This window comes from Streptomyces sp. NPDC020917, assembly GCF_044333795.1.
GTDB lineage: Bacteria > Actinomycetota > Actinomycetes > Streptomycetales > Streptomycetaceae > Actinacidiphila.
The window spans coordinates 169-55,167 of record NZ_JBIRRR010000025.1 but is presented as its reverse complement, the minus strand read 5'-3'; the positions used below and the strand labels follow the sequence as shown (position 1 = coordinate 55,167).

The 54,999-nt window shown below is 73.5% G+C and carries 55 protein-coding genes and 2 pseudogenes (1 of these 57 only partly in view); 25 read left to right on the top strand and 32 right to left on the bottom strand.

Annotated features, from left to right (window positions below; translation table 11 throughout):
* A protein-coding gene (locus tag ACH4TG_RS35925; protein ID WP_398246868.1) for an SMI1/KNR4 family protein crosses the window boundary here: on the top strand, positions 1–648 show its 3' portion. 75 nt of this gene lie to the left of the window's left edge; 648 of the gene's 723 nt are visible here — the last part of the coding sequence; the start codon falls outside the window, past its left edge; the stop codon is at positions 646–648.
* Positions 649–850: 202 nt separating this feature from the next.
* Here ACH4TG_RS35925 and ACH4TG_RS35920 read toward each other — a convergent pair whose 3' ends face one another.
* Positions 851–1,609 (bottom strand): phosphoglyceromutase, encoded by a 759-nt coding sequence (locus ACH4TG_RS35920; protein ID WP_398246867.1) that lies wholly within the window; start codon positions 1,607–1,609, stop codon positions 851–853.
* Positions 1,610–1,700: 91 nt separating this feature from the next.
* Here ACH4TG_RS35920 and ACH4TG_RS35915 point away from each other — a divergent pair, with 91 nt between their 5' ends.
* Entirely contained in the window at positions 1,701–3,098 is a 1,398-nt protein-coding gene (locus ACH4TG_RS35915; RefSeq protein ID WP_398246866.1) for an MDR family MFS transporter, read from the top strand.
* Positions 3,099–3,140: 42 nt separating this feature from the next.
* Here the strand turns inward: ACH4TG_RS35915 and ACH4TG_RS35910 are convergent, their stop codons facing one another.
* From ACH4TG_RS35910 to mshA, 3 genes and pseudogenes are all read right to left on the bottom strand, one after another.
* Complete coding sequence (locus ACH4TG_RS35910; RefSeq protein WP_398246865.1) at positions 3,141–4,868, bottom strand: glycosyl hydrolase family 28-related protein; 1,728 nt, start codon at positions 4,866–4,868, stop codon at positions 3,141–3,143.
* A gap of 220 nt (positions 4,869–5,088) precedes the next feature.
* Positions 5,089–5,556 (bottom strand): annotated as a pseudogene (locus ACH4TG_RS35905) (YbjN domain-containing protein); the annotation flags it as partial.
* 193 nt (positions 5,557–5,749) lie between these two features.
* Entirely contained in the window at positions 5,750–7,087 is a 1,338-nt protein-coding gene (mshA, locus tag ACH4TG_RS35900; protein ID WP_398246864.1) for a D-inositol-3-phosphate glycosyltransferase, read from the bottom strand.
* 336 nt (positions 7,088–7,423) lie between these two features.
* Here mshA and ACH4TG_RS35895 point away from each other — a divergent pair, with 336 nt between their 5' ends.
* Entirely contained in the window at positions 7,424–8,224 is an 801-nt protein-coding gene (locus ACH4TG_RS35895) for a class I SAM-dependent methyltransferase (protein ID WP_398246863.1), read from the top strand.
* Between the two features lie 193 nt (positions 8,225–8,417).
* Positions 8,418–9,752: a PP2C family protein-serine/threonine phosphatase gene (locus tag ACH4TG_RS35890; protein WP_398246862.1), complete on the top strand. Its 1,335-nt coding sequence runs from the start codon at positions 8,418–8,420 to the stop codon at positions 9,750–9,752.
* Positions 9,753–9,794: 42 nt separating this feature from the next.
* On the opposite strand, the gene ACH4TG_RS35885 is transcribed toward ACH4TG_RS35890, so the two are convergent.
* From ACH4TG_RS35885 to ACH4TG_RS35875, 3 genes are all read right to left on the bottom strand, one after another.
* Complete coding sequence (locus tag ACH4TG_RS35885) at positions 9,795–10,151, bottom strand: DUF2516 family protein (protein WP_398246861.1); 357 nt, start codon at positions 10,149–10,151, stop codon at positions 9,795–9,797.
* Between the two features lie 157 nt (positions 10,152–10,308).
* Positions 10,309–10,902, bottom strand: a complete 594-nt coding sequence (locus ACH4TG_RS35880; protein ID WP_398246860.1) for a hypothetical protein — start codon at positions 10,900–10,902, stop codon at positions 10,309–10,311.
* Positions 10,886–11,338 (bottom strand): helix-turn-helix domain-containing protein, encoded by a 453-nt coding sequence (locus tag ACH4TG_RS35875; protein ID WP_398246859.1) that lies wholly within the window; start codon positions 11,336–11,338, stop codon positions 10,886–10,888. Before ACH4TG_RS35875 ends, ACH4TG_RS35880 begins: the two co-directional genes overlap by 17 nt.
* Before the next feature lie 121 nt (positions 11,339–11,459).
* On the opposite strand from ACH4TG_RS35875, the gene ACH4TG_RS35870 reads away from it, so the two are divergent.
* Complete coding sequence (locus ACH4TG_RS35870; protein ID WP_398246858.1) at positions 11,460–12,098, top strand: hypothetical protein; 639 nt, start codon at positions 11,460–11,462, stop codon at positions 12,096–12,098.
* Here ACH4TG_RS35870 and ACH4TG_RS35865 read toward each other — a convergent pair.
* The gene (locus ACH4TG_RS35865) at positions 12,056–12,304 is read right to left on the bottom strand and encodes a hypothetical protein (RefSeq protein ID WP_398246857.1); all 249 of its coding nucleotides are present in this window, start codon (positions 12,302–12,304) and stop codon (positions 12,056–12,058) included. The genes ACH4TG_RS35870 and ACH4TG_RS35865 overlap by 43 nt on opposite strands.
* Positions 12,288–12,539: a DUF6400 family protein gene (locus ACH4TG_RS35860; RefSeq protein ID WP_398246856.1), complete on the bottom strand. Its 252-nt coding sequence runs from the start codon at positions 12,537–12,539 to the stop codon at positions 12,288–12,290. Before ACH4TG_RS35860 ends, ACH4TG_RS35865 begins: the two co-directional genes overlap by 17 nt.
* A 232-nt stretch (positions 12,540–12,771) precedes the next feature.
* Between ACH4TG_RS35860 and ACH4TG_RS35855 the strand changes: the two genes are divergently transcribed.
* The 3 genes from ACH4TG_RS35855 (at position 12,772) to ACH4TG_RS35845 (ending at position 15,865) form a co-directional block, all read left to right on the top strand.
* Positions 12,772–13,428: a class I SAM-dependent DNA methyltransferase gene (locus ACH4TG_RS35855; protein ID WP_398246855.1), complete on the top strand. Its 657-nt coding sequence runs from the start codon at positions 12,772–12,774 to the stop codon at positions 13,426–13,428.
* 179 nt (positions 13,429–13,607) lie between these two features.
* A complete protein-coding gene (locus ACH4TG_RS35850) occupies positions 13,608–14,651 on the top strand; it encodes a S66 peptidase family protein (RefSeq protein ID WP_398246854.1) in 1,044 nt (347 codons plus the stop codon).
* Between the two features lie 122 nt (positions 14,652–14,773).
* Positions 14,774–15,865 carry a MerR family transcriptional regulator gene (locus ACH4TG_RS35845; protein WP_398246853.1) on the top strand — a complete coding sequence of 364 codons (1,092 nt, stop codon included), beginning with the start codon at positions 14,774–14,776 and terminating at the stop codon, positions 15,863–15,865.
* A gap of 116 nt (positions 15,866–15,981) precedes the next feature.
* Here the strand turns inward: ACH4TG_RS35845 and ACH4TG_RS35840 are convergent, their stop codons facing one another.
* Positions 15,982–16,881 (bottom strand): aldo/keto reductase, encoded by a 900-nt coding sequence (locus ACH4TG_RS35840; protein ID WP_398246852.1) that lies wholly within the window; start codon positions 16,879–16,881, stop codon positions 15,982–15,984.
* An 82-nt stretch (positions 16,882–16,963) separates the two neighbouring features.
* Here ACH4TG_RS35840 and ACH4TG_RS35835 point away from each other — a divergent pair, with 82 nt between their 5' ends.
* From ACH4TG_RS35835 to ACH4TG_RS35820, 4 genes are all read left to right on the top strand, one after another.
* A complete protein-coding gene (locus ACH4TG_RS35835; RefSeq protein WP_398246851.1) occupies positions 16,964–17,617 on the top strand; it encodes a M15 family metallopeptidase in 654 nt (217 codons plus the stop codon).
* A 534-nt stretch (positions 17,618–18,151) separates the two neighbouring features.
* On the top strand, positions 18,152–18,712 hold the full coding sequence (locus ACH4TG_RS35830) for a dihydrofolate reductase family protein (protein ID WP_398246850.1): 561 nt from the start codon (positions 18,152–18,154) through the stop codon (positions 18,710–18,712).
* Positions 18,713–18,786: 74 nt separating this feature from the next.
* Positions 18,787–19,545 (top strand): flavin reductase family protein, encoded by a 759-nt coding sequence (locus ACH4TG_RS35825; protein WP_398246849.1) that lies wholly within the window; start codon positions 18,787–18,789, stop codon positions 19,543–19,545.
* A gap of 136 nt (positions 19,546–19,681) precedes the next feature.
* Positions 19,682–20,971, top strand: coding sequence for a M14 family zinc carboxypeptidase (locus tag ACH4TG_RS35820; RefSeq protein WP_398246848.1), 1,290 nt, complete (start codon positions 19,682–19,684; stop codon positions 20,969–20,971).
* 650 nt (positions 20,972–21,621) lie between these two features.
* Here ACH4TG_RS35820 and ACH4TG_RS35815 read toward each other — a convergent pair.
* Positions 21,622–22,740, bottom strand: coding sequence for an IS110 family transposase (locus ACH4TG_RS35815; protein WP_398246847.1), 1,119 nt, complete (start codon positions 22,738–22,740; stop codon positions 21,622–21,624).
* Between the two features lie 424 nt (positions 22,741–23,164).
* Complete coding sequence (locus ACH4TG_RS35810) at positions 23,165–24,280, bottom strand: ThiF family adenylyltransferase (RefSeq protein WP_398246965.1); 1,116 nt, start codon at positions 24,278–24,280, stop codon at positions 23,165–23,167.
* A gap of 439 nt (positions 24,281–24,719) precedes the next feature.
* On the opposite strand from ACH4TG_RS35810, the gene ACH4TG_RS35805 reads away from it, so the two are divergent.
* Positions 24,720–26,039: a M14 family zinc carboxypeptidase gene (locus ACH4TG_RS35805; RefSeq protein ID WP_398246846.1), complete on the top strand. Its 1,320-nt coding sequence runs from the start codon at positions 24,720–24,722 to the stop codon at positions 26,037–26,039.
* A gap of 105 nt (positions 26,040–26,144) precedes the next feature.
* On the opposite strand, the gene ACH4TG_RS35800 is transcribed toward ACH4TG_RS35805, so the two are convergent.
* Together ACH4TG_RS35800 and ACH4TG_RS35795 are read right to left on the bottom strand one after the other, a co-directional pair.
* On the bottom strand, positions 26,145–27,182 hold the full coding sequence (locus ACH4TG_RS35800) for an aspartate-semialdehyde dehydrogenase (RefSeq protein ID WP_398246845.1): 1,038 nt from the start codon (positions 27,180–27,182) through the stop codon (positions 26,145–26,147).
* Positions 27,183–27,291: 109 nt separating this feature from the next.
* Complete coding sequence (locus ACH4TG_RS35795; RefSeq protein WP_398246844.1) at positions 27,292–28,179, bottom strand: dihydrodipicolinate synthase family protein; 888 nt, start codon at positions 28,177–28,179, stop codon at positions 27,292–27,294.
* An 84-nt stretch (positions 28,180–28,263) separates the two neighbouring features.
* Here ACH4TG_RS35795 and ACH4TG_RS35790 point away from each other — a divergent pair, with 84 nt between their 5' ends.
* Complete coding sequence (locus ACH4TG_RS35790) at positions 28,264–28,674, top strand: GNAT family N-acetyltransferase (protein ID WP_398246843.1); 411 nt, start codon at positions 28,264–28,266, stop codon at positions 28,672–28,674.
* Between the two features lie 21 nt (positions 28,675–28,695).
* Here the strand turns inward: ACH4TG_RS35790 and ACH4TG_RS35785 are convergent, their stop codons facing one another.
* The 3 genes from ACH4TG_RS35785 to ACH4TG_RS35775 form a co-directional block, all read right to left on the bottom strand.
* Entirely contained in the window at positions 28,696–29,457 is a 762-nt protein-coding gene (locus ACH4TG_RS35785) for an HAD family hydrolase (protein WP_398246842.1), read from the bottom strand.
* Positions 29,458–29,506: 49 nt separating this feature from the next.
* Positions 29,507–30,679, bottom strand: coding sequence for a phosphotransferase (locus ACH4TG_RS35780; RefSeq protein WP_398246841.1), 1,173 nt, complete (start codon positions 30,677–30,679; stop codon positions 29,507–29,509).
* A gap of 198 nt (positions 30,680–30,877) precedes the next feature.
* A complete protein-coding gene (locus ACH4TG_RS35775; protein ID WP_398246840.1) occupies positions 30,878–31,777 on the bottom strand; it encodes a GntR family transcriptional regulator in 900 nt (299 codons plus the stop codon).
* 247 nt (positions 31,778–32,024) lie between these two features.
* On the opposite strand from ACH4TG_RS35775, the gene ACH4TG_RS35770 reads away from it, so the two are divergent.
* Positions 32,025–32,192 carry a hypothetical protein gene (locus ACH4TG_RS35770; protein WP_398246839.1) on the top strand — a complete coding sequence of 56 codons (168 nt, stop codon included), beginning with the start codon at positions 32,025–32,027 and terminating at the stop codon, positions 32,190–32,192.
* Positions 32,193–32,216: 24 nt separating this feature from the next.
* On the opposite strand, the gene ACH4TG_RS35765 is transcribed toward ACH4TG_RS35770, so the two are convergent.
* Positions 32,217–33,473 carry a GNAT family N-acetyltransferase gene (locus ACH4TG_RS35765; protein ID WP_398246838.1) on the bottom strand — a complete coding sequence of 419 codons (1,257 nt, stop codon included), beginning with the start codon at positions 33,471–33,473 and terminating at the stop codon, positions 32,217–32,219.
* A gap of 103 nt (positions 33,474–33,576) precedes the next feature.
* Positions 33,577–34,365: a hypothetical protein gene (locus ACH4TG_RS35760; protein WP_398246837.1), complete on the bottom strand. Its 789-nt coding sequence runs from the start codon at positions 34,363–34,365 to the stop codon at positions 33,577–33,579.
* 202 nt (positions 34,366–34,567) lie between these two features.
* Here ACH4TG_RS35760 and dtd point away from each other — a divergent pair, with 202 nt between their 5' ends.
* Positions 34,568–34,993 carry a D-aminoacyl-tRNA deacylase gene (gene dtd / locus ACH4TG_RS35755; protein ID WP_398246836.1) on the top strand — a complete coding sequence of 142 codons (426 nt, stop codon included), beginning with the start codon at positions 34,568–34,570 and terminating at the stop codon, positions 34,991–34,993.
* Between the two features lie 39 nt (positions 34,994–35,032).
* Here dtd and ACH4TG_RS35750 read toward each other — a convergent pair whose 3' ends face one another.
* The 6 genes from ACH4TG_RS35750 to ACH4TG_RS35725 all read right to left on the bottom strand — a co-directional run bounded on the left by ACH4TG_RS35750 (position 35,033) and on the right by ACH4TG_RS35725 (position 39,853).
* Positions 35,033–36,010, bottom strand: a complete 978-nt coding sequence (locus tag ACH4TG_RS35750; protein ID WP_398246835.1) for a YgfZ/GcvT domain-containing protein — start codon at positions 36,008–36,010, stop codon at positions 35,033–35,035.
* Positions 36,011–36,094: 84 nt separating this feature from the next.
* A complete protein-coding gene (locus ACH4TG_RS35745; protein ID WP_398246834.1) occupies positions 36,095–36,532 on the bottom strand; it encodes a Fur family transcriptional regulator in 438 nt (145 codons plus the stop codon).
* Between the two features lie 91 nt (positions 36,533–36,623).
* Complete coding sequence (locus tag ACH4TG_RS35740) at positions 36,624–37,187, bottom strand: FABP family protein (RefSeq protein WP_398246833.1); 564 nt, start codon at positions 37,185–37,187, stop codon at positions 36,624–36,626.
* A gap of 250 nt (positions 37,188–37,437) precedes the next feature.
* Entirely contained in the window at positions 37,438–38,373 is a 936-nt protein-coding gene (locus ACH4TG_RS35735) for a hypothetical protein (protein WP_398246832.1), read from the bottom strand.
* Positions 38,373–39,149, bottom strand: coding sequence for a hypothetical protein (locus tag ACH4TG_RS35730; protein ID WP_398246831.1), 777 nt, complete (start codon positions 39,147–39,149; stop codon positions 38,373–38,375). Before ACH4TG_RS35730 ends, ACH4TG_RS35735 begins: the two co-directional genes overlap by 1 nt.
* Positions 39,146–39,853, bottom strand: coding sequence for a hypothetical protein (locus tag ACH4TG_RS35725; RefSeq protein WP_398246830.1), 708 nt, complete (start codon positions 39,851–39,853; stop codon positions 39,146–39,148). Before ACH4TG_RS35725 ends, ACH4TG_RS35730 begins: the two co-directional genes overlap by 4 nt.
* Before the next feature lie 385 nt (positions 39,854–40,238).
* On the opposite strand from ACH4TG_RS35725, the gene ACH4TG_RS35720 reads away from it, so the two are divergent.
* Entirely contained in the window at positions 40,239–40,601 is a 363-nt protein-coding gene (locus ACH4TG_RS35720; protein WP_398246829.1) for a DsrE family protein, read from the top strand.
* A gap of 141 nt (positions 40,602–40,742) precedes the next feature.
* On the opposite strand, the pseudogene ACH4TG_RS35715 reads toward ACH4TG_RS35720, so the two are convergent.
* From ACH4TG_RS35715 to ACH4TG_RS35685, 7 genes and pseudogenes are all read right to left on the bottom strand, one after another.
* Positions 40,743–40,994, bottom strand: a pseudogene (locus ACH4TG_RS35715) (DUF3099 domain-containing protein); the annotation flags it as partial.
* Between the two features lie 130 nt (positions 40,995–41,124).
* Entirely contained in the window at positions 41,125–41,415 is a 291-nt protein-coding gene (locus ACH4TG_RS35710) for a DUF1416 domain-containing protein (RefSeq protein ID WP_069466740.1), read from the bottom strand.
* 31 nt (positions 41,416–41,446) lie between these two features.
* Positions 41,447–42,283 carry a sulfurtransferase gene (locus tag ACH4TG_RS35705; RefSeq protein WP_398246828.1) on the bottom strand — a complete coding sequence of 279 codons (837 nt, stop codon included), beginning with the start codon at positions 42,281–42,283 and terminating at the stop codon, positions 41,447–41,449.
* A 417-nt stretch (positions 42,284–42,700) separates the two neighbouring features.
* Complete coding sequence (locus tag ACH4TG_RS35700) at positions 42,701–43,393, bottom strand: DUF2993 domain-containing protein (RefSeq protein WP_398246827.1); 693 nt, start codon at positions 43,391–43,393, stop codon at positions 42,701–42,703.
* Positions 43,394–43,551: 158 nt separating this feature from the next.
* Positions 43,552–45,138: a hypothetical protein gene (locus ACH4TG_RS35695; protein WP_398246826.1), complete on the bottom strand. Its 1,587-nt coding sequence runs from the start codon at positions 45,136–45,138 to the stop codon at positions 43,552–43,554.
* Positions 45,135–45,401, bottom strand: a complete 267-nt coding sequence (locus ACH4TG_RS35690; RefSeq protein ID WP_398246964.1) for a MoaD/ThiS family protein — start codon at positions 45,399–45,401, stop codon at positions 45,135–45,137. Before ACH4TG_RS35690 ends, ACH4TG_RS35695 begins: the two co-directional genes overlap by 4 nt.
* An 87-nt stretch (positions 45,402–45,488) precedes the next feature.
* Positions 45,489–46,298, bottom strand: coding sequence for an alpha/beta hydrolase (locus ACH4TG_RS35685; RefSeq protein WP_398246825.1), 810 nt, complete (start codon positions 46,296–46,298; stop codon positions 45,489–45,491).
* A 199-nt stretch (positions 46,299–46,497) separates the two neighbouring features.
* On the opposite strand from ACH4TG_RS35685, the gene ACH4TG_RS35680 reads away from it, so the two are divergent.
* The 8 genes from ACH4TG_RS35680 (at position 46,498) to mshD (ending at position 54,434) form a co-directional block, all read left to right on the top strand.
* Entirely contained in the window at positions 46,498–47,271 is a 774-nt protein-coding gene (locus ACH4TG_RS35680) for a response regulator transcription factor (RefSeq protein WP_398246824.1), read from the top strand.
* A gap of 52 nt (positions 47,272–47,323) precedes the next feature.
* Positions 47,324–48,346 carry a LacI family DNA-binding transcriptional regulator gene (locus tag ACH4TG_RS35675; RefSeq protein WP_398246823.1) on the top strand — a complete coding sequence of 341 codons (1,023 nt, stop codon included), beginning with the start codon at positions 47,324–47,326 and terminating at the stop codon, positions 48,344–48,346.
* A gap of 189 nt (positions 48,347–48,535) precedes the next feature.
* The gene (locus ACH4TG_RS35670) at positions 48,536–49,714 is read left to right on the top strand and encodes a S1C family serine protease (RefSeq protein ID WP_398246822.1); all 1,179 of its coding nucleotides are present in this window, start codon (positions 48,536–48,538) and stop codon (positions 49,712–49,714) included.
* A 34-nt stretch (positions 49,715–49,748) separates the two neighbouring features.
* The gene (locus ACH4TG_RS35665; RefSeq protein ID WP_398246821.1) at positions 49,749–49,994 is read left to right on the top strand and encodes a hypothetical protein; all 246 of its coding nucleotides are present in this window, start codon (positions 49,749–49,751) and stop codon (positions 49,992–49,994) included.
* Between the two features lie 50 nt (positions 49,995–50,044).
* Positions 50,045–50,782, top strand: a complete 738-nt coding sequence (locus ACH4TG_RS35660; protein WP_398246963.1) for a response regulator transcription factor — start codon at positions 50,045–50,047, stop codon at positions 50,780–50,782.
* Complete coding sequence (locus ACH4TG_RS35655; protein WP_398246820.1) at positions 50,779–52,203, top strand: sensor histidine kinase; 1,425 nt, start codon at positions 50,779–50,781, stop codon at positions 52,201–52,203. The genes ACH4TG_RS35660 and ACH4TG_RS35655 overlap by 4 nt, the downstream gene beginning before the upstream one ends.
* Positions 52,204–52,296: 93 nt before the next feature.
* Positions 52,297–53,490 carry an MFS transporter gene (locus ACH4TG_RS35650; protein ID WP_398246819.1) on the top strand — a complete coding sequence of 398 codons (1,194 nt, stop codon included), beginning with the start codon at positions 52,297–52,299 and terminating at the stop codon, positions 53,488–53,490.
* On the top strand, positions 53,487–54,434 hold the full coding sequence (gene mshD, locus ACH4TG_RS35645; protein ID WP_398246818.1) for a mycothiol synthase: 948 nt from the start codon (positions 53,487–53,489) through the stop codon (positions 54,432–54,434). Before ACH4TG_RS35650 ends, mshD begins: the two co-directional genes overlap by 4 nt.
* Positions 54,435–54,999 lie beyond the last annotated feature (565 nt).

Sequence of the window (54,999 nt, the reverse complement as noted above, 5' to 3'; positions counted from 1 at the left end):
CACCGCTTCACCGACGAGTGGGTCGGCGCGCCCCTGCACGACCAGGACGGCTTCACCGAGGCCGAGTTGGACGACGTGGAGTCTCATCTGGGTTTCGAACTCCCGCTGGTGCTGCGCCAGGGCTACGCGCTGTTCGGGCGCCGCGACGACCTCACCCGAAGGCAGGACCCGTTGGTTCCCCCGCCCTGCCTGAACGTGGACGACGGTCTCGACGGCCTCCTCGTCTTCCGCCGCGAGAATCAGGACTGCGCGCGATGGGGAATCCGCCTCGACCAGATCGAACAGGCCGACCCGCCTGTGTGGGTGGAGTCCGACCGCGGATGGATCCCGTTCCTGGACCGCATGTCCCTGGCCTGGGTGGAGTTGGTGCTCAGTGAGACCCTGCTGAGCCCGGGACCGCACTACGACGCCTGCGAGTTGCCCGAGGCTCTTCTGCCTCGCCTCCACGACCGCTACGCGCCCGTCCCCCTGCCCGACCATCCGATGTGGGCCGGTGCGGACAACTCCCCGCTGCGCTGGTACTCCGCGCCCGGCCTGCTGATCCGGCGCGACGGCGACCTCGACCTCGCCTGGCTGCACGCCCGCGGCCGGACCGCACACGACCTCCGCACGATCCGGGCGGATCTGCCGACCGCCTGGGGCAACTGAGCCCAGTGGGTGTGAGCGAGGTGTACGCCACGCTGGTGTGCGACGAGGTGTCCCGTGACGTGGCCCATGACGGGCCGTCGTCGGGAGTGACGGTCACCGTCCCGTTGTTCGTGCCACCAGCGACCCGGGCCGGCCCCGGATGTACGCGTGCCCCCGTCCCGCGGAAGAACCCGCAGGTCGAGGGCATGGCGGAGCAGAAAGACTACTTCTTGCCCTGGTTCTTGACGGCTTCGATGGCGGCCGCGGCGGCGGCGGGGTCGAGGTAGCGGCCGCCGGGGGTGACGGGGCGGAAGGAGGCGTCGAGGTCGTAGGCCAGGGGGATGCCGGTGGGGATGTTCAGGCCGGCGATGTCGGCGTCGGAGATGCCGTCGAGGTGCTTGACCAGGGCCCGCAGCGAGTTGCCGTGGGCGGCGACCAGGACGGTCTTGCCGTCGATCAGGTCGGGCACGATGCCGTCGTACCAGTACGGGAGCATCCGCTGGACGACGTCCTTGAGGCACTCGGTGCGCGGGCGCAGCTCCGGCGGGATCGAGGCGTAGCGCGCGTCGCCGTCCTGGGAGTACTCGCTGCCGGGCTCGATCGGCGGCGGCGGCACGTCGTAGGAGCGGCGCCACAGCATGAACTGCTCCTCGCCGAACTCGGCGAGGGTCTGCGCCTTGTCCTTGCCCTGCAGCGCGCCGTAGTGGCGCTCGTTGAGACGCCAGGTGCGGTGCACCGGGATCCAGTGCCGGTCGGCCGCCTCCAGCGCGAGCTGCGCCGTGCGGATCGCCCGCTTCTGGAGCGAGGTGTGCACCACATCGGGGAGCAGGCCGGCGTCCGTGAGCAGCTCGCCGCCCCGGACCGCCTCCTTCTCGCCCTTGTCGTTCAGGTTCACGTCCACCCAGCCGGTGAACAGGTTCTTCGCGTTCCACTCACTCTCGCCGTGGCGGAGCAGGATCAGCTTGTACGCAGCAGCAGCCATGAAGCTGAGCCTAATCGAAATACCTTGGCGTTCCCCGCCGGGCCTATGTAAGCTGCGCGAGCAGCTTGCGGTTGTTACAGGGAGGGTCACGGTGGGGGCGGCGTCACGCGCGGTACGGGAGACGGTCGGCGGGCTTCCCCGCCAGTTCTGGTGGCTGTGGACCAGCACCCTGATCAACCGCCTCGGCGGCTTCGTGGTGACCTTCCTCGCCCTGTACCTCACGGTGCAGCGCGGATACTCGGCCTCGTACGCGGGCCTGGTCGCCGCCCTGTACGGGCTCGGCGGCGCGGGCGGCGCGGTCCTCGGCGGGGTGCTCGCCGACCGGCTGGGCCGGCGCTCCACCCTCCTCGTCGCGCAGCTCGGCTCGGCGCTCGCCACGGCCGTGCTCGGCCTGGTCACCCAGCCGCTGGCCATCGCCGGTGTCGCCACCGTGCTGGGCCTGGCCAGCAACGCCTCCCGGCCCGCCCTGCAGGCGATGATCGCGGACCTGGTCCCGGCCAAGGACCGGGTGCGGGCGTTCTCCCTCAACTACTGGGCGATCAACATCGGCTTCGGCGTCTCGGCGGCCGCCGCCGGCTTCATCGCCTCCGCGGGCTACCTCTGGCTGTTCCTCGGCGACGCCTTCACCACCGTGCTGTGCGCGGTCGTGGTCTTCGCCAAGGCCAAGGAGACGCTGCAGCCGGCAGTGACCGCCGTCACGGAGGCGACCACCGCGACGGGCCCGGCCGCCGGCGAGGCCGGGGACGCCCCCGCCGCGCCGCGTGCCATCCGCCTGGTCGACGTCGTGCGCGACCAGCGCTTCATGGGCGTGGTCGGCCTGACCTTCCTCCTGGGCAGCGTCATGCAGCAGGGCAGCTCCACCCTCGCCGTCGACATGGGTGCGCACGGCCTGTCCGCGCGGCAGTTCGGCCTGGTCGCGGCGATCAACGGCCTGGTGATCGTGGTCCTGCAGATCCCGCTGACCCGGATGCTGCGCAGCCGCCCGACCGCGGGGCTGCTGGCCGCCGGATCGCTGCTGCTGTCCTGGGGGTTCGGGCTGACGGTGTTCGCCGGCACGGTCGGGCTGTACGCGCTGACGGTCGTGGTGTGGACGCTCGGCGAGATCGTGCACGCGCCCGCGTCGATGTCGGTGGTCGCGGACCTGGCACCGGCCACCGCCCGCGGCCGCTACCAGGGGATGTACACCCTGTCCTGGTCCGCGGCGGCGTTCGCGGGCCCGCTGGCCGGCGGCCTGGTCTACGACCACCTCGGGCGGGACGCGGTCTGGGCGTGCTGCGCCCTGGTCGGCACGGTCGCCGCCGCCGGCTACTACGCCCTGCTGCGGGTCCGCCCCGTCCCGGCCGCGGCCCTCATGGGTGCCGGAGCCGGAGCCGAAGCCAACACCGGAGCCGACACCGCAGCCGAAGCCGACATCGCGGCCGGCGCCGGCCGGACGGCGGACGCGACGGCCGCACCGGACGATGCCCGGCAGGAGCCCGCCATCGGCTGACGGCCCCGCGCCGCCCGTCCTGGCGGCACCACACGCCACGCGTCAGAGCAGCAACTCCCTCTGCGCCTCGTACAGGTTGACCGGCGCGACGCCCGGCGTCCCGTACGCCTCCAGCCGCGAGTGCAGCGGCCCGGTGAAGTCCGGCACGTCGATCTGGCCGAACGGCCGGACCGTGGAGAGGGCGAACGTCGCGCTGTACGGCGCGACGTCGTCGATCTTGACGCAGCCGGCGCGGCCGTTGGTCACCGTGACGTTCCAGTGGGTGAAGCGGGCGCCGTACAGCGGGCCGGCGCTCGCGTCGCCGCCGTGGGAGCCGTCGTTGGAGACGGTGATGTCGGTGCGCACGTTGGCGAACGGCAGGCCGCGGTGGGTGTCGAACGTGCCCATCTCCATGGCGCCGCGGGACCAGACGTTGTACGAGGACAGGCCCTCGACGTTGATGCCGTGCAGCTGGGTGCCGGACGGCGCGGGAACGGTCCGCTGGTCGATGCGGAAGTCCTCGAAGAGGTTGTCGTGCGCGCCCTCGCGGCAGGCGTACGGGTGGTGGCTGCCGCGGCCCGAGACGCGGGTGCGGCGGAACGTGGTGGCCTTGGCCGCGACCATCAGGAACCCGTTGTCGACGTCGATCGCGTGCACGTCGTCCACCCAGCAGTCCCACGTGCACTGGGCGACCAGGCCGTTGTAGCCCTTGTCGAGCAGGTGCGGGGACTGCGGGGTCGGCGTCATCTGGATGGTCAGGCCCTCCACACCGGAGTTGACCAGCGGCGGGACGCAGGTGGTGATCCGCGGCTGCCACAGCAGGCGGGTGTCCAGCGGCAGCGGCCGGTCGAACGTCACCTGCCGCCCGTGCACCGCGGTGATCCGCGCCGGCCACTCGTACGGCACGTACGACAGGAGCTTGGTCTTGTCCTGCCAGTAGTACGAGGCCGCGCCCTCGACGTCGCCCGCCATGTGGTCGAGCAGGCCGTGCGCGGGGTCGTCGGCGTACTGCAGGAGCACCCGGTCACCGGGCCGCAGCCGCTGCGCGTCGTCCACCGTGACGCTCCGACCGCCCTGCGCCGACTCGGCGGTGACGTGGGCAAGCACCTCGAACTCGTCGCGCTTGTTGCCGGTCCAGCCCTCGAAGGGCCAGTCCTTCGCGCGGATCGCGTCGGTCAGGGTGCGGTAGCGGTCGGCCGGGCACATCCACACCAGACCGCCGGCCCACGACCAGGACGACTTGTCGCCGCCGTACCGGCTGCCGTAGACGCCGATCAGCTCGGTGAGCGACTTCGTCGCGTACAGCGTGGTCTCGCCGCTGCCGGCGCCGCGCAGCGTGGTGTTGCTCCAGCCGAGCTGGATCACGTCGTCGATCCGGTAGGTGCCCGGAGGCACCAGGACGGTGCCGCCGCCGGCCTCGCCGACCTCGCGCAGGGCCCGGTTGATCGCGGGCGCGGAGTCGGCGGAGCCGTCGGGGACGGCGCCGTAGTGCAGCACGTTGGCCCGCACCGGGCGCCGCGGGAAGTGCCGGGCGCCGCCGTCGAACCCGGCCTGCGCGACGTACGGGATCTGCGGGTGGGTGTACGGGGTGGCCCGGAACTCCGCCCACAGGCCGGTGGGTTGAGTGCCGGCCTCGGCCCCTCCCCCGGCACCCGAAGCCGTTCCCGGGGGCCCGGCCGCCGGCTGCGCCGCGGCCGCGGTCGTGACCGCACCGCCGAACGCGGTGGCGGCCGCGGCCGCCGAGGCCACCTGGATGCTCGCGGTCAGCAGTCGTCTGCGACTGATCGCCATGATCTCTCGCCTCTCGTCCTTCACGTATCTGAACTTCATTCAGATGTGCGACGGGCATGAGAGTGCCACGCGCCACAGACGCACGGAAGGGGCCGTGCACGGACAGAAAGCGGCAGAAAGCAGCAAGAAGCAGCAGGAAGGGGGGAGTTCCGAGGTGCGCGGTCGAGCGGGAGAGGCCGCGCGAGGCGGCGCGGAGGCGCCGGGCCGCGGGCGCCGATCGCTACTCGGCGAGGTCCTGAGTCAGATGCGTGAACGCGTCCAGGTTGCGGGTGGACTCACCGCGGGACACCCGCCAGGCGTACTCGCGGCGGATCGAGGACGCGAAGCCCAGCTCCAGCAGGACGTTGAAGGAGCCGTCGGCGTTCTCCGCGACCGCGCCGAGCAGCCGGTCGACCTCCTCGGCGGTCGCCGCGGACACCGGCAGCCGGCCGTTGAGGTAGACGTCGCCGAGCCGGTCGACCGCGTAAGCCACCCCGTACAGGCGCAGGTTGCGCTCCAGCAGCCAGCGGTAGAACGCCTCGTGGTTCTCGTCGGGGTGGCGCACCACGAAGGCGTTCAGCGACAGGGTGTGCCGGCCGACGATGAGCTGGCAGGTCGTCGACAGCTTGCGGGTGCCGGGGAGTTGGGTCACATAGGTGCCGGGCTGCGGTGACTCCCACTCCAGCCCGGCCTCGACGAGCGCCTGCTCGACGGCCTTGCAGGCGCGGGCCGACGGGTCGGCGGTGTCGGCGGTGTCGGCGGTGTCGGCGGTGTCGGCGGTGTCGGCGGCAGCGTCTGCCGATGTGTGGGGGCCGGCGGCGGCGTCGCCCGCGGGCCGGCCGGCGGACGCCGCGGACGGCTCGCCTGCGGACGCGTCAGCGGGGCCGCCGGCCCCCGGGTGCTCAGCCATGGACCGATCGTAGGTGACGGCGGTGCTCGTACTGCGCCGCCGCGTAGACCTCGGCGGTGTCGGCGGCGGCGGTGTCCCAGCCGAAGCCGCGGGCATGCCGGGCCGCGGCCTCGCCCAGGGAATCGCCCAGGTGCGGGTGGTCGACGAAGCGGCGCAGCACCGCCGCGTAGTCGTGCGGGTCGTGGCCGGGCACCAGGAAGCCGGTCCGCTCGTCGCGGACGGCGACCGGCAGCCCGCCGACGGCCGCCGCGACCACCGGGGTGCCGCACGCCTGCGCCTCGATGGCGACCAGCCCGAACGACTCGCTGTACGACGGCATGACCAGCACGGTCGCCGCCCGGTACCAGTCGGCCAACTGCTCCTGGTCCACCGGCGGGTGGAAGCGCACCACGTCGCACACGCCGAGCCGGGCGGCCAGCTTGTGCAGCGCCTCCGGCTTGGCCAGGCCCGAGCCGGACGGGCCGCCGACCACCGGCACGATCAGCCGGTCGCGCAGCGTCGGGTCCTCGTCCAGCAGCACGGCCACCGCCCTGACCAGCACGTCCGGGGCCTTCAGCGGCTGTATCCGGCCGGCGAACAGCGGGATCACCGCGTCCTGCGGCAGGCCCAGCCGGGCGCGGGCGGCGGCCCGGCCGCCCGCCGGGCGGAAGCGGTCGAGGTTGACGCCAGGGTGCACCACGGCGACCTTGCCGGGGGCGGCGTCGTAGTGCCGGACCAGCTCGCCGGCCTCCTCGTCGGTGTTGGCGATCAGCCGGTCCGCGGCACGCACGACCTGGGTCTCGCCGATCACCCGGGCGGTCGGCTCGGGGCAGTCGTCCTCGGCCAGCGCGGCGTTCTTCACCTTGGCCATGGTGTGCATGGCGTGCACCAGCGGGACGCCCCAGCGCTCGGCGGCGAGCCAGCCGACGTGGCCGGACAGCCAGTAGTGCGAGTGCACCAGGTCGTAGTGGCCGGGGCGGTTGCCGGCCCAGGCCTGCATCACGCCGTGGGTGAAGGCGCACAGCTGGGCGGGCAGCTCCTCCTTGGCCAGGCCCTCGTAGGGGCCGGCGTCGACATGGCGGACCAGGACGCCGGGAGCCAGTTCCACCGCCGGCTCCAGGGCGCCGCTGGTGGCGCGGGTGAAGATCTCGACCTCGACGTCGCGCTGGGCCAGGCGCTTGGCCAGCTCGACGATGTACACGTTCATGCCGCCCGCGTCGCCGGTGCCGGGCTGGTGCAGCGGGGAGGTGTGCACGCTCAGCATCGCCACGCGGCGCACCCGCCGGCCGACCGACCACCGTTTGTGGGGGCCGGCGCGCAGTGCGCTGAGGCGGGACGTGTAGTGGGTCACCCTACGTTCCTTCCGGCAGCCGTACCCCCGTCGTCAACCCCCCTCAACACCGGAATCGGCGATTCCATTTCCCCCTTTGCCGAACGGTTACCTCACCCCTGCGTTTCGCCCGCAACGGGCGAGGTCAGCCCCGAGGGGCGCGGGAAACGGCGCGACCGGCCCTCCGCCGGCCGGTGGCCCGGGACGGACCGGGCTGCCCCTCCCGGACGGTGACGACCTGCGGCCCGCAGCGGGGCTGGTCGCGCAGTTCCCCGCGCCCCTCGGGGCTGACCTCGCGCGTACTGGGCGCAGCCCTTGCCCGGATGAGGCGGCCGCTCGGGCCGCTACGCTGCGGGGATGAGCGGCAAGCGGGCGGAAGGCGTGGTGACCAGGGGCACCACCAATCCGAACCGGCTGCGCCGGATGGACCGCTGGATCGCCGCCACCTACGCCGCGCAACTGCGCCGCTCCCCCGACCCCGTCGCCGTGGACCTCGGCTACGGCGCCGCGCCCTGGACCGCCGTCGAACTCCTCGACCGCCTGCGGCGGGTCCGGCCCGACGTGCGCGTGGTCGGCGTCGAGATCGAGCCCGCGCGGGTCGCCGCCGCCCGGCCGTACGCCCGCGACGGCCTGGTCTTCGTCCACGGCGGCTTCGAGGTGCCGCTGCCCGGCGACGCGCGCCCGCTGCTGATCCGCGCCGCGAACGTCCTGCGGCAGTACGACGAGTCCGAGGTCCGCGCCGTGTGGGCCCGGCTGTGCGCGAGGCTCGCGCCCGGCGGCCTGCTGGTCGAGGGCACCTGCGACGAGATCGGCCGCCGGCACGTCTGGGTGGCGCTGGGCCCCGAGGGCCCGCGCACGGTCACCTTCGCGACCCGCCTCGGCTCCCTCGGCAGGCCCTCCGACCTGGCCGAGCGGCTCCCGAAGGCGCTGATCCACCGGAACGTCCCCGGCGAGCCGGTGCACGCCTTCCTCACCGCGTTCGACCGCGCGTGGGCGGCCGCCGCGCCGCTGTCCGCGCTCGGCGCCCGGCAGCGCTGGATCCGGGCGGTACGGGACCTGCGGGACGCGGGCTGGCCGGTGCTGCACGGCCCGGCGCGCTGGCGGCAGGGCGAGGTCACCCTCGCCTGGGAAGCGGTGGCCCCGCGCGCGAACCCGTAAGAGGGCCGATTCGGCGGCACGGTTGTGGCCGAACGGCGTGACGTTGGTCATGTGCGGATCAGCACATCCACGGTGAAATCACCCGCTGGCCACTGCATATGACGCTGACGGTTTACTTCCGGCCCTCCCGTCACGTCGTCTCCAGCCACTAGGGTCGCCTGATGTTCCTCGGAGGAGGGAAGGGAGTCGCTTGATGTCCGCTGCACGGCGCGACACCGAACGGCCCTCAGTCACCGGTACCGGGGCCGAGGGCCCCGCCACCATGCCCGCGCACGATCTGGCGGACCTGCCGCGCCCCGACGCGGGGCCGGAGCCGCTGGACCGGCCCGCCGGCGCGCTCACGCTGCCGCGCCAGCGCCAGGACAGCGTCCCGGGAACGACCGTGCTCACCCTCCTCGTGGTCGGCGACGACGCGACCGGCGCGTTCACCGCCCCCTACTTCCAGGAGGGCAGCGGCCCGCGGATCCGGGTCCTGCGGGCCCGCAACCTCACCGCCGCCGGCCGGCTGCTCACCGACGACGTGAACTGCATCCTGCTGGACCTGCCCGACGTCCTGGAGCGGCTGCCCGAGGTGGTGCGGATCGCGCCCGGCACCGCCGTGCTCGTGCTGAGCGACGGCGACGACGCGGACGGCAGGGCCGCCGAGGCGGTCCGCATCGGCGCCCAGGACCACCTCTCGCGCGACGCCGTCGACGCGGCCACCCTGACGCGGGCCGTGCGGTACGCCGTCGAGCGCAAGCGCGCCGACCTCGCACAGCGCCAGCTCACCGAGTCCCGACTGCTGGCGCAGGAGAACTCCCGGCTGGAGCGCGGCCTGCTGCCCACGCCGCTGCTGCAGGGCGCCACCGACCTGCGGTTCGCCGCCCGCTACCGCCCCGGGCGCAGCCGCGCGCTGCTCGGCGGCGACTTCTACGACACCGTGCGCACCCCCGACGGCACCGTGCACGCCATGATCGGCGACGTGTGCGGGCACGGCCCGGACGCGGCCGCGCTCGGCGTCGAACTGCGCATCGCCTGGCGGGCGCTGACCTTCGCCGGGCTCGGCGGCGAGGCGCTGCTGCGGACCATGCAGGACGTGCTGGTGCACGAGCGCGCGGACGAGGAGATCTTCGCGACGCTGTGCATCGTGGACATCGCGCCGGACGGCGACTCCGCGGACCTGCACCTGGCCGGGCACCCGGCGCCGCTGGTCGCGCTGGCCGGCCGGGAACCGGGACTGCTGCCGTTCGAGGAGGGCGGCCCGGCGCTGGGACTGCTGCCGGAGGCGTTCTGGCACCGGATCCGGGTGCGGCTGGCGGGCGACTGGAGCCTGATGCTCTACACCGACGGCCTGATCGAGGGCCGGATCGGCGAGGGCACGCTGCGCCTCGGCCAGGACGGCATGCTGCGCATCACCTCGCGACTGCTGGCCGCCGGGCTCGGCGGCGAGGAGCTGCTGGACGCGGTGGTCACCGAGGCGCGGGAACTCAACGGCGGCGAGCTGACGGACGACGTGGCGGTCGTGCTGCTGGAGCGGCGGGGCGCCTGACGGCGCTCACGGCACGCACGGCGCTCCCGGCAGGACCCGGCCTCAGCGGCGGCCGTTGTACGGGCCGTAGGGGCCGTCACTGCTGCTGCCACCGCCGTTGCGGCGCGGGCGGTTCCCGCGGTTGCGGCCGCCCACCTCGCGCAGCGCGGGCCGGACGTCGACCATGTAGACGATCACCGCGACCAGGCCGATGATCGGCAGGAACGACAGCACCGAGAAGAGCTTCATCACCACGGCCGCGATGCCGAGGATGATCAGCCAGAACGCCTTGGTGTTCTTGCCCGCGGCCCGGTAGGCGTCCTCGCGGTGGATCGCCGCGTCCACGAACGCGAAGAGCGCGAAGAGGAAGAGCACCAACGAGATCACGCCGAATACCGTGAAGAATCCCGTGATCAGCACGTGTCCACCGCCTTGGTCGCCGTCATGTCGGTGCGTGGGTTGCTGGGCCCACTGACACCCGCGTCCACCGTACCGGTCCTACCCGCACAACGGGCCGGGCGCGCATCGCGTGCCCGGCCCGTTGCGGAAAGGACGCGGAAGGACGTCGTGGCAGTCGTCACTTCGCGGACTTGTCGCCGGCCTTCTTGGGGGCCGCCGGCTTGCGCGGCGTGGACCGGCGGGCGGCGGCCGGCTTCGGGGCGTCCTCCTTGCCCTGCGCGGACTTCGCCTGCGCGGACCTGCCCTGCGCCGACTCCTTCTGCGGCTCCACGGCCGCGGCGATCTCCACCACGTCGTCGGCCGCCTCGCCGCGCCAGGTGGCGACCGCGCCCTTGCCGCGCTCGGCCAGCCCGTCGTACGTCTCGCGGGCCCTGACCGCGTACTCCGCGGCGCGGCCCACGCCCTGCAGCGCGATGCCCTGCATGGACTCGCCGATCCTGCGGAAGTCCCGCAGCTCCTTCATGTCCAGCTCGGCGAACGTCTCGTTCAGCCTGGCCTGGGCGTCCTTGGCCTGCGTGGTGACCCGCTCCTGCACGACCTTGGGGTCGGTGCCGCGGATCTTCTCGAACCGCTCCGGCGCCTGCTCCCTGAGCTTCTCGAACAGCGCCGGCACCTCCCGCAGCTTCTCCGCGGCGAGGTCCGCGGTGCCCGCGACCGCGTACAGCGGCGTGGGGTTGCGCAGGCTCTTCACGATGTCATCGGTGATCGTCATTACCGGTTTCCTCCCGTACGGGGACGGGCCCCGCGTGTGCTTCCGTGCCCGTGTCTGCGTCTGTGGTCTGGCCGTCCTGGGCCTCGTCGGCGGCGGCGTTCTCCTTGCGGAAGGACTCGTAGATCTGGATGAGCACCTGCTTCTGGCGCTCGTTGATCGACGGGTCCGCCATGATCGCCGCCGGCACCTCGAGCTCGTCCCGTTCGCGGGCGTCGAGCATGCCCGCCTGGACGTAGAGCGTCTCCGCGGATATCCGCAGCGCCTTGGCGAGCTGCTGCAGGATCTCCGCGCTGGGCTTGCGCAGCCCGCGCTCGATCTGGCTCAGGTACGGGTTGGACACCCCGGCCGCGTCCGCGAGCTGCCGCAGGCTCAGCTGCGCACTGCGCCGCTGCTCCCGCAGGAACTCACCGACACCGCCCACCTTGAGTGCACCCATGCGTACAGCCTGCCTCCGTCCGCTAACTTTTGCAAGCATGCTGCTTGCAACTGTGTCATCCGGGGGTGGGCGGAGGGCCGTGGCAGGATGTCCGGTCGCGGACGAGCTCCCGGGAGATCCCATGAACGACCACGGCACCCCTGGCTCGGCGGAAGGCTTCGGCGTCTTCGCCGTCGACGCCGCCTGGCCGCAATCGCGGCAGATCACCGGTCACGGCCACAACCCGGCCGCCGGCGACATCCACGTGTACCTGTGGTTCGGCCATCCGTACTTCGACCCCGAGGTCGAGCACGTCAGCGTCTTCAGCGGCTCCTCGGGCAACGCACAGGCCGGCGAGGCCCTGGAGCAGGCTTTCGAGGACGCCTTCGACCCCGACGGGGAAGCCCCGGCCGGCCTGCCGGCCTCCGAGCCCGTCACCGTCACCGCGGACGGGAGTCCCCGGGAGTTCGAGCTCTGGCGCAACAGCGGCAACGGCTACTGGGTCGCACGGGGACGCGTCGGGAGCACCGAGGTGGTCCTGTCCGGTTCCGGGATCGAACCCGGCGAGCTCAGCCTGGTCCGCGTTAGCGACCTGACCACGTTGTCCAGCCCGTTGACGATCTCCGGGTCATCGCACGGCCCCGGGGTTCTTCACCACCGGGAGATGATCTCCCGCCTCCAGGACGCGATCTCCGGACCTGCGCAGTCCGCGGGCGGAGCCCCGGCGGGGGGCGGGGCTCAGGGGCAGGAGGAAGGGCCGCTCGGGCGGGGGCCGGCCTGAGGGCGGGTGTTCAGCGACCACATGTGGGTGCACTGCGGGCACTGGAGCTGCACGACGGGACCCGCGTTGGAGATCAGGTAGCGCCAGTGGTCGGCGCAGTTGCGGCCGCCGGCGCAGCTCGCGCAGCGGCTGGCGTCGTCGCAGACGGGGCAGGGCACCCAGGCCCGGCGGGCCGGGTCCGCCTGGGGATCAATCGGAAGCCGCACGGCCCGGCTCCTCTCCCGGCAGCACCCCGGCGGCCACGAGCATGTCGTAGGTGCGCTGCTGCTCGGCGTCCAGGCCGGAGTAGAGGAGGGCGTACGCCTCCTGCTCGCCCCGGAGGGCGGCCATCGGGTCCCAGTCCGGCCCGAGCGCGGCCACGACCTCGGCTCGCCGCCTGGCCTCCTCGAAGGTCAGGTCGATCGCGAAGGGTATGAGGCCGGGTGTGTTGTCCTGGTTCATGGCGAGACTTCCCTGTGCTGGCGGATCTCCCCACATCTACCAGGAACCCCCCGCGACAGGGAAGGGTGACCTAACTTTGTGAGGCATTTCACCGTATGCCGGGCAGATCGGCGGGCGGGAGCCGGAGCCGGCCTCGGGGCCGGAGCCGCACACCGGGCCGCGCCCGCTCCGGGTGTCCGAGGGTGCCGCGCCCGGCCTCGGGTGTCCGAGGGTGCCGATAGCGTCGTCGGCCATGAGCGAAGCGACCTATCTGGATGCCACGCGTGCCGCCTACGACACCGTCGCCGTCAGCTACGAACGGATCCTGCGGGACGAACTCGACCGCAAGCCGGTCGACCGCGCCATGCTGGCCGTGTTCGCCGAACTCGCCCAAGCCGTGCCGGGCGGCCTGCGGGTCGCCGACCTGGGCTGCGGGCCCGGGCGCGTGACGGCGCACCTGCGCGGGCTGGGCGTCGACGCGTTCGGCGTCGACCTGTCCCCCGAGATGATCGCCGTCGCTCGCCGCACCCACCCGGACCTCGACTTCGCCGTGGGGTCCATGACCGCGCTGGACCTGCCGGACGACTCGCTCGCCGGCGTCCTCACCTGGTACTCCACCGTCCACACCCCGCCTGAGGTACTGCCGGCCGTCTTCGCCGAGTGCCACCGCGTGCTGGCCCCCGGCGGCCACATGCTGCTGGCCTTCAAGGCCGGCGACCAGTTGTGGCACCGCGACCAGGCGTACGGCCACCAGGTGTCGCTGGACGTGTACTGGACCGACCCGGACCGGATCGCCGCGCTGCTGGCCGGCGCCGGGCTCGTCGTCGACGCCCGGACCATCCGCGAACCCGACGAGACGGAGCGGGCGCGGCAGGGCCGCCAGGCGTTCTTCCTGGTCCGCAAGCCATGACCGTCCCGGCCCGGCGGGTTGGCGCGGGCCGGCGCGAGGCAGCGGGCTGATGCGGGTACGCGCGGCCCCACGTCGGCGCTGAGGCCCCGGCACCGGTCGTGCCCGGGCACCCCGAAAGCCCCGGCTCCCGGCCCGATATCCGGTACGGCCGCGGCGGCACGCCCGGCTACCCTCGGCGGATGATCGCTCACCGCAGTCCCGCCAAGCCGCGGCCCGGGGACCGGATCGCCGTCGTCTCGCCCGGCGCCGGGCTCCCCGGCCTGTTCCCGATGCCCTACGAGCTGGGGCTGCGGCGGCTGAAGGAGGAGTTCGGGCTGGAGGCCGTCGAGTACCCGACGACCCGGCGGATGGGGTCGAGCCCGCAGGAGCGGGCCGCCGACCTGCACGCCGCGTTCGCCGACCCGGACATCGCGGCGGTGTTCGCCAGCATCGGCGGCGACGACGAGATCACCGTGCTGCCGTACCTGGACCGCGACCTGCTGCGGGCGCACCCCAAGCCGTTCTTCGGCTACAGCGACAACACCAACCTGCTCGCCTTCCTGTGGAACCTGGGGATCACCGGCTACCACGGGGGTTCGGTGATGGTGGAGCTCGGACGGCCCGGGGCGATGCACCCGCTGACCCTGGAGTCGCTGAAGGCCGCGCTGCTCGGGTCGGGACCCTACGAGCTGACCGCCGCCGCGGAGTCCGGGGACGTCAACCGGCCCTGGCAGGACCCGGCGACGTTCGCGTCCGAACCGCGGCTGTCGCCCGCGGGCGGCTGGACCTGGCACCGGCCCGACCGGGTGGTGGAGGGCACCAGCTGGGGCGGCAACCTGGAGATCCTCGGGTGGCTGCTGATGGCCGACCGCGAGATCCGGCCGGTCGAGGAGTACCGGGGCTGCGTGCTGTTCCTGGAGACCTCCGAGGAGATGCCGTCCGCCGCCGAGGTGTACCGGACCCTGCGCAACATGGGCGAGCGCGGGCTGCTGCGGCAGTTCCCCGCGCTGCTGATGGGCCGCGCCAAGTCCTGGTCGTTCGAGCATCCGCTCGACCCCGAGGCCGGGGCGCGCTACCGCGACGAGCAGCGGGAGGCGGTGCTGCGGGCCCTTCGCGAGTACGCGCCGGAGACGATGGCCGTCTTCGACGTCGACCTCGGCCACACCGACCCGCAGCTGGTCGTCCCCTACGGCGGCACGGTGCGGGTGGACGGCCCGGCCCGGCGGATCACCGTCACGTACTGACGCCGGTCACCGCCCGTGTTGACCTTGCCCTTGGGGCAGGGCACAGCATCGGTGGGGCCGGGCGACGGGTCCGGCACGACGAGGACGGCGCAGCGGCACGAGCGCAGGAGAGGACCGCGGGCATGGGCGAGCTGATGACCATCGGCGCCTTCGCGAGGGCCTCCCGCCTGTCGCCGAAGGCGCTGCGGCTGTACGACGAGCTGGGCCTGCTCGCCCCGGCGCAGGTCGATCCGGACAGCGGCTACCGGCGGTACGCGCCCGAGCAGCTCGACCAGGCGCGGCTGGTGGCCTGGCTGCGGCGGCTCGGGATGCCGCTGGCCCGGATCCGCGAGGTGTGCGCCCTGCACGCCCGCGACGGCCGGGCCGCCGCGGCCGAACTGCGCGCCTACTGGGCGCAGGTCGAGGCCGAGACCGCCGCGCGCCGGGACCTGGCCGCCTTCCTCGTCGACCATCTGGCAGGGAAGGAATCCGCCGCCATGGCCCCGACCGCACACCCGCTGACCATCCGCTACGCCGCGCTGTCCGACACCGGACTGGTCCGCGACACCAACCAGGACGCCGCGTACGCGGGCGACCGGCTGCTCGCCGTCGCCGACGGCTTCGGCGCGGGCGGCGCGTCCGCCGCCGCGGGCGCGGTCGACGCGCTCAGACAGCTGGAGGACGACGGCCTGCCGGCCGGGAACCTGCTGAACGTCCTGGAGGACGCCGTGGGACGGGCCCGCACCGCCGTGCGCGGCGTCGCGGACGCCATGCCCGAGGAGCCGGTGGGCACCACGCTCACCGCGATGCTGTGGACCGGCTCGCAGCTCGCGCTCGTCCACATCGGCGACTCACGGGCGTATCTGCTGCGCGACGGCGAGCTGTTCCAGATCACCCACGACCACACGATGGTGCAGTCGCTCGTCGACGAGGGGCGGCTGACCGCGGAGGAGGCCGCCTCCCATCCGCAACGCTCGCTGCTGGTGAAGGCGTTGGGTGCGGGCGAGGCGTTCGAGCCGGAGCTGCGGCTGCAGGAGGCCCGGGCCGGCGACCGCTACCTGCTCTGCTCCGACGGCCTGTCGGCCGTGGTGGCCTCGAACGACGTCCACCGGGTCGTCGCGGAGGCCGCGGAGCCGGCGGCGGCCGTCCGCGAACTCGTCGCCCTCGCCCGCGAGTCCGGCGCCCCCGACAACGTCTCCTGCGTCGTCGCCCACGTGCGGCCCGCGGCGGCGTGACACCCGCGTGTGGCGGCAGGCACCGCGCAGCTGAGGCGCCCGGGCCTTCGACGCCCCGGCCGGTCGGCGCCCCGGCCCCCGAAAGTGCGGCCCGGTCGGCGCGCGTTCGCCCCCGGTCAGCCGGCCGCCTCGGCGTCGAGGGCGGCCACTTCGGCGGGCGTGAGCCGGACGGCGCCGGCGGCGACGTTCTCGACGAGGTGCGCGGGGTCGCCGGTGCCGGGGATGGCCAGCACGTGCGGACCCTGGTGCAGCGTCCAGGCGAGGCGGATCTGCGCGGGCGTCACCCCGTGGGCCCGGGCCGCCGCCAGGACGGCCGGGCCGTCCGCGCGGCCGGACGCCGCACCCGCCTCGCGCCCGTCGCCGGCGATCGCGAAGAACGGCACGAACGCGATGCCGCGCCGGCCGCACTCGGCGAGGATCTCGTCACTGCCGTCGAGCCGGCCGCCGAGCCCGAACCGGTTCTGCACGCACACCACCGGCGCGATGGCCAGCGCCTCGGCCAGCTGGTGCGGCCGCACCGTGGACACCCCCAGGTGCCGGATCAGCCCGGCCCGGCGCAGCTCGGCCAGCACCCCGAAGTGCTCGGACAGCGGCTGCGGCCCGAGCATCCGCAGGTTCACCACGTCCAGGTGGTCCCGGCCCAGCTGCCGCAGGTTCTCCTCGACCTGGCCGCGCAGCTGGTCGGGCCGGGCCAGCGGCAGCCACTCCCCCGACGGGTCGCGGCCCGGCCCGACCTTGGTGGCGATCACCAGGTCCTCCGGGTAGGGGCCGCCCAGCGCCTTGTTGACCAGCTCGTTCGCCGACCGCAGCGGCGAGAAGTAGAACGCCGCGGTGTCGATGTGGTTCACGCCCAGCTCGATGGCCCGGCGCAGCACGCCGATCGCCCGCTCCCGGTCGCTGGGGACGCCGCCGGGCCCCTCGGTGAGCCGCATCGCCCCGAAGCCCATGCGGTGCACCGTCAGGTCCCCGAGGCGCCACGTTCCGGACGCCGCCGCTGTGATCGTCTGGCTTGTCATGGGGCGAGAGTGTGACACAGCCGCGACGTGCCGGGACGAGGGACCCTCCTGCGCGGACACGTGCGTGAGCGATGATCGGACGATGGAAACGATCATCCTGATGTCGGACCCGAAGGTCGCGGCGATACCCGTGGCGGAGTGCGGGGAGCCGCTGGTCGACGTGCGACGGGACGGCGCGCTGCGGGTGGACGCCCGGCGCGACGACCCCGAGGGCGCGTTCGCGCACCTGCGCGCGGACGTGCTCGCCCGGCTGCTCGACGCCCAGGGCCGCCTGCCGGCCGGACTGCGCCTGCTGTTCGTCGAGGGCTACCGCCCGCCGGCGCTGCAGCGCACCTACTTCGAGGGCTACGCGGCGCGACTGCGCGCGGCCAACCCCGGCTGGCCCGCGGACAGGCTGCGGGATGCCGCGAGCCGCTACGTCTCCCCGCCGGAGATCGCCCCGCACAGCGCGGGCGCCGCCGTCGACCTCACCCTGGTGACCGACGACGGCCAGGAGGTGGACATGGGCACCCGCATCAACGCCGACCCCGAGGAGAGCGGCGGCGCCTGCTACACCGGCGCGCCCGGCCTCTCGGCCGGCGCCCGCGCCAACCGCGCGATCCTGTCCGCCGCCCTGACCGCGGCCGGCCTCGTCAACTACCCCACGGAGTGGTGGCACTGGTCCTACGGCGACCGCTACTGGGCCCTGTCCACGGGCGCCCCGGCGGCACTCTACGGACCGCGCGAACTCGACTGACCCCGCTTCCCGGCCGGCGCCGCCCCGCCGAACGACCCGCGGCCGCCCCCTTGAGACCCGGGGTCGCGGGCCGCGGGCGGGACCGTCCGGGTCCCTGGCCTGTGCCGTCCGCGGGCCGGGGCTGGCCGGGCCGGATCCCAGGCCCGTCGTGTCCGTAGGTCGGGCCTCGACTGGCGCCCGCTGCCCGCGCCCACCCGCCGCCGGACCCGTCCGGATCCCGAACCCGGGGCGCCCGCGGGCCGCGCCTCCCGTCCGCCCCACCCGCAGGCCGGGGCTGGGGCGGGTGGGGCCTCGTTCCGTTCGAGGGCAGGGGTGGGCGTGCGGAGCCTCGGGCTGTGCCGTCCGCGGGCCGGGGGCATCGAGCCGCGAGCCCGGCCTGTCCCGACTCCAGCTCGCGCAGGTTCCGTCCGCGCTCCTCGTCTCCGTCCACAGGCGGTGGAAAAGCCGGCGCCGGATGTCGATCCGGGACGTGCCCGATCGACGCGTGAGTGAGAGCGCCCGAGGGGGCGCGAGGAGCGGCGAGGAGCAGCCGGCATGCGCAAGATCATCTACCTGGTGCACATCTCGGTCGACGGGTTCATCTCGGGCCCCGCGGGCGAGTTCGACTGGCCCCGGATGGGACCGGAGTTGTCCGCCTACGTCGACGAACTCGACGAGGGCGTCGACACGTTCCTGTACGGGCGGGTGGTGTGGCAGATGATGGCCGCGTTCTGGCCGCACGCCGAGGACGTCGCCGACGACCCGCACGTACGGAAGTTCGCCCCCAGGTGGCGGGCGATGCGCAAGGTCGTGGTCTCCCGCACCCTGCCGCAGCCGGACGACGACGTGCGGGTGCTGCGCGGCGAGGCCATCGAGGAGGTCGCGGCGCTCAAGGCCGAGCCCGGCAGGGACATCCTGCTGACCGGCGGCACCGAGCTCGCCTCCCACCTGGCCGCGGCCGGCCTGCTCGACGAGTGGGTGATCGCCGTGCACCCGGTCGTCCTCGGCGGCGGACCGCGCCTGTTCACGCACCAGAAGGAGCGCGCCGGCCTGGACCTCGTCGACACCCGCACCCTCGACGGGCGGGTCGCCGTCCTCCGCTACGCTGCCTCCTGACGCAGCGGGTCGCACGGGGGCGCGAGGTCCGATTCCCGCCAGCTCAGCGGGCTGCCCGCGGCAAGACTGGCGGCATGACCACGGAAGACCTGACCACGAGCATCCCGACCGCGCGCCCCCTGGCCGGGGACGGCTCCGGCCACGACCCGCACAGCCGGATCGAGCCGGGCATCCTCTACTTCGGTACGCCCGTCGTCCTGCTGTCCACCCTCAACGAGGACGGCAGCCCCAACCTGGCCCCGATGTCCTCGGCGTTCTGGCTCGGCTGGCGCGGCATGCTCGGCCTCGGCGCGCGCTCGCAGACCGCCCGCAACCTGGTGCGCGAACGCGAGGTCGTGCTCAACCTGCCGGACGACTCGCTCGCCGACGCCGTCGACCGGCTCGCCCTCACCACCGGCACCGACCCCGTACCCGAAGGCAAGGCAGCCCGCGGATACCGGTACGTCGGCGACAAGTTCGGCCGGGCCGGGCTCACGCCGCTGGCGTCCGAGACGGTCGGCCCGCCGCGGGCCGCCGAGTGCCCGGTGGCCATGGAGGCGGTCGTGGAGGCGACGCACCCGCTCGCCGACGACGATCCCCGGCAGCGCGGCGGCATCACCGTGTTCGAGGTCCGCATCCAGCGGGTCCTGGTGCACGACGGCATCAGGATGGCCGGCAGCGACCGGCGCATCGACCCCGACAAGTGGCGTCCGCTGCTGATGAGTTTCCAGGAGCTGTACGGGCTCGGCAGCCGGCTGCGCCCGTCGGCGCTGGCCACCATCCCCGAGGACATGTACCGCGGCCCCGACATCGCCCGCGCCCGCACCGCGCCGGCCGCCACGGTGCGCCCTTGACACCCGCAGTCCGCCCGCAGAGTCTGAACTGTGCGCGGGGCGGCACCTCTTCATCACCGTCAGTTCCCGTGCACGACAGCTGGTTCGGGCCGGCAACCGGTTGCACGTCGAATGTGGACGCCGAGGAGGAGCCGTCATGCGCGGGCCAGACGCGTACCCGACCGTGTCAGGTGTCGCGGCGGCGGCCCGCATCCTGAGCATGCGGCACCCCGACCTGTGCCGGATGCGGCTCGCCGGGGAATCGCGCGCCGGACGGCCGCTGTGGCTGCTGTCGGTCGGGCACGGCAGGCGCCGGATCCTGGTCGTCGCAGGACCGCACCCCGACGAGCAGGCCGGCGGCGCGACCGCGCTCTGGCTGGCCGAGCAGGCCGTGCACGAGCGCCGGCGGTTCGCCGAGGCCGACGTCACCTGGGACTTCCTGCTGTGCCTCGACCCGGACGGCACCGTGCTCAACGAGAACGGGCCGGCCGGCGAACGCCCGCCCGCCGTCCACTTCCGGCACACCTTCCGGCCGCACGCGGCCGAACAGCCGGAGTGGGCCGCCTCGTTGCGCACCCCGCGCGAGGAACTCCCGGAGACCATCGCCCTCCTGGCGATCATCGACGAGCTGCGCCCGGTGCTGCAGTGCTCGCTGCACGGCACGGACGTCGGCGGCAGCTGGGTGCAGCTGACCGCCGACATCCCGGGCCTGGCCGAGCCGTTCGGCAAGTACGCCGCAGAACTCGACGTCCCCGTGCAGACCGGGACGTTCGACGCCCTGTTCTGGCAGGGCGCCGGGCCCGGCGTCTTCGTGCTGCCGCCGCGCGGCGAGCAGGAACGCTTCGGCAGCGAGCCGGAAGCCGCGGACGGCTCCACCTGGAGCCGCCCGCACCTCTACGGCGGGCTCACCGCCCTGGTGGAGGTGCCCATGTGGGCCACCCGCAAAGTCGCCGACCCGACGCCGCACCCCGACCCCGCCCACGCCGTCACCGTCCTCGGCGCCCGCCTCCGCAAGGACGGCGCGGCCGCGGCCGTCTCCCTGGAACGCGCCCTGCCCCTCCTCCAGCAGGCCGGCCCGACCGCCGGCCCGGTCATGCGGGGCATCGAGCAGGCCGTCGGGGCGTTCCCCGGCCTCGCCGACGAGTTCGAGCGCCTCGCGACGCAGTCCCCCGTCCCCCTGACCATGGCCCACATCGCGGCCCTCGACATCGCCGCCCGCCGCATCCCGCTGCGCGCCGCCGGCATGCTCCTGCGCCTCCTGGACGAGGCCCGCCTCGACGAGGACCCCAGCAGCGAACCCGCCCGCCTGCGCTCCCGCCTCGAACGCCGCATCGACGCCGGCGCCCGCGACCTCATCACCACCACCGACGCCCGCTGGGTCCCCATCCCCGACCAGATCGAACTCCAAGCCCGCACGGTCCTGGCGGCTGTGGGGTTGGTGATGTGAGGGGGCGGGCTCGTGGGGGGGGTGGGGGTAGCTCGAAAGGTGAACGGATCAGCTGAACGTGATCGGTGCGGGTAGCTCGCAGGGTGAACGGATCAGCTGAACGTGATCGGTGGACGTAGTCCGCAGAGTGAACGTCCTGGCCCCTTTTTTGCCGGCCTCTCGCCGCCGGGCCCTTAGACCCGGTGTCTGCCGGTCGATCGTGCTCGGCCCGCTCGTTCCTCACGGGCCTGCGCGCGTTCTCCCTCTAGACACCGGCGGGCCCTTTGGCTCGATGCCTACACCGGCGTACCCGGGAGCATTGGTGCGGGCCTATGGGGCACCCCAGACAACTGATATGGAGGGCTTGTTCGTCAAGTGGGCGTGCTGAAGTGGCTCGATGTGTGGTCATCGCGCCTGTTCAGGGATGTGTGGGGCCGGCGGGAGGCGGTGCGTGGGAGGCGTGTCGGCTCGACGCGCGGTCAGACTGATATCCGCGGGTTGGTTACCGCATGACCGAATGTTCGTCGGGAGCGTTCCGCGGATCTAGGGTCGAGCGTGGCCGCGCTGGTTGCCCGGTGTGGCTGCTCATAGCTGTATCGCGGGTCGCTCCTCGCGCTGCCTGGACACGCACCGGCCCTCCCGCCGGCGGCTTTGTGGGGTTCAGGTCGGGGTCAGTGGTTGTTGTCCATCACGGCCAGGCTCCAGCACCAGCCGGCCAGTTCGCGTGCGACGGCCACCGCGGTCACGGTGGGCCGTTTACCGCGCGCGTCCAGACGTGCCCATCTCTGGTGCAGCCTGCGGTTACCGCGCTCGGCTCGGTCCCGAACCGCTGGCGGCTGTCCGTCGCGGCGGCGGATCAGCTCGCGGCTGAGTCGGTAGGGCTTGCGATGGTGCCAGGCCGACTCCACCAGCAGGCGGCGGGCGTGGCTGTTACCGGTCTTGGTGATCGGTCCTTGGGCCCGGCGGCCGCCGCTGGAGTACTCGGCCGGGACCAGGCCGAGGTAGGCGCCAATGCTCGATCCGGTGAACCGGTGCCAGTCCGCGACTTCCACGCTCAGTCCGAACGCGGTCAGCGTGCCGACCCCGCGCAGGCAGCCCAGCCGGGCCACCACCGGGGCGAACGGCTCTGCCGCGGCCATCTCCTCGATCGCCCGATCCAGCCGCGCCCGGCGTGCCCGCACGTTCAGGACAGCATCGAAGGCCTCGTCGAAGGCCAGCCGCACCCCGACCCGCTCAAAAGACAGCGACCGCAGCCAGCTCTCGTGCTCCGCCGTCCATGCGGATCCCTCCCAGAGCAAGCCCTGGCGCAGCAACAGCTTCGACAGCCGGTGCCGGGCCCGCATCAGGTCTCCCCGGGCGTCTTCACGCGCGCGCACCAGGTCCCGGGCGGCTTCCTCGGCCTCGGTGGGCACCCGCACCGCGGGTAGCTCTCCGATCCGCAGCAGCCGTGCGAGGCGTTCGGCGTCCCGGCGATCGGTCTTGACCCGGTCTCCCGGCGGTCGTTCGATCTTCGACGGTGCCACCACCACGCACCGAACACCCGCCCCCGATAACGCCCTGGCCAGCCCGAACCCGGTCGGCCCGGCCTCATAGGTCACCGCCACCGGGCCGTCCAGCGACAACACCCATGCCAGCACGGCATCGGTCTTCGGCGACAGCCGCAACGACCGGACCTCCCCCGACACGGCGTCAATCGCACACGCAACGATCGACCGCGCGTGAACGTCCAGCCCGACACACGTACGCTCGAACAGCACCGGCGCCTCCCGTAATTGCGGCTCTACCGTCACACCCCAATGTGACGGCAACCCGCGCCAACTTACGAGCGAGGCGCCGGCCCTCCATACGGTCTAGTCCAGGGTCACCCAGACAGCGAACCCAGCGAACATCCGAAGCGTCCTGCCTCACCCGTTTTTGTAGCGCCCGAGCCGAAGGGCCCGCCGGTGTCTAGAGGGAGAACGCGCGCAGTGAGCGCAGCGAGCGAGCACGATCGACCGGCAGACACCGGGTCTAAGGGCCCGGAGGCGAGGGCGCGGCAATAAGGGGCCAGGACGTCCACTCTGCGGACTACGGCAACCGATCACCTTCAGCCGAATCGTCCACCCGACGAGCTACCCGCACCGATCACGCCCAGCCGATCCGTCCACCCTGCGAGCTACCCCCACCCCCCACACCCACCCACTCCGTCCACCCTCCAACGCCACCCCCATCGCCCTACCCCTCCCCCTCCCCGTAAGTGCCGCCGCATGCCTCGCAGTTCGGGCGGCGGGGGTGGCGTTGGAGGACGGGGTCCTGGAGGGCCATGAGGTTGATGCCGTAGCGGAAGCCCGGGCGCATCGGGGGGACGCCGGTGAGGAGGGCGAGGGCGGCGTGGGCGACGAGGGTGCCGGAGAGGCCGGCGGTGACGGCGTTGGCGGGGTTCCACGGCATGCGGGGGGACGCCGCCTCCTCGTCCTCGCCGGGCCGGAGCCGCAGATCGCGGCGTTCGGCCTCGCCGGCGCGCTGGCATTCCCAGCAGGGGCCGTCGCCGGGGACGTGGACGCCCGCGGTTACCAGGGGGCCGCGGTAGCCTCCCTCGACCCAGGGGGTGCCGAGCGCGAGGCAGACCCGGTTGGCCCAGCGGCGGATGTCGGCGGGGCGGTCCGCGCCGAGGACCAGCAGGTCGTAGGGGGCGGGGCCGCCGGTGAGGAGGTCGGCGAGGTCGTCGGGGCCGCGGACCTCGCGCCGTTCCCCGGTCACCGTGACGTCGGAGTTGAGGGCGCGCAGCGCGGCCAGTGCGGCTTCCGTCTTGGGCCGCCCGATGTCCGTCTCGCGGTAGAGCAACTGACGGTTGAGATTGGACAGTTCGACCACGTCGGGGTCGACCGCGTGGAGCTGTCCGACGCCGGAGGCGACCAGGATCTGTGCGGCGGCGCCGCCCGTTCCGCCGACGCCGAGGACCAGGACGCGGGCCCGGTTCAGGCGCAGTTGGGCGCTCCAGGGGCTGGCCCGCGGGCTGAGGTCCATCCAGCGCAGCAGCGCGGCCCCGCGGGCGTGCCGGACCAGGTCCCGGGGTGACAGGCCGGCGGGTAAGGGCGCGTCGGCGTCCTCGACGAAACCGGCCTCGCGCAGGTCGGCCATCGCCGACCAGACGTCGCCGAGCGGCACCGCCGGATGGCGAAGCGTCACTCCTTCGGCGACCTGCTCCGCGGTGCGTGTGCCGTCCATCATCTGGGTGAGCGTCCAGACCCAGCCGTCGGGGTCCTGGACCTCCGCGCCGATCCCGTAGATGACACTGCCGATCCGCACGTTGCCGTCGACCGTGCGGTACGGGCGGTGCTCCGGTTTGATCCGCGGCCGACTCAGTTCCCCCGCCCTCGTCCGCGCTTCCCCGTATCCGTCCGGAAGTACCGTCACCCGGCTCCCCCTTGCCTCGCGACCACGCCGGCCTTCCTGCCGCGCCCTCGCCTCCGGGTGTTCCGCCCCGCTGTCGCGCGCCGAGCGTGCCCGGCCCCCTGGTGCCCCGGGGCCGCGCGTTCTCCTCGTCGACAGCGGCGCCCCCTTCGGCTCGGTCGCTACCTGCGGCACAACCCCGGTGGCAGTAGCGCCCCTTGACACTGTCGCCGGGCCGCCGCAGCCTTGGCAAGGCGTGGGGGACAACCCGGGGTGATACAACGACTACCCTGCGCGCCACCCGACTTGTACAGAGAGGAGATCTCGTGGCAACCACGATCGTCATCCGCCCACTGGACAAGAAGGAGACCACCGGCGACAGCAACTCCAACGGCACGTGACGTCGGCGATGGCCGACGCCTATCCCAGCGTCGCGGGGGTCGCTGCGGCGGCCTCCGCGTTCGCGCGGTTCCACCCGCGGCTCTGCACGCTGCGGCAGGTGGGGAAGTCGCGCGAAGGACGCCCGCTGCACCTGCTGTCCGCGGGGCGCGGGCGGCGCAACGTCCTGGTGGTGGCGGCGCCCCACTCCGACGAGCGGATCGGCCCGGCGACCGCGCTGCGGCTGGCCGAACGGGTCGCGGTGGACCCGGACCTGCACGCGCGGGCCGACGCGTCCTGGCACTTCCTGCTCTGCCTGGACCCGGACGGCACCGTGCGCAGCGAGGAGGGCCCGGCGGTACGCCGCACGCCCGCCTCCCACTTCCGGCACTCGTACCGGCCGCCGCCGGACGAACAGCCCGAGTGGGCACCGTCGGTGCGGCCCGCGGGTGACCAACTACCGGAGTCACAGGCGCTGTTCGACGTGATCGACGAGCTGCGGCCGTTCCTGCAGTGCTCGTTGCACGGCAACGACCTCGGCGGCTCGTGGATCCAGCTGACCCGCGACATCCCGGGTCTGGCCGAGCCGCTCGGGAAGCTGTCCGCCGAGCGGGACGTGCCGGTGCAGACGGGCACGTACGACGCGCTGTACTGGACGGTGTCGGGGCCCGGCGTCTACGTGATGCCGGAGCCGGGCCGCCCGATGCAGTTCCCGAGCCTGCCCGAGGACGTCACCCGGTCCACCTGGGTGCGGCCGCACCGGTACGGCGGGATGACCGCGCTGTTCGAGGTGCCGATGTGGGCCAGCCGCCGGGTCGCCGACACCGCGCCGCACCCGGACCCGGGGCGCGCGCTGGCCGCCCTGGCCGGGCTGCTGCGCCGCCAGTCGGACCGCACCCGCGCACTGCTGGACGACGTCGGGGCGCTGCTGCCGTCCGCGGGAGCGGGGTCCTGCGGACCGTACGAGCCCGGGTCCGGGCCGTGGCCGGAGACGCTGCTGCGCCTGGCCTCCGGGCTGGTGGACATCTGCCCGCAGGTCGCCGACGACTGGGAGGCCCTGCACCCGGCGCCGGTCCCGCTGACCCTGGCGCACGTCACCGCGCTGGACATCGCGGCCCGCCGGATCTCGCTGCGTGCGACCGGCACCCTGCTCCGGCTGCTCGCCGGGCTGCCGGGCGAGGGCCCGGCCAGGACGCGCGCGGAGTGCGAGCGGCTGCTGCTGCGCTGGGCGGACGAGCTGGCGGTCGGCCACGACCTGGCGTGGGTGCCGGTGCCGGAGCAGGTGGAGCTCCAGACGGAGTGCGTGCTGGCCGCCTTCCGGCTGCTGGCCGCCGGCTGAGCGCGGCCCCGCCCGTGCGGGTGGGGCCGCGCCCGGCCGGTCCGCGTGCGCCCCGGCCGGTCGTGTGCGACGCCGGTTCGGACCCTGGACCGTCTGCGGGAGGGCTCAGGCCCGCGCGGCCGTGAGCTCGGCGGCCACCAGCTCCGCGATCTGCACCGCGTTGAGCGCCGCGCCCTTGCGGAGGTTGTCGTTGGACAGGAAGAGGGCCAGGCCGTTGTCCACCGTCTCGTCGACGCGGATCCGGCCGACGTAGGACGGGTCGTTGCCGGCGGCCTGCAGCGGGGTGGGGATCTCCGAGAGCTCCACGCCGGGCGCGTCGGCCAGCAGCTCGTAGGCCCGCTCGACGCTGATCGGCCGCGCGAACCGGGCGTTGACCTGCAGCGAGTGCCCGGAGAAGACCGGGACGCGGACGCAGGTGCCGGACACCTTGAGGTCCGGGATCTCCAGGATCTTGCGGGACTCGTTGCGGAGCTTCTGCTCCTCGTCGGTCTCGAAGCTGCCGTCGTCGACCAGGTTCCCGGCCAGCGGGACCACGTTGTAGGCGATGGGGCGCTGGTAGACGGACGGCTCGGGGAACGCGACGGCCGCGCCGTCGAAGGTGAGGCGGTCGGCGCTCCCGGTGACCTCGGACGCCTGGCCGTGCAGCTCGGCGACGCCGGCCAGCCCGGACCCGGACACCGCCTGGTACGTGGTGGCCACCAGGGCGATCAGCCCGGCCTCCTCGTGCAGCGGGCGCAGCACCGGCATCGCGGCCATGGTGGTGCAGTTCGGGTTGGCGATGATGCCCTTGGGGCGGTCGGCGAGGGCGTGCGGGTTCACCTCGGAGACGATCAGCGGCACGTCCGGGTCGCGGCGCCACGCGGAGGAGTTGTCGATCACCACCGCGCCCTGGCCCGCCACCTTCTCGGCGAGGTCCCGGGAGGTGCCGCCGCCGGCGGAGAAGATCACGATGTCCAGGCCGGTGTAGTCCGCGGTGGCGGCGTCCTCGACGACGACCTCGCCGTCCGCCCACGGCAGCGTCTTCCCGGCCGACCTGGCGGACGCGAACAGCCGCAGCTGCGTCACCGGGAACTTCCGCTCGGCCAGCACGCTGCGCACGACCCCGCCGACCTGTCCGGTCGCTCCGACGATTCCGATCCTCATGCGGTCTCTCTCCGATCTGGTGGTGCGCTCCCGGCGGCGCTGGTCCCGGCCCGGGCCGACGCCGCCGCTTCGAGTATCCCCCGGCCCGGGAGGAGGGCGATGCGGGATTTCACGTGCCGAGACGTGGCCCGGTCGCGAGCGGCTCCAGGGCGGCGAGCAGGTCCAGCGCGGCGTCCCGGCTGCCGGGCCCCGCGGGCAGCAGCGGCAGCCGCACGTCCGGGGTCGGGATCCGGCCGTGGGCGTGCAGCGCGGCCTTGATCACGGTCGGGTTCGGCTCGCGGAAGAGCGCGGCGCTCAGGGCCGCCAGCCGGTGGCCGAGCGCCCGGTCGCCGGTCGCGGCCAGTTCCGCCCAGCGGGCGGTGGCCAGGTGCGCGGAGGCGGCGATGGCGCCGTCGGCGCCCAGCGCCAGCAGGGCGGGGGCGAACTGGTCGTCCCCGGCGAGCAGCTCGAAGCCCGCGGCCGGCCGGTCGCCGAGCAGCGCGACGATCTCCGCGTCGACCGCGCCGGTGGCGTACTTCATGCCGGTGACGCCCGGGATCGCGGCCAGCTCGCGCAGCGCGGCCAGGCTCAGCGGCTGCCCGGTGCGCAGCACCACGTGGTAGGCGATCAGCGGCACCGGCGCGGCGGCGGCCAGCGCGCGGAAGTGGGCGATCACGCCCTGTTCGCCCGGACGGGTGAACGACGGGACGGTCACCAGGGCGGCGTCCGGCCGTACCGGCAGGTCGGCGAGGGCGGCCAGCTCGCGGGCCGTGGTGCGGGTGGCGCCGCCGGCGACGCCGACGGTGAAGCGGGCGCCGCGCTCCCGGCAGACCCGGCCGACGACCGCGGTGACCGCGCGGCGCTCGTCGCCGTCCAGGGCCGCCGCCTCGGCGGTCGTCCCCAGGGCGACGAGCCCGGTCGCGCCGTCGTCGAGCACCTGGTGCGCGAGCCCTTCCAGGGCCGCGGTGTCCACCTGCCCGGCGGACCCGAACGGGGTGATCAGCGGTACGTGGATCATGTCTGCGAGTGTCACCCGGCCCCTCGCGGAAGGTCCAGTGAAATGTCGTGCATGGCACTCTTAAGCAGCTCTACTCTTCGGTCCATGTACGAGATATCCGCGGACCCGGCCCGCCTCGACGTCCCCCGCATCCACCAGTGGCTGTCCACCGACGCCTACTGGGCGCGCGGCCGCACCCTCGCCAAGCAGGAGGCGGCGATGGCCGGCTCCCTCAACTTCGGTGCGTACCACGCGGAGTCGGGCGAGCAGCACGGCTACGCCCGGGTGATCACCGACCAGGCGACGTTCGCCTGGCTCTGCGACGTCTACGTCGCCCGCGAGGCCCGCGGCCACGGCCTCGGCACCGCGCTGGTGGCCGCCGCCCGCGACCACCTCTCCCCCTTCGGCCTGCGCCGCATCCTCCTGGCCACCGACGACGCCCACGGCGTCTACGCCAAGATCGGCTTCGAGCCCCTCAGCAACCCGGAGAAGTGGATGTCCCTGGGCCTGCAGTGACCGCACGACCACCGAGCCTGTTCAGGATCCCGGGCCCGGCGGCGGCCCGGGAAGAGCGGTGACGTTCAGCGCGGCCGTGATCAGCGGGCCCATCCCGATCACGCCGTGCGGTGCCGGCGCCCCTTCCCGCAGCCGCCGGGACCGCTCCTCGTTACGCGCGTAGCCGAGAAACGGTATGCCCGCCGCGTCGGCCGCCATGGCGTCCATGACCGAGTCGCCGATCATCAGGCACCGGTCCCGCGCGGCACCGAGCTCCCGCACGGCCCGGTCCAGGCAGTCGGGATGGGGCTTCATCCACCGCGGGTCGTCGGTGCGCCGGCCGAATATCCGGGGCCCGAAGAGGTCCTTCAAGCGGTGCGCGTTCAGGTAGTTGTCCACGGCCTCCGGCGCGTTGTTCGTGGTGATGGCGAGCAGACGCCCGCTCCGGTGCATCAGCTCCGCGAACTTCGCCGCGCCAAGCGTCGGTTCGGCCTTGGACGCGGCTTCGATCTCCTCTTCGGCCATCCGCCGTTCAAGGAGGGGGAACACGCTGAGAAGGTCTGCGGATCTCAGTATCCGGTGCGGGTCTGTGGCCTCCGACCACTCGACCGCCTGAGCGGGCAGCCCCAGATCGACCAGAAGATCGCACAGCGTGACGGCGATGTCCCGTGCCGGGTGCCTGGCGAAGAGCCGGCACAACGGACCGTCGAAGTCCCAGAGCAGGCAGGTTGCCCTGTTCAGGAGAACCTCCGGCGAGAGGTCGCCCCACGTCGCGTCGCCCGACTGGTTGTACTGAGAAGTCACTTGACGAGTGTCACGGGCCGGACCGTCGAAGACCAGAGCGCGGCTTCGGCTAACGGCGCCCGGTCCGCTGGAGGAACGCCTGCAGCGCGAGTTCGACGGCCGGCAGCGGCAGGGTCTTGTCCAGCTCCAGATGAGGCCGCGCCGCCTCGAGCGCCCTGCCCACCACGACAGCGGCGGCACGGAGCCGCTCGGGGGCGCCGGCCAGGCGCGCGGGGCCGGCAGCGGGCCCGGCCACCGAAGAACCGGCAGCGATCCCCACCGCCGGAGCCTCCACCTCCGATCCGTCGGCGGCCGTCAGACGGGCGGTGGCCCTCAGCACGTCGGTGCACAGCGACTGGACGCGCTTGTAGGCGCGGTAGTGCGGCAGGTCGTCCCGGGCGCCCGCAGCGGCGTCCGGACCCACCGCGCGCTCCCAGCACGCGATGACCTCCGCCTCCTGGTCCGCGGGATAGCCCATGAGGTGCAGATGGGTGGCGAGGTCGTACAACGGGTCGCCGACCAGGGCCAGTTCCCAGTCGATGGTCCACAGCGCGCCCGCACGATCGACCACGAAGTTCTTCCGGTGCAGGTCGCCGTGGAGCAACTTGCGCGGCCGGTCGGTCAACTCGGGTCGGCGTCCGGCGAATTCCCCCAGCTTCTCCGGGGGTACGCCCAGGTCCGTCAGCAGGTCGTCCATGTCCTGCCGCTGCTGGTCGTACGCGTGGCTGAAGGTGAAGTGCAGGAGCCGGCTCAGGAACTGGCTGGACCCTCCGTGCTCGGGATACGCCGCGAGGTTGCAGTCCGCGCACCCCGCGACCACGGGACTGCCGTACTCCACGAAGCGATCGGCGTCGACGGAGGCGAGCGCCGCGAACAGCTCCTCGATCTGCCGGAGGAACCTCTCCGCGACGCGGCCGGCACGCCCGCCGCGCACCCTGTCCAAGGTGGCGCCCTCGATGAACTGGATGAGGGCGATGAGCACCGGTGGCGGTCCGGCCTGCACCTGCTCGTCGCAGACCCGCGGGACGCGGCGGACCACATCCCCGAAAGGCTCGCGCAGCAACCGCAGCACCACGTCCTCGGACGGGAACCACCGCATGTCGTACCAGAGCACTCCGTCCCGCGGCTCCCGCAGCTTGAGCCACCGGAACTCCTTGGCGAGCGCCGAGGAGGTGTCGACCCGGACGGCGAAGGTCCGGTGGTGGTTGCCCTTGAGCGGGCCCTCCACCCGATCCGCTCCCACAACGCCCACCTGCGCCTGTTGGGAGGTCCCCCGCATGGTCGCCCTCGCGGTCAAGGTCGCTCTCTTACCCTTCTTGGGCCGACGTCACACCCGAAAGGGCCCACGATAAGGCGCACCACCGCCGTTGCCAGCCCTTTGTCAGCTTCCGGCACGGGGTTGTAACCCGGACAGGTGAGGCGCTGGAGGATGGCTGGAGGATCAGCCGAACGGTTGCAGCGGCTGGGCGATGGTGGTCCACAGAGAGTCGAACCACTCCTGGCTCTCCTCGACGAAGCGCGAGCCGTGGCTGCCGGTGTCGTCCGGATCGGCGCGGTACGGGAACAGCACCGCCCCGACCCCGAGGACGTCGAAGATCTCCCCCTCGTGCTCCCGGTAGCTGATGTCTCGCCTGACCACGCGGTAGAAGCCCGAGAGCGCGGATCGTCCGTTGAGGATGTACAGCTTGTGGAGCGGGGTGACCGGAACCACGCTCAACTGCACCGACTGGACGATCTCCGCCCGCACGTCCGTCACCCGGCGGAAGGCGCTGGTGAGCGAGACGACTTGGGCCCCCAACAGCTCACGCAGCCGCGCCAGCGGCCACTCCTCCTCGCCGTCGACCAAGCGGGGAATCCCCAGAATGGCATCCGACGTGGGTAGCAGGAGCCGCAACCGGATCGACTTCGGGTTCAACTCGCGGGCTATGACCCGGTTCAAGGGCGCGGCAAGGGCACTGCTGAGGGTCTCGGCGGAGAGCGAGTACGCGTCGATGGTGACGTCCTCGGCCTCGAATGCCTCGGCGACGAAGCGGTCCAGGATCTGGAAAGTGGGCCCGGGCATTCCCTGGGGGGGCGGCGGCGGGGTGCTCGCGGCCTTCCAGTCCAGCACCTCCGCCGCGCGTCCGCGCTGGTTGTCGAGGTAGCCGGCCCTGCGGAGTTCGGTCAGGGCGCGCTGGACGGTGGGACGGGAGACGTTGAAGCGCTGCTCCAACTCCGCCTGCGGAGGGAGGCGTTCACCCACGCGGAAGACGCCGTCGTGGATCTCACCGCGCAGCACGTCCGCGATGTGCAGGTACGGCGGTCGATGAGCGCCCGTGACTTCCTGCTCTTCCTCGTTCACGTCACTACGCTACCAACTTCCCCTCATCCAGGACTGCTTGCTTGACCTGAGTTTACCGATCTCAGGCAACCGGGCACACCCTTGAATGAGAGAACTCATTCAACTAGCCTACGGAACCGGCAAGTTGAATGATCCAACCTCAACTCGGGGGTCGCAACTTCCCGTCCAAGGACGTACGGGGACGCACCGCACCACCCGCCTTCAGCACGAAGCCACGAAGCAGGGCGTCACGAAGGAGGGACCGGTCATGCTCGTTCTCAGCTTGTGTGCCTACGCGTGCGAACAACTTGTCCAGTGGCGGTACGGCGCGGCCGGAATGGTCGCGGTCGGGCTCGTCACCTGGGGGCACAAGTCCCGCAACACCACCTGCACGGCCATCGGACTCACCGCACTGGCGCTGCTGCTGGCGCAGTGAGTCCGCGGACGACACGGCGGCAGGTCAGAAGACCTCCGGGCACCAGGGCCTGCGCGCCGTACGGAACAAGGTGTCGGCCGAACGGACCGCGCCCGGGCGGTGTTCGGTCACCCGGCCCAGTGCGGCCAGTCGGGACGCCGACTCGTCGCCGAGGTAGAGGCATCCCAGGTCCGCGACATCGAGGACGAGGTCGGCCGCGTCCGCGGGGGAGGCGGCCGTGCACCGGCCGGCACCGGTCGCGTCGGTCTCCAGGACGAAGCGGCCGCCGGCCAGCCCGGCGCCGTCCCGCACCTCCAGCACCAGGCGGGCGGGGGCCCCGCCGTAGGTGCGCGCCGACAGCGCGACGGGGACGTCGAGCATCCGCAGCCACATGAAGTCCGCGTGCGTCTCGGTCTGCGCGGCGCGCGGGTCGCCCAGCAGCAGCGGCAGCACGTCGTCCGGGGCGCGGTGACCGGTGTTGATCATCGTCACCCAGTCCAGCGACAGCAGGAAGCGCCACAGCGCCTGCTCGGCGGCCGGTGTGGCGGCGATCAGCTGCAGCACCTGGGCGTCGACCCGGGGCAGCTTGCCCGGCCAGGGGTGGTCGGTGGTCCGGTACGCGACGAGGCCCTGGACCTCGCCGTGCTCGTCGCGGTGCAGCGCGACGAACGGCTCGGTCCACGGCTGGGAGGGGAACTGGATCTCGCCGGTGACGACGTCCCACCAGCGGGCGTCGCGGCTGATGGCGCCCGGCGTCAGGGCGCGCACCCGCTCGTGCAGGGCGGGCCCGGCCTTGCGGACCTCCGCGATGTCGGCGAGGTCGACCCGGCCGCCGTCCGTCGGCCCGGCGTAACGGCCGTCCATCGCGGCCCGCGGGACGTTCACCTCCCAGTCCACCACCCAGGTGGCCGGGCCGAATCCGAACCGCCCGTAGATCGGGTACTCCGCGGCGACCAGGATGGCCACCGCCTCGCCGCGCTCCTTCGCGTCGGCCAGGTCGGCCGCCATCATCCGGCTGGCCAGGCCGCGTCGGCGGTGGGTCGCCGTGACGGCGACGTTGGTGATCGCCGAGGCGGCGACGAACGCCCCGCCCGGCACGGTCAGTTCACGCGGCATGCTGCGGAAGGTCGCGACGCAGCGGCCCTGGTCGAAGGCGCCGCGGGTGCGCGCGAGATCGAAGCCGGGACGGCGTGCCGCCACTTCCTCGTCCGTCACGGACGGCGCCCGGTGGAACCCCGTCCCCAGGGCGCGCACCCAGGCGGCCACGTCGGATTCGTCCAGCGTGCGGGTCTCAAGGGTCATGCCCGCACGCTAGGCGAGCGCCTCGCCGCCCTGCATCCGATTAACCGCCCGGCTCAACCGCCGGGCCACCGCCCGCAGACGGACGCGCAGACCCGGCCGCAGGTCAGCCGTCGGCGAGCAGGTCCTCGACCCGTGCCTCGCCCTCGCGGTACCGCCGGGTGATCTCGGCCGAGCAGCCGTCCACGGTCTGCTGCAGGGCGTGGCGGCGCTTGGAGACCTGCTGCTCGTACCGCACCAGCCGGTCCATGGCCACGTCGAGTTCGGGGTCGGTGCGGGCGTCGAGGTCGGACAGCTCGACCTCGGAGAGCATCTCCTCGGCCAGTGCCCTGACGCGCTCGGTCAGCGGGGTGCCGAGCGTCACGTGCCGGGCCGAGGACCGGACCCGCGAGGGGCCGTCGGCGAGGATCTCGGAGAGCCGGTCGACGAGCGGTCCGTCGGCGGCGGGCCGGGCGCCCGGGGACCCGGGGACGGCGGGCCCGGGGACGACCGCGGAGGGGCCGGGCCCGGCGGGAACGCCGAGCGTGGCGGTGCCCAGGGCGCCGGAGGTCCCGGCGGAGCCGTCGCGGCGGTGCAGTTCCGCCTGGAGGATGTCGATCCGCCCGTGCAGCATCCGCCGCAGGTAGGACAGGTCGGCCTCCTCCTGCTGGGCGTCGCGGCGCAGGGCGCGCAGCGCGGCCAGGTCCAGCCGGGCGAGGTCGGGCGTCGGGATGTCCACGAGCGGGCTCCGCGGTGCGGGCGGGCGCAGCGGGCCCCGGGCGTCGGCCTTCAGCATGTGATGGCCCTTCCTGGTGGGCGCCGTCGGGACGGCGGCCGTCGGTCCGGCGGCGCCGGACGCCGCCGTGGGTCCTGGTACGGCGGTGCCGGGAGTCTCTCCAGTGCCGGGTGTGGTCATACCTGTCGTCCCCTCCTCGCTGCGGGCGCGCCGCGACCCGGAATCGATGCTGCCACTTGCCGCTGACACCCCGCAGCGACATGGCACCCGAACGGCCGTCGCAACAGTTGTGCGAGCCCGCCGACCGGGCGTACCCGCGCCACCCCGTGCGCCCCCCTCACCCGTGTGAGGGACGCGCGGGGGCCCACGCCACAATGGCGGCATGCGAGCAGTGGCCCAGCGGGTGAGTGAGGCGAAGGTCGTCGTCGACGGGAAGACCGTCGGCGCCGTCACAGGACCGGGACTGTGCGTCCTGGTGGGCGTGACGCACGACGACACCGTGGAGAAGGCGGCCGCGCTGGCCCGCAAGCTGTGGACGCTGCGCATCCTGCCCGACGAGCAGTCGTGCTCCGACATCGGCGGCCCGCTGCTCGTCATCAGCCAGTTCACGCTTTACGGTGACGCCCGGAAGGGGCGCAGGCCCACCTGGAACGCGGCCGCGCCGGGGCCGATCGCCGAACCGCTGGTCGACGAGGTCGTCGCCCAGCTGCGGAAGCTGGGCGCGACCGTCGAGACCGGCGTGTTCGGCGCGGACATGAAGGTGTCGCTGACCAACGAGGGCCCGTTCACCGTCGTCGTGGAGATCTGAGCCGGGAGCCGGTCGAGCGCGGGGAGGCGCTCCGAGGCGTCAGGGGGCGACGACCGTCTCCTGCGCCGCCGCCGTGTCCTCGGCCAGCAGCGTCGCCCGCTCCGGGGTGTTCCGCTTGACCAGGGCCAGCGCGATGGGGCCCAGCTCCCAGTGCCGCGCGGACGAGGTGATGAAGCCGATGGCGCGGCCCAGCTCGCCGTCCGGGCCGGTCTCCGCGACCCGCACGGGCGCGCCGTGCGCGGGCAGCCGCACCTCGCTGCCGTCCAGGTGCAGGAAGACCAGCCGGCGCGGCGGGCGGCCGAGGTTGTGCACGCGGGCGACGGTCTCCTGACCGCGGTAGCAGCCCTTGTCCAGGTGCACGGCGGTCTCCAGCCAGCCCACCTCGTGCGGGATGGTGCGGTGGTCGGTCTCCAGCCCGAGCCGCGGCCGGTGCGCCTCGATCCGCAGCGCCTCGTGGGCCAGCACCCCGATCGCCGGGCCGGCCTGCGCGGTCCACTCCTCCAGGAGGTCGCGGGGCACGAACACGTCCCGGCCGTACGCCGTCTCGCGCACGGTCCACTCCTGCGGGACCTCGGTGATCGACCCGGCAGGCAGGTGGACCACCGCGTACCGGTCGGTGACGTCCGCGGTCTCCACCCGGTAGAAGAACTTCATGCTCTCCAGGTAGGCCAGCAGCGCCTCCTGGGTGCCGGGCTCGACGTGCATCCACGTGGTGGCGCCGTCGTCGACCAGGTACAGGGCGTGCTCGATGTGGCCGTGCGCGGACAGGATCAGGGCTTCGGCGGCCTGGTGCGGCGGCAGCTGCTCCACGTGCTGGGTGAGCAGCAGGTGCAGCCAGGACAGCCGGTCCTCCCCGCTGACGGTCACGACACCGCGGTGTGAGAGGTCCACGAACCCGGTGCCGTCCGCGAGCGCGCGCTGCTCGCGGAAGAGGTCGCCGTAGTGGGCGGCGACCCCCTCGTCAGGGCCTTCTGCGGGGACGGCGCCGGGCAGCGACAGCAAAGGGCTCTTCGTCATGCCGTCAAGCGTACGACCGGCCTGCCCCGCGAGGATGAGGCCGGTCCACCGGCAGGCTGACGGGCGGCCGTTGCAGGCCGGCGGTCAGTCCTGGCCGTCGGCTGCCTTGCGGGTGCAGTCCCGGCAGCGGCCGAAGATCGCGAAGTGCTTCATGTCCGTCTCGAAGCCGAACTGCTCGCGCAGCCCCTCCTTGAGGGGCTCGGCCAGTTCCACGGACGCCTCCGTCACCGCGTCGCAGTCCCGGCACACCAGGTGCATGTGGTCGTGCCGGTCCGCCAGGTGGTAGGTGGGCGCGCCGTGGCCGAGGTGGGCATGGCTGACCAGGCCCAGCTCCTCGAGCAGCTCCAGCGTGCGGTAGACGGTGGAGATGTTCACTCCGGAGGCGGTCTTGCGGACCTCGCACAGGATGCCGTCGGGCGTCGCGTGCTCCAGGTGGCCGACGGCCTCCAGGACAAGCTGGCGCTGCGGGGTCAGCCGGTAGCCGCGCTGCCGCAGATCGCTCTTCCAGTCGGTGCTCGCCACACGGCAAGTGTAGGCACGGGGTAACAGCGCGGGCCCGGCCCGCGGCGCTCTCCCCCGGCTTGGGCAAGGCGATGCAGGCGAGGAGGGCGGTCTACTTGAAGAAGGCGATGCCGTCGTCCGGCAGGTCCTTGAGGTCGGCGGCCCACTCCCGCGGGTCCACGACCTTCTTCAGGTGCGCGGACATGTAGGCGCGCATCGGCACCGACGGCGTGGCCTTCTCGCCCACCCACATCAGGTCGCCGTTGACGTACCCGTACAGCCGCTTGCCGCCGCTGTACTCCGGGGCCTCCGGCAGCCGCGCCGCCGTGTCGGTGATCAGGTCGATCTGCGGCTTGCCCTCGGCCAGCTCGCCGGTCCAGATCTCCACGACGCCCTCGTCGCGCGTGGTGGTGACGTCCACCTTGCGCTCGGCGTCGATCCGCCAGTACCCGCTCTCGGACTCCAGCGGCCGGACCTTGTTGCCCTCGGCGTCCAGCACCCAGGTGTGCGAGGTGTACTCCAGGAACGGCCGTCCGTCGTGCGTGAAGGACAGCTCCTGCCCGAAGTTGCACTTCTCGGCGCCCGGGAAGTCGTGCACGCCCGCGCCCGACCACTCACCCAGCAGGAACGCCAGCGGGACCAGCTCGGGGTGCAGGTCCGAGGGGATCTCGATCATGTCAGCGCTGACCCTGGTAGAGCTTCTTCACCGCGTAGAGCGTGAACGCGGCGACGGCCAGGCAGATCAGGATCAGCAGGGCGTCGAAGTAGTACTCGATTGCCACGGGACGTGCTCCTCGGAGGGGCGGGCGGTCAGGGCCGCGCACGAGTCTAGTCGGCGGCCCGGGCCCGGGCGCGGCCAGCCCGCGTGACGTGCGGCTCAGGTCGTCGCCCGGGCACGCGGCGGGGCCCGTGCCCGGGCGGCCCGTTCAGCCCAGCAGCTGGGCCTGCAGGCGGACCGTCTGGCGGAACGGCACTCCGGCGACCGGGCCCTTGCGGCTCTGCACGACCAGCCCGATCACGTCGCCGGCGTGCAGGAACGCGTACCGGGTCGCGGTCGCGCCGTACGGCGGCGACTCGGCCGACGCCTCGACCGTGATGCCGGAGGGGATCGCCTTCGAGGCCACGCCGGAGTCCTTGGCCGTGTTCTCGGCGCCCTTGAGGCGCTCGGCACCGATGCTCGGCGCGTACAGGTCGGCGTAGCCCGAACTCAGGAACTGCAGCAGGTAGACGTCGGTGCGCGTGCCGTCGGGCGACGTCCACGAGCGGGCGGCGATGTGCCGCAGGCCCTGCTCGCGCAGTTGGGCGGCCTGGGTCTTGCGCAGGTAGTCGTCGGAGACCTGGAACAGGCCGAGCCAGGCGTCGGTCGGCAACCAGCCGGCCGGACCGGGCACGGCGCGATCGGGCGTCGCGCCGACCGGCGCGGGCAGCAGCAGCGAGCGCACGTCGGCGTAGTGGTGGTGACCGGGGTTGGCGTCGGCGAACGGCCTCGCCCTGCCCGCGGGCAGCTTCGGCAGGGCGATCGGCGGGTACGTCCACCGGCCGTCGTCCGGCGTCCGCAGCCCCGGGATCCGGGTCCGTTCCGGCTGGGTGACGGCGTACGCGGTCGCGCCGCCGAGCGCGGCGAAGACCAGGACGGCGGCGGTCCAGCGCATCGCCGCGCGCAGTACCCGGCGCCCCGCCCGCGGCCCGGCGGCCGGAACCTCCCCGGACGCCGCAAGGTGCTCGGCCGCGGGTGCGGGTTCGGGCGGGGCCACGGGCGCGGCCGGGGGCGTGGCACCGGCCACCGCTTCCAGCGCTGCTTCCGGCGCCGCTCCCGGCACCGGCGCCGGCTCGGGCGCTCCTTCAGGTGCGATCTCGTGCATCAGACCGCCTGCCCCGGGTCCCGGACACGGTCCAGTTGCCTGCGCAGCAGGTCGGCCGCCGCGGCCTTGTCCAGCGGCAGCGTGCCGTTGACCGTCATCTTGACCATCAGGTCCCCCTCGGTGGCCTGGCAGAACATCGCGTCGAGCTGGGCACCCGACTTCTTGGGCGGCAGGACGCAGGTGGCCTGCGGGTGGCCGGCGATCCTCGGGCCGGTCCTGAAGACCCCCATCGCCCGCGTGAACTGCGTGAAGAACGTCGTCACCGACCGGGCCGCGTCCTTGTTCCGCATCTGCACGATCGCCATCTGGACGACCAGCCGCTCGTCGTGCTGGGTGTAGGTGCGCAGGCCGGCGCCCTCGATGCGGAGGCCGTCCACCCCCGACTGGACGGCCTTGCGCTCCTTGGCCGGCAGGCTCGTCACATCGCCCTTGACCAGATCCTGGGCCTGGTGCGCGTCGAGCACGGCATCGTTGCCGAACGCCTGCACATCCGGGCCGAGGCGGTAGCCGTCGGGCACCGGCAGGAGCAGGAGACTGAGGCTGCCGTAGTGGCTGCCGCCGGAGCGCGCGCCGAACGCCTTCGTGGCACTCGGGGTCGGTTCGGGCCAGGGCGTCGCCGCCGCGGTGTGACCGGCCCGCACGCCGTCCGGCCCGCCATGGTGCAGCACCGCGTAGCCGACACCGCCGGCGGCGGCGACCGCCACGAGCGCGGCAGCGGTGAAGAGCGCGATGCGGCGCCTGCCGCGGGGAACGGGAACCTCGGTGGTGTCGGTCACAGCCGCTCCAGTTGCCGGGTGACGAGGGCCGCGACCGTGGCGGCCTTCACGGGCCGGGCGGAGATGAAGGACACGTCGACGACGATGTTGCCGATCCGGGCCATGCCCCTGGCCGAGTACGCGGTCACGGAGCCGTCGATCCGGTGCGGCTTGGCCGAGCCCCAGACCTTGCCGTCCATCGTTCCGGGGACGTCCTCGCCGTCCGCCAGCTCGTCGTCGGCGTCGTTGTAGAGGCTCTGGTCGGACATCCGGCGCGGGGCGGAGGGGGCGGCGTCGTCGCGGAACTGCGCCAACTCGACGCTGACGACCGTGTCGTGGTGCTCCAGCCACATGGCGTTCACCGCGCGCTGGAAGTCGTCCCCGGAGAACTCCACGAAGGCGGTCCCGGGCTTGGTGAAGTTCTCGCTGTAAGCGGCCAGCGACTCCCAGCCGCGCTCCCCCTCCTTGGCGCCCTTGGGCGTGGGAACGAGCAGCTTGAGCAGGTCGCCCCCGTAGACCGCGGCGCGGTCCTGGCTCACGGGCAGCGCGGCGGCGGCCGGGCCCGCTCCGTTCGGCTGGGCGAGCGGGCGGCCGGTCAGCGGCGGCAGGGGCGTGGGCGTGCGCTGCTGCTGGATGCGGTAGCCGAGCCCGCCGCCGGCCAGCACGCCGAGCACCGCGGCGCTCGCGATCAGCAGGGTGGTGCGGCCGCGGCGCCGCGGTCGCACGGCCGGCGGTTCGGTCCGGTCGTGCGACGGCGCGGGCGCCATCGGTTCGGGCAGGGGCGGTGCCGGTTCAGGCACCGGATATGCCGGTTCAAGCACAAGGGGTGCCGGTTCAGGCACAGGGGTGTTCTGGGACAAGAGCCACTCCGGGAAGAGGAACGTACAGCTCAGCGGGGAGCCGGCCGCGACGCGGCGGACGCGGGGTCCTGGGCGACCGGGCGTTCGGCGCCGGCGGCGCGACGCGCGCTTCTGCCGCCGCCCGTGCGCGAGTTCGGCCCGCAGGCATACGGGTAGCCGTTGTCGACCATCACAGAGCCCCCCCAGGCTGACATGTGCATTCCGCGTGATCGCGCGGAAGCAGATTTATACCACCCCCTAGGCTGGGCGCATGGCGAATAAGCTCGTGATCAAGGTGACGGCCGGGGCCGATGCGCCCGAGCGCTGCTCGCAGGCGTTCACCGTGGCGGCCGTGGCGGTGGCCAGCGGGGTGGAGGTGTCGCTGTGGCTGACCGGTGAGTCGGCGTGGTTCGCGCTGCCGGGCCGGGCCGCGGAGTTCGCGCTCCCGCACTCCGCGCCGCTGCCCGACCTGCTGGACGCGGTGATCGCCGCCGGGCAGGTCACCCTGTGCACGCAGTGCGCGGCGCGCCGCGAGATCGGCGAGAAGGACGTGCTGGAGGGCGTGCGGATCGCCGGGGCGCAGGTGTTCGTCAGCGAGATCATGCCGGACGGTGTGCAGGCCCTCGTCTACTGACGGGCGTCACTGGCCCTGGTCGGGGCGGCGGCGCGGCGGCTGGCCGTGGCCGTCGTGGTCCTGGCCGTCACCGCGGTCCCGGCCGTCCTTGGCGTCCTTGCCGCCGCCGGTGCCGTTCTTGCGGTCCTTGCCCTGGGCGCTTCCGTCCAGCTCCGCCCACCAGGCGTCGGACTCGGGGTCGCCGCTGTCACCGCGGGGCTCGTCCCACCAGCGGTCCTCGGGACCGCGCCGGTTGGCCACGATCGCGGCGACCGGGGGGATGACCATGGCCGTCAGGCACATGGCGATGGCCGCCGGTACCGACCACAGACGCACGACCGCCCACGCCATGATGAAGAGCACCACGCAAGTGCCCATCATGGCGAAGTACCAGTGACGACGGCGTGCGTACACACTTCAAAGGTACGTCCGGCGGCCGGAGACCGGAACACGCGGGAAGGGCCGCACCCCCTTGCGCGGGGTGCGGCCCTTCGCGTTCACGAGCGGCGCTGCCGCCGGGCGCCGTCAGCGGCGCCGGCCGGCGTCAGACCGCGATGGCGACCTCGGCCGCCGCGCCCTGCTGGGCAACGACGGTGCGGTCGACCGTGGCGCCCGGGACGAGCGCGCGCAGCGTCCAGGTGCCGGGCGCCGCGAAGAAGCGGAACTGCCCGGTCGCCGAGGTCGGCACCTCGGCGGTGAACTCGCCGCCGCCGTCCAGCAGCCGCACATAGCCGCTGACCGGCTCGCCGTCGCGGGTCACCGACCCCTGGATGATCGTCTCGTTCGCCACGTCCACTCCTGCCAGGTCAGGGCCGCCGGCCTTCGCTCCACACATACGGTTCAGTCCTCGCCTCGGTCGATCGGGGTCAGTTGGCGCCGAGCTCGATCGGAACACCGACGAGCGAGCCGTACTCGGTCCACGAGCCGTCGTAGTTCTTCACGTTCGCCTGGTCGAGCAGCTCGTGCAGCACGAACCAGGTGAGCGCGGAGCGCTCGCCGATCCGGCAGTACGCGATGGTGTCCTTCGCCAGGTCGACGTTCTCGTCCTTGTACAGCTGGACGAGCTCCTCGTCGGACTTGAAGGTGCCGTCGTCGTTGGCGTTCTTCGACCACGGGATGTTGCGGGCGCTCGGCACGTGGCCGGGGCGCTGCGACTGCTCCTGCGGCAGGTGCGCCGGGGCGAGCAGCTTGCCGGAGAACTCGTCGGGCGAACGCACGTCGACCAGGTTCAGCGAGCCGATCGCGGCCACCACGTCGTCGCGGAACGCGCGGATCGCGGTGTTCTGGGCCTGGGCGGTGTACGAGGTCGCGGCGCGCTCGGGCACGGCGGCGACCAGGTCGCGGGAGTCCAGCTCCCACTTCTTGCGGCCGCCGTCGAGCAGCTTGACGCTGTCGTGGCCGTAGAGCTTGAAGTACCAGTAGGCGTACGAGGCGAACCAGTTGTTGTTGCCGCCGTACAGCACCACCGTGTCGTCGTTGGCGATGCCCTTGGCGGACAGCAGCGCCTCGAAGCCGGCCTGGTCGACGAAGTCGCGGCGGACCGGGTCCTGCAGGTCCTTCTTCCAGTCGATGCGGACGGCGTTCTTGATGTGGTTCTTGTCGTAGGCCGAGGTGTCCTCGTCGACCTCGACGATGACCACCTTGGGGTCGTCGATGTGGGCCTCGACCCAGTCGGCGTCCACCAGGACGTCACTGCGGCTCATGCTGATCTCCTCCGGGGCAGTTCGGATGTGCGGTGGCGCGGGCTGCGGGGTGCGCGAGAGCGCGCGGGGGTGTGCCGTGGGGCACGGGGACCGGGGCGGGCAGGGAGCGCCGGGGGCCGTCGGGCCCGCTGCGGCACGGGGGAACTGCTGCCCCTAGGGCATGCGACAGAGCATGGCGGCGACGCGGCACAGGTCGACTGCCCGCCGCTTCGTGAGGTCCGCCTGTCGCTTCATGACTCCCGATCGTAGGGAAACGGACCGGCGGGTGTCACCGCCGTGTCGTATGGCGAGACAAGATTGTCCGTATGGCGGTACGTCGTGCCGTCGGCGGCCGCCGGGCCGCCTCCTCCGGGGGTCGCGCGTGCGTTCGACGGCGCACGGCCGGGGGCTGGTGGTCGCGGTGCGGACGCGGGCGTCTCAGTTGGCGAGAACGACGCCCTTGCCGGTGACCTGGACCGAGATGCCGTCCGGCGTGGTGGTCACCGAGGACAGCTCCAGGTTGCCGGGCAGGTGGGAGACCTGCCGGGTGAAGTCGATCTGGTCGCGCACCTTGCTCTCCAGGCCCAGCGCGGTCAGCTCCTTGGGGAGCCCCTCGGCGTGCAGGCCGATCGAGTCCTTGCTGACCAGCACGTCGCTGAGCACGCTCAGGTGGGCACCCATGAACGATCCGGTGAGCTTGACCCGGGGCGTACCGGACGCCGACGCCCCGGCGTAGGACACCTTGATCCCGGCGGGCGCGGCCTTCGACAGGTCGGCGTAGGTGATGAACGCGTTGCCGTCCGCGTGGTCGGCGATCGCCCGGCTGAAGCCGTTGGACAGCTTCACGCCGTACAGGTCGGCGTGGAAGCTGTCGATCCGAACGGACTGCGAGCCGTCACCGGCCGCGATGTCCTTCGCGCTGACCTTCACGTCCTCCAGCTTGCCGCCCATCACCTGGGTCAGGAACGGGAAGCCGGTGATCGTCACCTTGGGCTTCTCGGCCAGGTTGTCGGTGGCCTGGGCGCGCTGTGCCGCCTTGTTCTGCACCATCGACACGGCGATCCGGTCCGCCGCGACGAACAGGCCGCCGAGGACGACCACGATGATCAGAACTATTCGCGCCACCCGCATGCGTCCGCCACTCCCCGCTCGTCGTACTCGTTCCGGCCCCGTGCGGCGCCGTGCCCGCCCTTCCGCTTACGCCTGACGGACGGCGGGGGTCCCGTGGTTCCCGATCGTACGGATCCGTTACCTGGGAACTTTCCCCGCGCGGCCGGTCGCGCGGTGCCTCAGTGAAGGGCGTTGCCCAGGAGGTAGGCCACCGGGGCGGCCGCGGTCAGCGGCAGCGCGACGCCCGCCGTGAAGTGGACGAACCGGGACGGGAAGTCGTAGCTCGCGACCCGCAGCCCGATCAGCGCGCCGATGCCGCAGGCGGCGGCGAGCAGCACGCCGTGGCCGCCGCCCATGCCCGTCGCGGGTCCGGTGGCCAGCCCGGTGACGAGGGCGGCCAGCACCGACAGCACCACCGAGACGGGCTCGCCGCCCGGCAGCCGCACCGCGCGCACCAGCGTGGCGGCGGCCACCGCGATCGCGCCGACCACCACCGGGTCGCTGCCCGCGCCGGACTCCGCGGTGGCCAGGTAGCCGGCGGCGACGACGGTCAGCAGCGTGGACGCCGAGGTCGCGGTGAGCGACGACAGGCGCTCGTCGGCCGAGCCGTGGTGCCGCAGCTGCAGCACCAGCACGAGCACCAGCCACACCCCGAGGGTGCCCACCAGCACCTCGGCGTTGTGGTGGCCGCCGTCGATGAGCAGCGCGACGTCCGCGGTGACGCCGGCCATGAACGCCAGCACGATGCCCTGCCGGGCCGGCCACATGCCGTTCAGCCGGAACCAGCCGGCCGCGGTCACCGCCTCCAGCACGAGCAGGACGACGGCGAGACCCGGCTTGCCGAGCGCGGCCGCACCTGCCGTGAGCAGGCCGAGCGCGGCGGTGAGCGCCGCGGGCTGGATGCCGGGCGGGATGATCGGCGAGCCGGTGCGCACCGGCGCCGGCGCGCCCGCGGCCGAGGGCCCGTCCGCGTTCCGGGGCGGCGCCTCCTCGACGAGCGGCAGCACCGCGGTGTGCTCGGTCCCCGCGAACGGCTGCTGCGCGGCGTAGCCGTGCGGCTGCGACCACTGCGCGGGCCCGGGCTGCGCGATTCCAGGCTGGGCGGTTCCGGGCTGCGCGGGCGCGTACCCGGTGCCGTCCACCGCGGCGGCGTGCTCCCACGGCTGCGCGGCGGGCGGCGCCTGCCCCCAGCCGTCGACACCGGCAGGTCCCTGGTAGGCGTCCTGCGCGGAGGCATGCCCGCCCCACGCGTCCCCGGCCGACGGCACGCCGAACGCCGCACCCGGGTCCGCCTCCGCCGGCAGCTGCCCGCCGAGCGGCTCCGGCACGTAGGCGCCGCCGTCCGGCAGCCCCGAGTGCGTGCCGTGCCCGGCGCCGTAGCCCGCGGCGGCGTCGTAGCCGCCGTCATAGCCGCCGGCCGCGTACCCCGGGGTGACCGGGTAGCCGGGACCGGCCCCGTAGCCCGGGCCCGCGTCGTACCCGGAACCCGTCCCGTAGCCGGGGTCCGCTCCGTAGCCGGGCCCCGTCCCGAAGCCGCCGGGCTGCCCGGCACCGGGCGGGTAGCCGTAGCCGTAGCCGCCGTCGTGGCCGGCCGTGCCGTCACCGGCGGGGTGGCCGCCCGCGGCCGGCCCGTCGAGCGGGTGGCCGTGGACGGGGTGGCCGGTCGGCGGGACGTCCGGGGGCGGAGGGAAGGCGCCGTCCGCGGGCGGCGGGGGAAAGCCCGGCGGGACGTCGGGGCGGTAGGGGTCGCGGTCGGGGGTGGTCATCGCGCACCTCCCGCGAAGGGCGGCAGGACTTCCACGGTGGCGCCTTCGTGCAGGGCGACCGAGGCGTGGTCGCGGGTGCCGACGGGCGTGCCGTCGACGAGGAAGGAGCAGCGCTGCAGCACGCGGGCGAACTCCGGTTCGCCGGCGTGGCGTTCGCGGGCGGCGGCCAGCGCGCCGGCCAGGGTCGCCGCCTGGTACGGCTCCTCCGCCGTGCCCGCGGCGGCCTTCGCGGCGGCCCAGTAGCGGATCGTGCCCGCCGCCAGCCGCCCGGGGGCCGTGTCAGGTGCAGCCATCACGCTTTCCGTTCCTCGTCTCCAGGTCGTGCCGGGGTCCATCATGGCCCGTGGGCCTCACGCGGCGGGAACGCGGGAGGTCAGCCATTCGCCGATGCGGGCCAGCAGCGCGTCGTCCGCCGCGTTCTCCGCGTGCCCGAAGCCGGGCTCGATCCACAGCTCGGCGCCGTCCTCGCCGGCCGCCGCGGCGAGCGAGCGCGGGTGGTCCAGCGGGAAGTACGCGTCGCGGTCGCCGTGCACGATCAGCAGCGGGGTCGGGGCGATCAGCGGCACCGACTCCACCGGGGAGGCGGGCACCGGGTCCCAGTCCCGGGGATGGATCCGGGTCTTCAGCCCGAACCGGGACACCAGCCGGCCCGCGGGCCGGGTCACCACCCAGTGCAGCCGGCGCATCGGCGCGGTGCCGCGGTAGTACCAGCGGGCCGGCGAGCTGACCGAGACCACGGCGGCGAGGTCCGCCCCCGGGGCGTGCCGCAGCACCACCGAGCCGCCCATCGAGAAGCCGACCGTGGCGACCCGCGCGTACCCCAGCCTGTGGGCCCAGGCGACGGCCGCCGCCAGGTCCAGCACCTCCAGGTCGCCGACCGTGGAGCGGCCGCCGGAGCGGCCGTGGCCGCGGAAGGAGAAGGTGACGACCCCGCCGAACCGGCTGAGCCGGCGGGCGGCGCGGCGCACCGCGGGCCGTTCCAGCGCGCCCGTGAAGCCGTGCGCGATCACGATCGCGAGACGGCCGGATCCGTTCGCCGCGGGCAGGTGTTCGGCCTCGATCGGAACGCCGTCGGACGTCAACAACACGGTCCGACGGCCACTCGATGCGGTCACCCGGCCCCGCAGACGCAGGTTGCCGGTCTCGGCAGGGCTGTCCATGTGGGCTATTGTTGCCTGGCAGAGGACCTGGGCAATGTCGCCCCCGGGTCCTTTCGTGCTTTCCGGCACGAAGTACGTCGTCCTCGCACACCGAGGAGGGTTCGGTTTTGAGCCAGCACGACCCGCTCGACCCGGCGGTGCCGCACGCACCGCACGGGAGCACGCCGTGTCATGTCCGGACGCCCGACGGGAGCCCCTGGTGAGTTCACTCCTGCTTCTGACCAACGCCCTGCAACCGTCGACCGAGGTGCTGCCCGCACTGGGGCTGCTGCTGCACAACGTGCGGGTGGCCCCGGCCGAGGGCCCCGCCCTGGTGGACACCCCCGGCGCGGACGTCATCCTGATCGACGGCCGCCGCGACCTGCCGCAGGTGCGCAGCCTGTGCCAGCTGCTGCGCTCGACCGGCCCCGGCTGCCCGCTGGTGCTGGTGGTCACCGAGGGCGGACTCGCCGCGGTCACCGCGGACTGGGGCATCGACGACGTCCTGCTGGACACCGCGGGCCCGGCCGAGGTCGAGGCCCGGCTGCGGCTGGCGATGGGCCGGCAGCAGATCACCGCGGACGACAGCCCGATGGAGATCCGCAACGGCGACCTGTCCGTGGACGAGGCGACCTACAGCGCCAAACTCAAGGGCCGGGTGCTCGACCTGACCTTCAAGGAGTTCGAGCTGCTGAAGTACCTCGCGCAGCACCCCGGCCGGGTCTTCACCCGCGCCCAGCTGCTGCAGGAGGTGTGGGGCTACGACTACTTCGGCGGCACCCGCACCGTGGACGTGCACGTGCGGCGGCTGCGCGCCAAGCTCGGCGTGGAGCACGAGTCGCTGATCGGCACCGTGCGGAACGTCGGCTACCGCTTCGTCACCCCGGAGAAGGTCGAGCGGGCCGCGGAGGAGGCGGCGCGCAGCGAGGCGGCCCAGGGGCGCGGCTCCGAGGAGTCGTCCGCGCAGCGCTCCTCGGCGGACCACTCGGTATGACCGGTATGACGAACCATGTGACGGCCGGATAGACACGCGTAGACTGCGCGACGTGCCCAAGGTGACGCGTGACGATGTGGCCAGGCTGGCGGGGACCTCGACCGCGGTCGTCAGCTACGTCATCAACAACGGACCCCGGCCGGTAGCACCGGCCACCCGCGAGCGTGTGCTCGCGGCCATCAAGCAGCTCGGCTACCGGCCGGACCGCGTGGCGCAGGCCATGGCCAGCCGCCGGACCGACCTGATCGGGCTGATCGTGCCCGATGCCCGGCAGCCGTTCTTCGCGGAGATGGCCCACGCCGTGGAACAGGCCGCGTCCGAGCGCGGGAAGATGGTGCTCGTCGGCAACTCCGACTACCTCGACGACCGCGAGGTGCACTACCTGCGGGCGTTCCTCGGCATGCGGGTCTCCGGGCTGATCCTGATCAGCCAGGGCCCCAGCGAGAACGCCGCCATAGAGATCGACGCCTGGGACGCCCGCGTGGTGCTGCTGCACGAGCGGCCCGAGGCGATCGACGACGTCGCCGTCGTCACGGACGACATCGGCGGCGCGCAGCTGGCCACCCGGCACCTGCTGGAGCACGGCCACCCGTACGTGGCGTGCCTGGGCGGCACCGAGATCACCCCGGTCGTCGGCGACCCGGTGACCGACCACATCGTCGGCTGGGAGCGGGCGATGCAGGAAGCGGGCCGGCCCACGGAGGGCCGGCTCTTCCAGGCCCCGTACAACCGCTACGACGCCTACAAGGTCGCGCTGCAGCTGCTGTCCGGGCCCGACCGGCCGCCGGCGATCTTCTGTGCGACCGACGACCAGGCCATCGGCGTGCTGCGGGCCGCCCGCGAGCTGCGGATCGACGTGCCCCAGGAACTGGCGGTGGCCGGCTTCGACGACGTCAAGGAGGCGGCGCTCGCCGACCCGCCGCTGACCACGGTCGCCTCGGACCGGCAGGCCATGGCGCGGGCGGCGGTGGACGCGGTGCTCGACGACTCGCTGCGGGTGCCCGGCTCGCGGCGGGAGCGGGTCCGCCAGTTCCCGTCCCGGCTGGTGGTCCGGGCATCCTGCGGGTGTGCCTGACCCAGCGTGACCGTCCGGACCGCCATCGGAGGGGGCCGCTCAACTCCCCCGGCAGCGGCGGGTGTTGAGCCCGGATAAAGATCGGCGCCGGGGATGCCCCACGGTCCTTATATCGGGCATACCTACTTCTGTCGGGCTTCTCAGCGTGTACTCAGGAACCTCTCATGGTCCGAGCGCACAGTCATAGACATGACCGAGAGCAGCCGCAACGGCGAACCCCACCCGTACGACCAGCAGCCTCCGCTCTACCACGGCCAGGAGCCGGCGTACCCCGCCCCCGAGCCGCAGGTCCACGCGACCACCCCGTACGAGCCGTCGCCCTTCGGGGACGAGCGGGTCGTCCCCTCCGAGGTCGTCGCCTCCCATTCCTCCGAGCCGGGCACGCCCCCCGCGGGTGACGGCGCCGGCGGCTTCCCGCCGCCGCCCCCCTACGGCCCGGGCTACGCGGCGATGCCCGGCGGCCCCGCACCGCACCGGCGGCGGCGCCTCCGCAAGCCCGCCGTGCTGTTCGCGGCCGTCGCCCTGGCGGCCGGCGTGATCGGCGGCGGTGCCGGCGCCCTCATCGGCAACGCCACCGACCACTCCACCAGCACCACCGCCGCCCCGGCCGTCAACGCCTCGGCGATCGACGGCAGCGTGGCCGGCGTCGCCAAGGCGCTCAGCCCGAGCGTGGTCGAGATCAACGCGACCTCCGCGAGCGGCAAGTCCACCGGCTCCGGCGTGATCATCACCGCCGACGGCCAGGTCGTCACCAACAACCACGTCGTCGCCGGCGCCGACACCGTCACCGTGACGTACAGCAACGGCAAGAGCGCGCGGGCCAGCGTCGTGGGCACCGACTCCGGCAAGGACCTCGCCCTCATCAAGATCACCGGCGCCTCCGGCCTGCCGGCGGCCGTCCTCGGCGACTCCAACGCGATCGCCGTCGGCGACCAGGTGGTCGCCATCGGCTCGCCCGACGGCCTGAGCGGCACCGTCACCAGCGGCATCGTCTCCGCGCTGAACCGCGACGTGACCGTGTCCACCAACGAGGGCCAGGGCCAGCAGTTCGGCGGCAACGGCAGCGGCAACAGCGACGGCCGGTGGCCGTTCTCCTTCGGCGGCAACCAGTACAACGGCGACACCGGCAGCTCCACCACCACCTACAAGGCGATCCAGACCGACGCCTCGCTCAACCCCGGCAACTCCGGCGGCGCGCTGATCAACATGAGCGGCCAGATCATCGGGATCAACTCCGCGATGTACTCCGACTCCTCCAGCAGCGGCTCGTCGAGCGCCGGCAGCGTCGGCCTCGGCTTCGCCATCCCCGTCAACACGGTCAAGGCCGACCTCGCCACCCTGCGGGCCGGCGGCACCTCCGGCAGCTGACCCTGCCCGTTCCCCGCACCACCTGGGAGATCCCATGAGCAGCACGATCACGGCCGGCGTCAACCACCTGAGGCGCGCCCTGGGCGCGGCGGTGTCCTGGGGCACCCGCGCCCCGGCCGCCGGGACCGGCCCGGCCGACGTCGACCTCCCCCTCGCCCTGGCCGCAGGACTGCCCCCGCTGCGCCGGGCGCCCGAGGTCCGGCCCGAGGCCCGCACCCCGCGGCCCGCGCGCGGCCGCGACCGGGCGGTACGCCGCAGGCCCGCAACCGTGCGACGCTGAGACTGTCCCCGCACACCACCGCCATGTCCGTCAGTGAGGTACCGCAGACCATGAGCCCCGGCGAGAGCGGCGAGGCCCCCGCCCGCATCCTGATCGTCGACGACGAGCCCGCCGTGCGGGAGGCGCTGCAGCGCAGCCTCGCCTTCGAGGGATACGACACCGCCCTGGCCGCGGACGGCATGGCCGCGCTCGAGCAGGCGGGCACGTACGGGCCGGACGCCATCGTGCTGGACGTCCTGATGCCGCGGATGGACGGCCTGACCACCGCCCGCCGGCTGCGGTCGTCCGGCGTGACCACGCCGATCCTCATGCTCACCGCCCGCGACACCGTCGGCGACCGCGTCACGGGCCTGGACGCGGGCGCCGACGACTACCTCGTCAAGCCGTTCGAACTCGACGAACTGCTCGCCCGGCTGCGGGCCCTGCTGCGGCGCAGCTCCTACGCCGCCGCCGCGGGCCCGGCCGGCGAGGAGCACGTCATGACCTTCGGCGACCTGCGGATGGACACCACCACGCGCGAGGTCACCCGCGACGGGAACCCGGTGGAGCTGACCCGCACCGAGTACACCCTGCTGGAACTCTTCCTGGCCCACCCCCGCCAGGTCCTCACCCGCGAGCAGATCCTCAAGGCGGTGTGGGGCTTCGACTTCGAGCCTTCGTCCAACTCCCTCGACGTCTACGTGATGTACCTGCGGCGCAAGACGGAGGCCGGCGGGATGCCGCGCCTCGTGCACACCGTGCGGGGAGTGGGCTACGTCCTGCGCGCCCCGGACGGCGGTCATTCGTGAACCGGCTCCCCCTGCGGTCGCGCCTGGCGATCCTCACCGCTGTCGCGGTGGCGGTCGCGGTGGCGGCCGCGGCCCTGGCGTGCTGGTTCATCACGCGGGACCAGCTCGTGTCGCAGCTGGACAAGTCGTTGCGTCAGCCGGACCTGATCTCCGTGCAGGACATCACCAGCACCCTGCGCCAGGACGGCTGCCACTCGACGCCGCCAAGCGCCGACCGTGACGGCCGTGTCGGGTTCATTTCTACGACGACGTCGGCACAAGTCGTCCTCGCCGACGGGACGTCGTGCTGGGTCCAAGGCCACGAGACGATTCCCGTGACCGCGCAGGACGAGGCAGTGGCCGCAGGCCAGAGCCCGCCCGTCTTGCACACCGTGTCGTCGCCCGGTGGAAAGCTCCGGGTCTTCACCGTCCCCGGCCGTGGCTTCCTCCTGAACAACCAGCCGATCGCCGTATCCGTCGCCCGGCCGCTCAGCGACGTCACCGCCCCCCTCACCAGACTCGCCTGGCTGCTGCTGGCCGTCACCGGGTTCGGCGTCCTCGGCGCGGCGAGCGCGGGCGCGGCGATCGCGCGGGCCGGGTTGCGGCCGGTGGACCGGCTGACGGACACGGTCGAGCACATCGCCCGCACCGAGGACCTGAACGTGCGGATCCCGGTGGAGGGGCATGACGAGATCGCCCGGCTGAGCTCGTCGTTCAACGCGATGACGGCCGCTCTGGCGTCGTCGCGCGAGCGGCAGTCGCAGCTCATCGCCGACGCGGGCCACGAGCTGCGCACCCCGCTGACGTCGCTGCGGACCAACATCGAGCTGCTGGAGCGCAGCGAGGCCACCGGCAGGGCGCTGCCGCCGGAGGACCGGCGCGCGCTGCTGGCGTCGGTGAAGGCGCAGATGACGGAGCTGGCCGTGCTGATCGGGGACCTCCAGGAGCTGTCCCGGCCGGACGCGGAGCATGTGCTCCAGGTGGTGCCGCTGCACGAGGTGACCGAGACGGCGCTGCGCCGTGCCCGGCTGCGCGGTCCGGACCTGAAGATCGTCGCCGAGGTGGCGCCCTGGTACGTGCGCGGTGAGGCGGCCGCGCTGGAGCGGGCGATCGTCAACCTGATGGACAACGCGGTGAAGTTCAGCCCGGCCGGCGGGGAGATCGACGTGCGGCTGCACGGCGGGCAGCTGACCGTGCGCGACCATGGGCCGGGCATCCCGGCCGAGGAACTGCCGCACGTCTTCGAGCGGTTCTGGCGTTCGCCGTCGGCGCGCAGCCTGCCCGGCAGCGGGCTCGGCCTGTCGATCGTGGCGCGCACCGTGCAGCAGTCGGGCGGCGAGGTCACCCTCGCGCCCGCGGAAGGCGGCGGAACGCTCGCCGTCCTGATGCTGCCCGGAGCTCCCACGCCGCCGCCGGACGATCCCGCCCAACCGTCGCCCTGACGGAAGCGAGTCTCACGATACGGAATCCTCTGTCTCAATCTGCGACATAGGAACATAGTTGGCGGCACCACCTACCAAGGAGGTGCCGCCCCCGTGCGCCGATGGATCATGCTGGCCCTGGGCACCGCCGCGCAGACCGCGGCCTGTGCCTTCGTCTACGGGATCCCGTACCTGGCCGACACCCTGCGCCGCCAGGAACACCTGGACCTGACCCAGGTCGGCCTGCTCGTCGCGTGCCCCACCGCCGGGCTGGTGCTCGCGCTCTACCTGTGGGGCGCGGCCGCCGACCGCTGGGGCGAGCGCGTGGTGATCGCGCTCGGCCTGGGCGCGGCGTCCGCGGCGCTGGCCGGCGCGGCCTGGGGCGTGCACGGCATGGTCGCGCTGGGGCTGCTGCTGGTGCTGGCCGGGGCGGCCGTGGCCTCGGTGTACTCGGCGAGCGGACGCCTGGTCATGGGCTGGTTCACCGCTCGCGAGCGGGGCCTGGCCATGGGCATCCGGCAGACGTCCACGCCGCTGGGCATGGGCGTGGCGGCGCTGGCCATGCCGCCGCTGTCCGGCGCGCACGGGCTCGGCGGCGCGATCGGCTTCCTGGCCGTGGTCTGCGCGGTGATCGCGGTCCTCATCGCGCTGTTCGCCGCCGACCCGGCACGGCCCGCGAAGGCCGCGGCGGAGCCCGCGCCGAACCCCTACCGCGGGTCGAACCGCCTGTGGCGGATCCACGGATCGGCCGCGCTGCTGGTCATCCCGCAGTTCACCGCGGGCGCGTTCGCGCTGGTGCTGCTGGTGGACGTGCGCGGCTGGTCGCCGGTGCACGCCGGGCAGCTGATCGCCGCGGCCCAGGGCCTCGGCGCGGTGTCGCGGATCGTCGTCGGCCGCTGGTCGGACCGGGTCGGGGAGCGGCTGCGGCCGATGCGGCAGCTGGCGGTGGCGACCGCGGCCCTGGTCGGGGCGACGTCGCTCGCCACGGCGTTCCCGTCGCCGCTGACCCCGGTGCTGCTGGTGGCCGCGATCGCGCTGACGTCCAGCACCAACGGCCTGTCCTTCACCTCCACCGCCGAGTACGCGGGCCCCGCCTGGTCCGGGCGGGCCCTGGGCGTCCACAACACCGGGCAGAACTTCACCGCCGCGGTCGTCCCGCCGCTGATGGGCGCGGTCATCTCGGCCACCGCCTACTGGCCGGGCTTCGTGCTCGCCGCGGCCATCGCCTGCGTGTCCGCGGCGATCATCCCGGTACCGGCGCAGGCGCCCGCCTCCGCGGCAGGTGCGCGCCGTACGATCTCCGCATGAGCGACCGGCGCATCGAGGTACTGACCGACCTGGCCCCCGCGACCGCCGACCAGGTGCTCGCCCTGATCGCCGCCGGCGCCGCGGAGGACGGCCAGCCCGCGGTGTCCGAGCAGGGCAGGCTCCGGGTGCGGCACGGCGAGCGCGCCGGGGTGCGGCACCTGCTGCTGTGGACGGGCGGCGGCGACGCTTCCGGTGAGGCCGGCGGCGCGGGCGCCGAGGAGCTGACCGGCTACGGGCAGATCGACGGCACCGACCCCGTCGAGGCGCCGGCCGGCGAGCTGCTGGTCCACCCTCGCCACCGGTCCCGCGGGCACGGCCGGGCGCTGGGGCAGGCCATGCTGGAGGCCACCGGCAAGCGGCTGCGGGTGTGGGCGCACGGCGGCCATCCGGCGGCCCGGCACCTGGCCGTCCAGCTCGGGCTCAAGCTGTTCCGCGAGCTGCGGCAGATGCGCAGGCCGCTGGACCCGGTGGCCGCCGGGATCCCCGAGCCGCGGCTGCCCGAGGGCGTCACCGTCCGCACGTTCGTGCCCGGGCAGGACGAGGAGGCGTGGCTGGCGGTGAACGCGGCGGCCTTCGCCCACCACCCCGAGCAGGGCAGCCTGGGCCTGCAGGACCTCAGGGACCGCGAGGCCGAGTCCTGGTTCGACCCCGAGGGCTTCTTCCTCGCGTTCCGCGGGGCCGCGCTGGCGGGCTTCCACTGGACCAAGGTCCACGCCGAGGAGGGGCTCGGCGAGGTGTACGTCGTGGGGGTCGCGCCCGCCGAGCAAGGCAGCGGGCTGGGCCGCGCCCTCACCGCGATCGGCCTGCGCCACCTGGCCGCCACCCGTGGCCTCCCCACCGCCATGCTCTACGTCGACGCCGACAACGGGCCGGCCGTCTCCGTCTACGAGCGCCTCGGCTTCACCGTCTACGAGACGGACCTCATGTACCGCACGGAGTCCTGACCCCTCGCCCCCTACGGCGGCGCCACCCCACCACAACCTCCCCCCAGCCCTCGGCGGGCCCGGACCTGCGCACGGAGGGTGCGGTGCCGGCTGCGCCGTGCGTCGTGGCTGGTCGCGCAGTTCCCCGCGCCCCTTGCGGGGTCTGGGGTGCCCCCTGGGCGTCGTTGCCGTCTGCGACGTGCGTTGTGGCTGGGCGCGGAGTTCCCCGCACTCCTGGAGCATCGCCCCTCCGGGGCGGGAATCCGGGGTGCCCCCGGAGGTGCGTTGCCGGGTGCGGACCGGCTGTGGCTTGTCGCGCAGTTCCCCGCGCCCCTTGCGGGGTCTGGGGTGCCCCCTGGACTGGGCTGCCGGGTGCGGACCCGTCGCGGCTGGGCGCGGAGTTCCCCGCACTCCTGGAGCGTCGCCCCTCCGGGGCGGGAATCCGGGGTGCCCCCGGAGGTGCGTTGCCGGGTGCGGACCGGCTGTGGCTGGTCGCGCAGTTCCCCGCGCCCCTTGCGGGGTCTGGGGTGCCCCCTGGACTGGGCTGCCGGGTGCGGACCCGTCGCGGCTGGGCGCGGAGTTCCCC

Coding starts and splice junctions, on each gene's coding strand:
- ACH4TG_RS35800 (WP_398246845.1), bottom strand. CDS start 27,182: ATGAGGATCGGAATCGTCGGAGCGACCGGACAGGTCGGCGGGGTCGTG.
- ACH4TG_RS35835 (WP_398246851.1), top strand. CDS start 16,964: ATGGAAACGATCATCCTGATGTCGGACCCGAAGGTCGCGGCGATACCC.
- ACH4TG_RS35750 (WP_398246835.1), bottom strand. CDS start 36,010: ATGACGAAGAGCCCTTTGCTGTCGCTGCCCGGCGCCGTCCCCGCAGAA.
- ACH4TG_RS35705 (WP_398246828.1), bottom strand. CDS start 42,283: ATGAGCCGCAGTGACGTCCTGGTGGACGCCGACTGGGTCGAGGCCCAC.
- ACH4TG_RS35760 (WP_398246837.1), bottom strand. CDS start 34,365: ATGACCACACCCGGCACTGGAGAGACTCCCGGCACCGCCGTACCAGGA.
- ACH4TG_RS35720 (WP_398246829.1), top strand. CDS start 40,239: ATGGCGAATAAGCTCGTGATCAAGGTGACGGCCGGGGCCGATGCGCCC.
- ACH4TG_RS35825 (WP_398246849.1), top strand. CDS start 18,787: ATGACCACGGAAGACCTGACCACGAGCATCCCGACCGCGCGCCCCCTG.
- ACH4TG_RS35735 (WP_398246832.1), bottom strand. CDS start 38,373: ATGCACGAGATCGCACCTGAAGGAGCGCCCGAGCCGGCGCCGGTGCCG.
- ACH4TG_RS35855 (WP_398246855.1), top strand. CDS start 12,772: ATGAGCGAAGCGACCTATCTGGATGCCACGCGTGCCGCCTACGACACC.
- ACH4TG_RS35920 (WP_398246867.1), bottom strand. CDS start 1,609: ATGGCTGCTGCTGCGTACAAGCTGATCCTGCTCCGCCACGGCGAGAGT.
- ACH4TG_RS35670 (WP_398246822.1), top strand. CDS start 48,536: ATGACCGAGAGCAGCCGCAACGGCGAACCCCACCCGTACGACCAGCAG.
- ACH4TG_RS35890 (WP_398246862.1), top strand. CDS start 8,418: ATGTCCGCTGCACGGCGCGACACCGAACGGCCCTCAGTCACCGGTACC.
- ACH4TG_RS35870 (WP_398246858.1), top strand. CDS start 11,460: ATGAACGACCACGGCACCCCTGGCTCGGCGGAAGGCTTCGGCGTCTTC.
- ACH4TG_RS35685 (WP_398246825.1), bottom strand. CDS start 46,298: ATGGACAGCCCTGCCGAGACCGGCAACCTGCGTCTGCGGGGCCGGGTG.
- ACH4TG_RS35845 (WP_398246853.1), top strand. CDS start 14,774: ATGGGCGAGCTGATGACCATCGGCGCCTTCGCGAGGGCCTCCCGCCTG.
- ACH4TG_RS35860 (WP_398246856.1), bottom strand. CDS start 12,539: ATGAACCAGGACAACACACCCGGCCTCATACCCTTCGCGATCGACCTG.
- ACH4TG_RS35790 (WP_398246843.1), top strand. CDS start 28,264: ATGTACGAGATATCCGCGGACCCGGCCCGCCTCGACGTCCCCCGCATC.
- ACH4TG_RS35740 (WP_398246833.1), bottom strand. CDS start 37,187: ATGATCGAGATCCCCTCGGACCTGCACCCCGAGCTGGTCCCGCTGGCG.
- mshD (WP_398246818.1), top strand. CDS start 53,487: ATGAGCGACCGGCGCATCGAGGTACTGACCGACCTGGCCCCCGCGACC.
- ACH4TG_RS35830 (WP_398246850.1), top strand. CDS start 18,152: ATGCGCAAGATCATCTACCTGGTGCACATCTCGGTCGACGGGTTCATC.
- ACH4TG_RS35795 (WP_398246844.1), bottom strand. CDS start 28,179: ATGATCCACGTACCGCTGATCACCCCGTTCGGGTCCGCCGGGCAGGTG.
- ACH4TG_RS35840 (WP_398246852.1), bottom strand. CDS start 16,881: ATGACAAGCCAGACGATCACAGCGGCGGCGTCCGGAACGTGGCGCCTC.
- ACH4TG_RS35895 (WP_398246863.1), top strand. CDS start 7,424: ATGAGCGGCAAGCGGGCGGAAGGCGTGGTGACCAGGGGCACCACCAAT.
- ACH4TG_RS35695 (WP_398246826.1), bottom strand. CDS start 45,138: ATGACCACCCCCGACCGCGACCCCTACCGCCCCGACGTCCCGCCGGGC.
- ACH4TG_RS35770 (WP_398246839.1), top strand. CDS start 32,025: ATGCTCGTTCTCAGCTTGTGTGCCTACGCGTGCGAACAACTTGTCCAG.
- ACH4TG_RS35665 (WP_398246821.1), top strand. CDS start 49,749: ATGAGCAGCACGATCACGGCCGGCGTCAACCACCTGAGGCGCGCCCTG.
- ACH4TG_RS35880 (WP_398246860.1), bottom strand. CDS start 10,902: ATGACGATCACCGATGACATCGTGAAGAGCCTGCGCAACCCCACGCCG.
- ACH4TG_RS35875 (WP_398246859.1), bottom strand. CDS start 11,338: ATGGGTGCACTCAAGGTGGGCGGTGTCGGTGAGTTCCTGCGGGAGCAG.
- dtd (WP_398246836.1), top strand. CDS start 34,568: ATGCGAGCAGTGGCCCAGCGGGTGAGTGAGGCGAAGGTCGTCGTCGAC.
- ACH4TG_RS35850 (WP_398246854.1), top strand. CDS start 13,608: ATGATCGCTCACCGCAGTCCCGCCAAGCCGCGGCCCGGGGACCGGATC.
- ACH4TG_RS35820 (WP_398246848.1), top strand. CDS start 19,682: ATGCGCGGGCCAGACGCGTACCCGACCGTGTCAGGTGTCGCGGCGGCG.
- ACH4TG_RS35910 (WP_398246865.1), bottom strand. CDS start 4,868: ATGGCGATCAGTCGCAGACGACTGCTGACCGCGAGCATCCAGGTGGCC.
- ACH4TG_RS35660 (WP_398246963.1), top strand. CDS start 50,045: ATGAGCCCCGGCGAGAGCGGCGAGGCCCCCGCCCGCATCCTGATCGTC.
- ACH4TG_RS35700 (WP_398246827.1), bottom strand. CDS start 43,393: ATGCGGGTGGCGCGAATAGTTCTGATCATCGTGGTCGTCCTCGGCGGC.
- ACH4TG_RS35710 (WP_069466740.1), bottom strand. CDS start 41,415: ATGTGTGGAGCGAAGGCCGGCGGCCCTGACCTGGCAGGAGTGGACGTG.
- ACH4TG_RS35765 (WP_398246838.1), bottom strand. CDS start 33,473: ATGACCCTTGAGACCCGCACGCTGGACGAATCCGACGTGGCCGCCTGG.